General features: G+C 43.9%; 45 protein-coding genes (2 of these 45 running past the window's edge). 33 read left to right on the forward strand and 12 right to left on the reverse strand.

The features are described 5' to 3' along the window. From T487_RS15935 to T487_RS0109050, 4 genes are all read left to right on the forward strand, one after another. A protein-coding gene (locus T487_RS15935) for a flagellin N-terminal helical domain-containing protein (protein WP_051651625.1) crosses the window boundary here: on the forward strand, positions 1 to 3,359 show its 3' portion. The gene continues 580 nt to the left of window position 1, outside the view; only the last 3,359 of its 3,939 coding nucleotides appear in the window; its start codon lies off the left edge, out of view; the stop codon is at positions 3,357 to 3,359. 308 nt (positions 3,360 to 3,667) lie between these two features. After that, positions 3,668 to 3,829, forward strand: coding sequence for a hypothetical protein (locus T487_RS16445; protein ID WP_155953257.1), 162 nt, complete (start codon positions 3,668 to 3,670; stop codon positions 3,827 to 3,829). Between the two features lie 143 nt (positions 3,830 to 3,972). Continuing rightward, positions 3,973 to 4,314 carry a PadR family transcriptional regulator gene (locus T487_RS0109045; protein ID WP_036909344.1) on the forward strand — a complete coding sequence of 114 codons (342 nt, stop codon included), beginning with the start codon at positions 3,973 to 3,975 and terminating at the stop codon, positions 4,312 to 4,314. Position 4,315: 1 nt separating this feature from the next. Continuing rightward, positions 4,316 to 5,332: an HAAS signaling domain-containing protein gene (locus T487_RS0109050; protein WP_031576617.1), complete on the forward strand. Its 1,017-nt coding sequence runs from the start codon at positions 4,316 to 4,318 to the stop codon at positions 5,330 to 5,332. Between the two features lie 72 nt (positions 5,333 to 5,404). Here the strand turns inward: T487_RS0109050 and T487_RS0109055 are convergent, their stop codons facing one another. Continuing rightward, entirely contained in the window at positions 5,405 to 6,319 is a 915-nt protein-coding gene (locus T487_RS0109055; RefSeq protein WP_031576618.1) for a cation diffusion facilitator family transporter, read from the reverse strand. 98 nt (positions 6,320 to 6,417) lie between these two features. Continuing rightward, positions 6,418 to 6,990 (reverse strand): TetR/AcrR family transcriptional regulator, encoded by a 573-nt coding sequence (locus T487_RS0109060; RefSeq protein ID WP_031576620.1) that lies wholly within the window; start codon positions 6,988 to 6,990, stop codon positions 6,418 to 6,420. Between the two features lie 174 nt (positions 6,991 to 7,164). Between T487_RS0109060 and T487_RS0109065 the strand changes: the two genes are divergently transcribed. The 5 genes from T487_RS0109065 (at position 7,165) to T487_RS0109085 (ending at position 13,797) form a co-directional block, all read left to right on the forward strand. Continuing rightward, positions 7,165 to 7,743 (forward strand): DUF937 domain-containing protein, encoded by a 579-nt coding sequence (locus T487_RS0109065; protein WP_031576622.1) that lies wholly within the window; start codon positions 7,165 to 7,167, stop codon positions 7,741 to 7,743. 99 nt (positions 7,744 to 7,842) lie between these two features. Continuing rightward, a complete protein-coding gene (locus T487_RS0109070) occupies positions 7,843 to 8,568 on the forward strand; it encodes a DUF2161 family putative PD-(D/E)XK-type phosphodiesterase (protein WP_051651627.1) in 726 nt (241 codons plus the stop codon). A gap of 578 nt (positions 8,569 to 9,146) precedes the next feature. Then, positions 9,147 to 10,889, forward strand: a complete 1,743-nt coding sequence (locus tag T487_RS0109075; RefSeq protein ID WP_031576626.1) for an ABC transporter ATP-binding protein — start codon at positions 9,147 to 9,149, stop codon at positions 10,887 to 10,889. A 30-nt stretch (positions 10,890 to 10,919) separates the two neighbouring features. Then, positions 10,920 to 12,719 carry an ABC transporter ATP-binding protein gene (locus T487_RS0109080; protein WP_031576629.1) on the forward strand — a complete coding sequence of 600 codons (1,800 nt, stop codon included), beginning with the start codon at positions 10,920 to 10,922 and terminating at the stop codon, positions 12,717 to 12,719. Positions 12,720 to 12,975: 256 nt separating this feature from the next. Continuing rightward, the gene (locus T487_RS0109085) at positions 12,976 to 13,797 is read left to right on the forward strand and encodes an MBL fold metallo-hydrolase (RefSeq protein WP_031576631.1); all 822 of its coding nucleotides are present in this window, start codon (positions 12,976 to 12,978) and stop codon (positions 13,795 to 13,797) included. Positions 13,798 to 13,905: 108 nt separating this feature from the next. Here T487_RS0109085 and T487_RS0109090 read toward each other — a convergent pair whose 3' ends face one another. Beyond that, complete coding sequence (locus tag T487_RS0109090) at positions 13,906 to 14,526, reverse strand: DNA-3-methyladenine glycosylase family protein (RefSeq protein ID WP_031576632.1); 621 nt, start codon at positions 14,524 to 14,526, stop codon at positions 13,906 to 13,908. 298 nt (positions 14,527 to 14,824) lie between these two features. Here T487_RS0109090 and T487_RS0109100 point away from each other — a divergent pair, with 298 nt between their 5' ends. From T487_RS0109100 to T487_RS0109140, 9 genes are all read left to right on the forward strand, one after another. Continuing rightward, entirely contained in the window at positions 14,825 to 15,547 is a 723-nt protein-coding gene (locus tag T487_RS0109100) for a CPBP family intramembrane glutamic endopeptidase (RefSeq protein ID WP_051651628.1), read from the forward strand. A 12-nt stretch (positions 15,548 to 15,559) separates the two neighbouring features. Beyond that, positions 15,560 to 16,225 carry a DNA alkylation repair protein gene (locus T487_RS0109105; RefSeq protein WP_031576635.1) on the forward strand — a complete coding sequence of 222 codons (666 nt, stop codon included), beginning with the start codon at positions 15,560 to 15,562 and terminating at the stop codon, positions 16,223 to 16,225. Positions 16,226 to 16,279: 54 nt separating this feature from the next. After that, positions 16,280 to 16,645 carry a hypothetical protein gene (locus tag T487_RS0109110; protein WP_031576636.1) on the forward strand — a complete coding sequence of 122 codons (366 nt, stop codon included), beginning with the start codon at positions 16,280 to 16,282 and terminating at the stop codon, positions 16,643 to 16,645. Further along, entirely contained in the window at positions 16,608 to 17,072 is a 465-nt protein-coding gene (msrB, locus tag T487_RS0109115) for a peptide-methionine (R)-S-oxide reductase MsrB (RefSeq protein ID WP_051651629.1), read from the forward strand. The genes T487_RS0109110 and msrB overlap by 38 nt, the downstream gene beginning before the upstream one ends. A gap of 49 nt (positions 17,073 to 17,121) precedes the next feature. Then, positions 17,122 to 17,793 carry a response regulator transcription factor gene (locus T487_RS0109120; RefSeq protein ID WP_031576639.1) on the forward strand — a complete coding sequence of 224 codons (672 nt, stop codon included), beginning with the start codon at positions 17,122 to 17,124 and terminating at the stop codon, positions 17,791 to 17,793. An 8-nt stretch (positions 17,794 to 17,801) separates the two neighbouring features. After that, the gene (locus T487_RS0109125; protein ID WP_031576640.1) at positions 17,802 to 19,154 is read left to right on the forward strand and encodes a sensor histidine kinase; all 1,353 of its coding nucleotides are present in this window, start codon (positions 17,802 to 17,804) and stop codon (positions 19,152 to 19,154) included. 158 nt (positions 19,155 to 19,312) lie between these two features. Beyond that, positions 19,313 to 21,262: a sensor histidine kinase gene (locus T487_RS0109130; protein WP_031576641.1), complete on the forward strand. Its 1,950-nt coding sequence runs from the start codon at positions 19,313 to 19,315 to the stop codon at positions 21,260 to 21,262. Then, complete coding sequence (locus T487_RS0109135) at positions 21,243 to 22,370, forward strand: response regulator (protein ID WP_031576642.1); 1,128 nt, start codon at positions 21,243 to 21,245, stop codon at positions 22,368 to 22,370. Before T487_RS0109130 ends, T487_RS0109135 begins: the two co-directional genes overlap by 20 nt. 126 nt (positions 22,371 to 22,496) lie before the next feature. Continuing rightward, positions 22,497 to 27,929 carry an InlB B-repeat-containing protein gene (locus T487_RS0109140; protein WP_031576644.1) on the forward strand — a complete coding sequence of 1,811 codons (5,433 nt, stop codon included), beginning with the start codon at positions 22,497 to 22,499 and terminating at the stop codon, positions 27,927 to 27,929. 76 nt (positions 27,930 to 28,005) lie between these two features. Here T487_RS0109140 and T487_RS0109145 read toward each other — a convergent pair whose 3' ends face one another. Continuing rightward, the gene (locus T487_RS0109145) at positions 28,006 to 28,527 is read right to left on the reverse strand and encodes a hypothetical protein (RefSeq protein WP_031576646.1); all 522 of its coding nucleotides are present in this window, start codon (positions 28,525 to 28,527) and stop codon (positions 28,006 to 28,008) included. A gap of 255 nt (positions 28,528 to 28,782) precedes the next feature. Then, positions 28,783 to 28,980, reverse strand: a complete 198-nt coding sequence (locus tag T487_RS0109150; protein WP_031576647.1) for a DUF6954 family protein — start codon at positions 28,978 to 28,980, stop codon at positions 28,783 to 28,785. A 191-nt stretch (positions 28,981 to 29,171) separates the two neighbouring features. Between T487_RS0109150 and T487_RS0109155 the strand changes: the two genes are divergently transcribed. From T487_RS0109155 to T487_RS0109165, 3 genes are all read left to right on the forward strand, one after another. Next, a complete protein-coding gene (locus tag T487_RS0109155) occupies positions 29,172 to 29,996 on the forward strand; it encodes a rhomboid family intramembrane serine protease (protein ID WP_031576648.1) in 825 nt (274 codons plus the stop codon). 422 nt (positions 29,997 to 30,418) lie between these two features. Further along, positions 30,419 to 32,812: a VIT and vWA domain-containing protein gene (locus T487_RS0109160; RefSeq protein WP_031576649.1), complete on the forward strand. Its 2,394-nt coding sequence runs from the start codon at positions 30,419 to 30,421 to the stop codon at positions 32,810 to 32,812. Positions 32,813 to 33,276: 464 nt separating this feature from the next. Next, on the forward strand, positions 33,277 to 35,730 hold the full coding sequence (locus tag T487_RS0109165) for a Cna B-type domain-containing protein (protein WP_031576650.1): 2,454 nt from the start codon (positions 33,277 to 33,279) through the stop codon (positions 35,728 to 35,730). Between the two features lie 97 nt (positions 35,731 to 35,827). Here T487_RS0109165 and T487_RS0109170 read toward each other — a convergent pair whose 3' ends face one another. From T487_RS0109170 to T487_RS0109185, 4 genes are all read right to left on the reverse strand, one after another. Further along, positions 35,828 to 36,400, reverse strand: coding sequence for a biotin transporter BioY (locus T487_RS0109170; RefSeq protein ID WP_031576651.1), 573 nt, complete (start codon positions 36,398 to 36,400; stop codon positions 35,828 to 35,830). Further along, the gene (locus T487_RS0109175) at positions 36,397 to 37,368 is read right to left on the reverse strand and encodes a biotin--[acetyl-CoA-carboxylase] ligase (protein WP_031576653.1); all 972 of its coding nucleotides are present in this window, start codon (positions 37,366 to 37,368) and stop codon (positions 36,397 to 36,399) included. The genes T487_RS0109170 and T487_RS0109175 overlap by 4 nt, the downstream gene beginning before the upstream one ends. A gap of 540 nt (positions 37,369 to 37,908) precedes the next feature. After that, on the reverse strand, positions 37,909 to 39,177 hold the full coding sequence (locus tag T487_RS0109180; protein ID WP_031576654.1) for a sensor histidine kinase: 1,269 nt from the start codon (positions 39,175 to 39,177) through the stop codon (positions 37,909 to 37,911). Positions 39,178 to 39,194: 17 nt separating this feature from the next. Further along, a complete protein-coding gene (locus T487_RS0109185) occupies positions 39,195 to 39,911 on the reverse strand; it encodes a LytR/AlgR family response regulator transcription factor (protein ID WP_031576655.1) in 717 nt (238 codons plus the stop codon). A 307-nt stretch (positions 39,912 to 40,218) separates the two neighbouring features. Between T487_RS0109185 and T487_RS0109190 the strand changes: the two genes are divergently transcribed. The 5 genes from T487_RS0109190 to T487_RS0109225 all read left to right on the forward strand — a co-directional run bounded on the left by T487_RS0109190 (position 40,219) and on the right by T487_RS0109225 (position 44,430). Continuing rightward, positions 40,219 to 40,605, forward strand: a complete 387-nt coding sequence (locus T487_RS0109190; protein ID WP_031576656.1) for a hypothetical protein — start codon at positions 40,219 to 40,221, stop codon at positions 40,603 to 40,605. 682 nt (positions 40,606 to 41,287) lie between these two features. Further along, on the forward strand, positions 41,288 to 42,100 hold the full coding sequence (locus T487_RS0109210; RefSeq protein WP_031576658.1) for an ABC transporter substrate-binding protein: 813 nt from the start codon (positions 41,288 to 41,290) through the stop codon (positions 42,098 to 42,100). 29 nt (positions 42,101 to 42,129) lie between these two features. Next, positions 42,130 to 42,789, forward strand: coding sequence for an amino acid ABC transporter permease (locus T487_RS0109215; RefSeq protein ID WP_031576659.1), 660 nt, complete (start codon positions 42,130 to 42,132; stop codon positions 42,787 to 42,789). 18 nt (positions 42,790 to 42,807) lie between these two features. Further along, on the forward strand, positions 42,808 to 43,560 hold the full coding sequence (locus T487_RS0109220; protein WP_031576660.1) for an amino acid ABC transporter ATP-binding protein: 753 nt from the start codon (positions 42,808 to 42,810) through the stop codon (positions 43,558 to 43,560). Between the two features lie 141 nt (positions 43,561 to 43,701). Next, on the forward strand, positions 43,702 to 44,430 hold the full coding sequence (locus T487_RS0109225) for an MBL fold metallo-hydrolase (protein WP_031576661.1): 729 nt from the start codon (positions 43,702 to 43,704) through the stop codon (positions 44,428 to 44,430). A gap of 69 nt (positions 44,431 to 44,499) precedes the next feature. Here T487_RS0109225 and T487_RS0109230 read toward each other — a convergent pair whose 3' ends face one another. Further along, positions 44,500 to 45,444: a tetratricopeptide repeat protein gene (locus tag T487_RS0109230; protein ID WP_051651631.1), complete on the reverse strand. Its 945-nt coding sequence runs from the start codon at positions 45,442 to 45,444 to the stop codon at positions 44,500 to 44,502. 206 nt (positions 45,445 to 45,650) lie between these two features. On the opposite strand from T487_RS0109230, the gene T487_RS0109235 reads away from it, so the two are divergent. The 4 genes from T487_RS0109235 to T487_RS0109250 all read left to right on the forward strand — a co-directional run bounded on the left by T487_RS0109235 (position 45,651) and on the right by T487_RS0109250 (position 50,890). Beyond that, positions 45,651 to 46,205 (forward strand): RNA polymerase sigma factor, encoded by a 555-nt coding sequence (locus T487_RS0109235; protein ID WP_031576663.1) that lies wholly within the window; start codon positions 45,651 to 45,653, stop codon positions 46,203 to 46,205. Beyond that, positions 46,202 to 47,422 carry a hypothetical protein gene (locus T487_RS0109240; protein ID WP_031576664.1) on the forward strand — a complete coding sequence of 407 codons (1,221 nt, stop codon included), beginning with the start codon at positions 46,202 to 46,204 and terminating at the stop codon, positions 47,420 to 47,422. The genes T487_RS0109235 and T487_RS0109240 overlap by 4 nt, the downstream gene beginning before the upstream one ends. 226 nt (positions 47,423 to 47,648) lie before the next feature. Beyond that, positions 47,649 to 48,302, forward strand: a complete 654-nt coding sequence (ppaX, locus tag T487_RS0109245; RefSeq protein ID WP_031576665.1) for a pyrophosphatase PpaX — start codon at positions 47,649 to 47,651, stop codon at positions 48,300 to 48,302. A 305-nt stretch (positions 48,303 to 48,607) separates the two neighbouring features. Continuing rightward, the gene (locus tag T487_RS0109250) at positions 48,608 to 50,890 is read left to right on the forward strand and encodes a hypothetical protein (protein WP_031576666.1); all 2,283 of its coding nucleotides are present in this window, start codon (positions 48,608 to 48,610) and stop codon (positions 50,888 to 50,890) included. A gap of 90 nt (positions 50,891 to 50,980) precedes the next feature. Here T487_RS0109250 and T487_RS15940 read toward each other — a convergent pair whose 3' ends face one another. Further along, positions 50,981 to 52,789 carry a glycoside hydrolase family 10-like protein gene (locus T487_RS15940; protein WP_051651632.1) on the reverse strand — a complete coding sequence of 603 codons (1,809 nt, stop codon included), beginning with the start codon at positions 52,787 to 52,789 and terminating at the stop codon, positions 50,981 to 50,983. A 127-nt stretch (positions 52,790 to 52,916) separates the two neighbouring features. After that, entirely contained in the window at positions 52,917 to 54,233 is a 1,317-nt protein-coding gene (locus T487_RS0109260) for a D-alanyl-D-alanine carboxypeptidase family protein (RefSeq protein ID WP_031576668.1), read from the reverse strand. A 377-nt stretch (positions 54,234 to 54,610) separates the two neighbouring features. Between T487_RS0109260 and T487_RS0109265 the strand changes: the two genes are divergently transcribed. From T487_RS0109265 to hpfG, 3 genes are all read left to right on the forward strand, one after another. Further along, positions 54,611 to 55,741, forward strand: a complete 1,131-nt coding sequence (locus T487_RS0109265) for a helix-turn-helix domain-containing protein (RefSeq protein ID WP_031576669.1) — start codon at positions 54,611 to 54,613, stop codon at positions 55,739 to 55,741. A 279-nt stretch (positions 55,742 to 56,020) separates the two neighbouring features. Continuing rightward, positions 56,021 to 56,971, forward strand: coding sequence for a (2S)-3-sulfopropanediol dehydratase activating enzyme (hpfH, locus tag T487_RS0109270; protein WP_031576670.1), 951 nt, complete (start codon positions 56,021 to 56,023; stop codon positions 56,969 to 56,971). Between the two features lie 48 nt (positions 56,972 to 57,019). Further along, positions 57,020 to 57,671, forward strand: the beginning of a protein-coding gene (gene hpfG, locus T487_RS0109275) for a (2S)-3-sulfopropanediol dehydratase (RefSeq protein WP_031576672.1). Its footprint extends 1,868 nt past the window's final position; 652 of the gene's 2,520 nt are visible here — the first part of the coding sequence; its start codon is at positions 57,020 to 57,022; its stop codon lies beyond the right edge, outside the window.

Genomic DNA, 57,671 nt, shown 5'->3' on the forward strand with positions numbered 1-57,671 from the left:
ATGAAGAGATTTCGAGTCGTATAGTAACTGAGTTTCATCCAGAGTTTGATAAAACCTATGATTTTACAATTAAGGCTATAGAAGAAGAGTTTTTAGGGTTTAGTGATGAAGGAAATGTGATACTACAGTCAACGAGGCATCAGGGCCAAAAGTACAGTGTTTCTGATGATGGAAGCCTTTCTGCGACATTTATCCCAGTTGAGGAGATTACGAAGGACGATGATTTCGAAAAATCATGGAGCACTACTTACTCAGTCCAGGGGAAAGCTGAAGTATCGGATCATCGAATTTTCATGCAAGTCAGTTTTGGAGATGTCTACAAGAATTTTGAAGTGATAGAAAATGGAGGAAATATCAGTAATCTGGAGTTTAAGTCCATGGATAATAGCCGGGGGTTTCTGGGAAATTATACTGTGAGTTATGAGAAAGAGCTGCATGATGAGGATGGTAAGCCTGTCCTTGATGAATTTGGAAATACTCAAATAGTTACCATCGAAGAAGTTAAGAAATTCGATGTTCAATGGAGTATGAATAATGCGAAGCTTGATATTATTGGAAACGAAGTGATTGAAAGCGATGAACTAGAGATCTCCTTTTCAGATGAAGCCCAAAGTGCAATAGTTACTGAAGCGGTTACCTATTCTATAGAAGAGAAGTTCAATCTTAGGGTGGACACTGACAGTGGAAATCTGGTGATAGAGAACAGTGATGGTTCTTTAAAATATCTAGAACTAACAGATGTAGATGTGGATAAGCAGGTTTCCTTTTCTAAGGACGGATTGAAGCTGTACTACGTTTCCAAAACCGACGGACGAATACAAGAGATTGATTTAGATTATAGTGCTCATTTTTCCTTGGATTCCACAATGAACTTTCAAGCCTCTTTGAGTATTCAATCAGGAGAAAAAAAGCAGACGGTAACAGGACAGGAGTGGTCCTATTATGGTCCATTACTGCCTATGTATAGAGTGGATTCAGATCGACCGTCCATAGAACTTAGAGACAGTAACAATGAAATAATCAAATATGGGAGTTCAGTTGGATTTACAAGGGATCCTTACCGGATTCAATTACATGGGATGAAATTAGACCAAGACATGAGCATGAACTATGTCAATACTGAAGTAGTTGATATATTGGGAAAATTTGATTTTTATAGAATCAACGGGAAAGATAGTATTGACTTAACCATCAGAAATTTGAACTCTGGCAGTGATGTGGAGAAGATCGCTGATGAAGATGTATATTATCTTACAGGCCCTGATCCGAGCGAGCATAAAACAGATTATGTCTTGTTGGAAGAATCCACATCAGGGTACAAACTGAAACTTTTCGGCAAGTACCGATTAGGGGTCTATGAGAATATTTCGTACTCTTATATCAATCAGGATGCAAATAAAATGATGATTGAACCTCATATCGATCTCTATGAAGATACAAACAGTCCTAATTTGCTTGGCGCAATTCAAGTATTCTTTCGAGAAGAAGAAGTTTCGTTTTTACCAAATGGAGGAGAAGGTGACGGCTATACCTATGATCCTATTTCAGGTGAAATAGAACTGAAAGGAAATGCCAGACTCCTGACAGGGGATGCGACAAAACTTCGGATTGAGTATTATGAAAGTACAGATGAAGATGTGCAAACCTCCAAGATTCCGATTTTTCAAGGTTTTGATTCCAAGGTTCTTAGTGAAATGTACGAGCTGCAGAGCTCTGGAAAAGCTTCATTACTGGTAAGAAGGAATGGTGAACTCATTCCATTCGATGTTGCGGATGGATTTTCCTACACTTCAGATGAGCCTTATCAAATAACCTTGCACGGCAGGTACAGACCTAATGTTCGGGATACCATGGAAAACTATGATTACAGTGTTTCATTTGTTGGTGATATGATTGGAACACAAAATCAGAATGGCCGATATGAAATTGATCTGACGGTGGACTCGAATCAGTACATAGAATATTATTATGATTCTCATGATCTGAGTCATAGCATTCAGTTGACGAAAAGCGATACTGTGATAGATTTCCTGGGGGAGATCAGTGGTGAAGATGATGTAGATGATGGTAAAAATGGTTGGTACTACCACAAAGAGAAGAAGAGAGTAGTTCTGGTAGGGGAGGCAAGACCTTCTGTCTCTGAAGGGGTGAAGGCTGAGTATCTGGTGGGAAATACAGGGGATGATAATAGAACTTTTGATTATAAGCTCAACCAAATCCCCAAATACTATGGATTAGAAGAAGAGGAGGATCCAAATAGTTTACGGGTCTATATCACTGACCCCATTACATCGAAGAAAACTGAAGTGCCGTTTTCAGCTGAAAATGGGTTTTCACTAGATCAACAAACCAATACGATAAGATTACAAGGTGCATACAAGCCTTTAGGTGGAGAAGATCCTCTCATCGAAGTATTCTATGTCAAAGACGACTTTAGTGTGAAAATTCATGAAAAAGAGGAAGAGACTCATGAAATCAATAGGGTTTTTATTGGTGAAGATTATGAAAGTTCTGTAGAAGTGAGTCCTGATAACTACATCTATGAGAATGGAGTCATCACCGTGGTTGGAAGCGCAAGGCCTGATGTGAATGACATAGAGGACCGAAAAATCAATGTCTATGTCAAACACTCGCCACCGAAATATGTGGAGATAGACGACAGCAGTTACCGGTACAATCCTTATGTGGATCAATGGATGAGTACTGAGGAAGTGAAAGCGGATATTCCAAAGGAAAAGATTAAGATCAAAATCAAGAATATTGATGTGACAGATGAGAAGTCTGGTGAAAGTATTCAAACCAAGCCTATAGGGGCGCAGTATTTTGATGAGGAAGGGAATCTGAAGGAAGAATATTTCTACTTGGAAGACGGAAAAATCAGATTCAGCTATGACTTGGAGTTTACGGAGGGAAATCATCAGATCACCATAAGTTATGAAGCGAAGCAGGTCAGATCCTACGAGGACCAGCAGTTCACGTTTCAAGTTGGTGCGGGATCTCGCCAGGGGCTGAATGTGAAGATCAATACCATGGAGAACATGCTCTTCACCACAGATCAGCTCCGGCTGGATACCAGAGAATATGCGGATCACACCATTAATATTGTGGATGGTCTTCTACAGAAAGTGCAATCTGAGATGGGATCTCTGGGGGCGATTCAGAACAGGTTAGATGCCGCATCAAGTAATCTTGCGGTACTGGAAGAGAACACTACTTCAGCGATGGGCAGAATTTTAGACGTGGATTACGCCAAGGAGATGATAATCCAAATAAAAAATTCAATTTTAGAGCAGGCTGTGATGGCTCTTCAGGTACATCAGCTCAGCAACAGTGAAAGTATATTAAAGCTGATTTCTTAATAAGAATTATAAAAAAATAACAAACAAACGAAAAAAGCAATCTTTCCAATTAGAGGGGATTGCTTTTTTGTTTTATATATTAATAACACTAAAATAAAAATATGAATATTTAAAAACAACTTTATTCATATCTGTACAAGCTATGAGGTGAGTCGTATTGAATCTAAATATAATCCGTGATATTATTATAGTAAATTTTTAAGAGTTTATTCGCCATAAAAAATATGATTTAAACTATTTACGGAATGGATGTGTTTATAAGCATAAGTATAAGTATATATAATGAAGTGTTATTAAGGTGAGTGTAAGTGACATCATTAAAAAACGGGGGAGAACGTATGCCGTATTATCATTTTAAAAAAATCTGGACACCGCTGGAGATGTTTGGTCTGAAACTATTCAGAGAAACCGAAAAGAAAGAGTTTTGGTATAGCTTCAGAAGCAACAGAAAGAGACCATTATTCAGATAAATAGATTGTGTGTTAGATCAGCAGGCCGATTATGGGAAACCTATAATCGGCCTGCTGATTTTTTAAGTTTGTGTGAAGTACGATAAAATAATATTGACATTAGTGTATGTCATACACTATAGTATGAGTAAGAGGTGATGAGAATGAATACCATGGATGAACTGCTGAATTCGTTTCTGATTGAGCTGAAGCGTGGAACCCTAGTGCTGTCGGTCCTCAGTCAATTGAGTGAGAAGGAATACGGCTATTCACTTGTACAGAAACTGGAAGAGAGAGGGGTGCCCATTGAGCCTGGAACCTTGTATCCTCTTCTTCGTAGACTGGAGAAGCAGGAGCTTCTTACCAGTGAATGGGATACCACAGAAAGCCGTCCCAGAAAGTTTTATGTGCTCAGTGAAAAAGGAAGCCGGGTTTTTACAGTCTTAAAGAGTGAATGGCTGGGACTCACAGCCACCATGGATGATTTGCTGAAGGAGGGAAAATAAAATGGAAATGATGGAAAGATACATTTATGCCGTAACCAAATATCTGCCAGAAGCCCAAAGAGAAGATGTGGCCATGGAGCTGAGAGGGAATATCCTCGATATGCTGCCGGAAAGCCCATCAGAGGAAGAGGTGCTGAAGGTTCTGAAGTCCTTAGGAAGTCCAAGAAAGCTCTCAGAAGAGTACAATACCAGAAAGAGATACCTGATTGGACCTTCTTATTTTGATAAATATCTGGAGGTGCTGAAGCTTGTGGTCAGCATCGTCATGATTGTCCTTCTTGTGGTGAATCTGGTTTCCTTTGTGGTTGGCACATCTACGGAAACCTTCGGAGTGGGAGAAATTGGACGGCTCATCAGCACAATCATTTCTTCCAGTATTTCAGGAGGACTTCAGGCTGCTTTCTGGGTTACAGTTTCCTTTGTGATCCTGGAAAACACAGCTGCAGAAGAAGGATATCATGAGCTCTTCAAAAAAGAATGGTCCCCTAAAGATTTGGCTCCTGTGCCTTCCAGCACTTCCCTGAAGATCTCCAAGGTGGAGGCTGCCATCTCTTTGATTGTCACCATCATCTTTATGGTTTTCCTCTATATGGGATCCGACAAGTTTGGTATTTTCTGGATGAAAGATGGAGGCACCCTGGAAAATATTCCAGTGTTCAACTTAGAGAGACTGCAGAGCTATCTTCCGCTTTTTTGGATATTTGCAGTAGCCCAGGTGATCTTATTTATCTGGCAGATGGTGAAAGAGTATTGGGACATGCCCATGGCCATCTTTAACCTGGTCTTTGAACTGGGGTTCTGTATCCTTGCCATAGTGATACTTACCGACGGGGCACTTTTCAATCCTGCGCTGTACACGGAGCTTCAGGAAAGTATGGGACTGGCTCCAGAGGTTGCGAGAGAATGGATCACAAGAGGAAAGATCTTTACAGGGGTCCTCATTGTCGTACTGAGCCTCATTGACAGCCTCAGCACACTCTATAAAGTAAGAAAAGGGATGAGAAAGAAAGAAGCATAGAAGAAAGACCGGGAAAGCTTTTAAAGGGAGCTTTTCCGGTCTTTTTCATACAATCTATATCAGTCTATGATGTTATAGCGCATATTTTCTATTTGAGGTGAAGGCCACGGTGATCCACTTGTCTGTCTTGATGGAATGAAGCTTTTTTTCCAGCTCTTCCCGGACAGCATCCTGCTGTTTGATGGTCTGGACCAGGGAGTGTTCATCCACGATGAAGTCAATTTCCACCCGAAGAAGCTTTCTTCTTTTGGTGACTCGGAGAAAGGACTCCTTCATTTTATATTTTCTCTCCATCTCCTTTGTCAGTGCATCCAGATTTCTGGCAAGCTCTCCTTCGGGAGAAACGCCCAGCACTTCTTTCATGGCCATGCGGATGGAGACAAAAGGCACTTTGGCAAAGCTTGCTGCTGTGACCAGTACGATGAGAGGATCGATGTAGTTCAAGTAGGCAGGATACACGTTAAAGTGATCCAGCACATATACCAGGATAAAGGTGACCAGAACACCAAAACTTGCGTAGGTGTCAAAGAGCCACTGGGAGGATTCTGCACTGAGAAGTCCTGAGTTTTGCTTTTTAGATTGCCTTCTTAGATGTAGATACATGATGAGGCAGGCCAGGGAAGAGAAGATGGCATAAAAGAGGGCCATATCTTTATCCACTGGACGGCCGCCAGTTAAGATGGCATAAACAGCTCCGATGACAGAAGCGCCAAGCATGATGAGAATGGCGGAGTATTTCACAATAATCACCAGAGGCTCCACGATGGACTTGCCAAAAGGGAACTTCTTCCAGTCATTTTTGGACATGAACCTGGCAGAAGCCAGAGACAGATAAGAGAGCACCACACTTAATAAAGAATAGAGTCCGTCGAACATGATCATTTGGGAACGGGTATAAAGTCCGGCTCCAACGCCGATGACGGAAAATAAAATGGATAGAATCAGGGAGTGGAATAAGAGCTTTTTTTCTGTTACTTGTGTCTTCATGATACTTTTTGCGGTTTCCAAACTCATTTCTTTTGAGGTCTCGTCACCCCTTGGAAAGCCGCGGTCAGCACCCCTTTCTTGATATATTTTAATGTCTTTTAGGAAGCTTTCAGCGCTTCCAGAATAAATGTGTGCAGTGTGCTTTTAGAAATCTCTTCCGTAAATCCTTTGGCTTCAGTAAGGTGTACCTGCTCCGCTCCGTGTTCCAGAAGCCCCACCAGATAATTGGCCAGATGGTCTGTTTCGTACACGTCCTTTAGAAGATGCTGCTCCTGATAATACCGGAGCTTCCCAGAAAGCCATGCATAATAAGGCTCATAAAGGAGCTCCCATTCTTTAAAAGAAGAGTAGTAGGCTGTGCCAGAATAGACAAACCCGATGAGCTTCTTATGTTTCCTGGTCATGGAGAAAGTCAGGTCCGTAAGACTTCTTAAAAATTCTTCCAGGGATGTTTCCGCTACATCAGGAAACTCCTTTGCTTCAGAGAGAAGATCTTCAATAATGGACTGGGCGATGCTGAGGACCAGGGCGCTTTTTGACTGGAAATAAAGATAAAAGGTGCCTTGGGCAACCCCTGCTTCTTTCACGATCTGGGATACGGATGTTTTCTCGAAACCTTGTTCGCCCATGAGATGAACAGCGGCATGGAGTAAAGCTTCTTTCTTGTTCATGGCAACTCCTCTTGCAGATGATTACTGAATGACTGTCAGTCATTTTCATTTCTATCATACCACAGAGTCGAATTTTGGTCAAAGATACCATAAACTTTGACACTTTGTTCATAGATTCTTTGGGAAAAAGAAAAGGCTCCCGTGCTATACTTTGGCTAAAGGAGATGATGTTTCATGGATTTATCAAACTTACTGGGTTCCCTTCTGTCGGATGGACAAACCATCGATGAGATTGCGAAAAAAGTGGGTGCAAGACCAGAAGAGGTGCAAAAAGCCGCAAAACTCAGCGTTCCGACTCTTGTGGAAGCACTGAATAAGAATGCCAAGGATGAGGAAAAGAGAGCTTCACTCAATAAAGCTCTGGAAGACCACAGTGAGGACAATGTGGAGGATCTTCAAGGCTTTCTTGGCAGTATGGATCTTCAGGACGGTCAGAAGATGCTGGGGCATATTCTGGGAGGAAAGAAAAATCAGGTGGAAAGCAGCATTTCCAAGAGCTCGGGTTTATCCTCCAGTCAGGTCACAGGACTTCTTGCCATGCTGGCTCCGGTTCTCATCGGCATGCTGGGAAAGAAGAAAAAGGAAGAGAATATCAGTAAAGACAGCCTTCCAGATCTCACGGGTTCTCTCGGAAAGATCTTAGGAGGCGGCAGTGGCAACGGCCTCATGGATATGGCAAAGAACATTCTGGATAAGGATCAGGATGGCAGCTTTGTGGATGACCTTATGGGGGGCTTCTTCGGGAAGAAATAAAATAGATCTGCTTTATCGTAAAGAGTTTTGATACGTCAGAGCTCTTTTCTTTTTTTACCCTTCCCTTGTATAATAGGAGTCATAAAGGGGTGGGATTCGTTGAAAGAAACAGACTTGTATATGCCGGTGAAAACCTATTTTGAGGACCGTGGTTTTCTTGTGAGAAGTGAGGTCCGAGACATTGATGTGGTGGCTGTGAAAGAAAATCTTCTGGTGGGCATTGAGCTGAAGAAAGGTCTTACGGTGGAGCTTCTGATCCAAGGAACTCTTCGGCAGAAAACCTGTGATCTGGTGTACCTGGCCGTGCCCAAACCCAAACGCGTGGTAAAAGACAGAACCTTTATGAATCTTCTCTATATGCTGAAACGCCTGGAACTGGGGCTTCTATATGTGGATATGGAGAAGGAGGAAGCGGTGGAAGTGCTGGAACCTTCACTCTATGATCTTCAAAAAGGAAAACGATCCAGCCTGAAAGAGAAGGTCCGGATTCTGAAAGAAACAGAGAAGAGATCGGTGGATGGAAATAAAGGGGGATCCAGAGGAAAAAAACTTTTAACCGCTTACCGGGAAGATGCTTTAAGGGCAGCTGCACTGATCCGGGTGAAAGGACATATTTCTCCCAAGGATCTCAAAGAAAGAGGACTGAAAGGAACGCTCTTATCGAAAAATTATTACCAGTGGTTTGAGAAAGTCGGACATGGAAAATACACCTTAAAAAGTACAGATGCCGTGGAGAAATCCTATGAATCACTTCTTCTGGGGTTTATTGCCGAGTATGAGAAAGAGAGTTCACTTCAGAAAGAACCGGTGGAGATGGACAATTGACCGGCTTGTCAAGGATTTTCACTTTAGATTCTGAAGAAGTCCTGGGAAAATCGTGGAAAAAGTTAGAAAATTCATTTTTGGGGGTTGTCAAGTCCTAAATGATGAATTATGATGAAAGAGGTCACAGAACATATGACAAACTGTGATACGACGAAAAGAGGAGGTTACGAACGTGATGATGAACAATACAGTTTTGAGAAATGCAAGTGTAGTATTTGGTCTTGACGCTATTGTTGCGCCTGTTTTTAGTTATACAATGAATTATACGGTATGTAACCTGAAGAGCACCTCTTTCGGAAGTCTTTGCTGAGGCAAAGGAATTTTGTAGATAGATGGAAGCCACAGGCTGCATAGCCTGTGGTTTTGTTTTTGTCCGGAATGAAGTATATTTTGTTTCTGGCATCATAAAGGAGCGGAGAAGCGATCGGTCTCCCTCATTTTACGCAAAACACGCAGGCAGTCTGCGTGTATTTTTTTACAAAATAAAGGGGGGCTGATGTTTTGAGAGCCCATGAATTTATTCATAGAAGTATTTATCACAGGAAAAGAACCGACAGAAGGAAAGGACGTGAAACCACATGAAAAAATTAACGAAATACCTGAAAGGATATGGACTGGTCTTTACCTTGGCCATTCTATCCATTGTGCTGGCCACAGTCATGCAGCTGGCAGTACCGATCCTTATCAAGTACGCCATTGACTCCATCGTAGGCGATGTGCCTGCAGGGAACCTGCAGTTCCTCATGGACGCTTTTGGCAAGAGTCTTTGGGGCGTGGTATGGATCATTGTCATCATGAGCTTATTCCGGGGAATCTTTATGTTCCTCAAGGGATATCTCTCCAGCTATGCTGCTGAGAATATTGCAAAAGAAATCAGAGAAAAGCTCTACCGTCAGATTCAGTATATGACCTTTGAACGTCATACCAGGAAAGAGACAGGGGATATGATTCAAAGATGCACCTCTGACGTGGAAATGGTGCGCCGGTTCATCGGTGTCCAAGTGGTGGACCTGGGAAGAATCATCTTCATGCTGGTCTTCACTTTGATCATCATGGGCACCATGAATGTGGAGCTGACGCTCTACTCCATGATCATGATTCCGATACTCTTTTTCTTCAGCTACATCTTCTTCACGAAGATTCAGAAGACCTTCAAAAAGTCTGATGAAGCAGAAGGCAGCCTCACCACGGTGCTCCAGGAGAATCTCTCCGGTGTGAGAGTGGTGAGAGCCTTCGGAAGAGAAGACTTTGAAATCGAGCGCTTCGATGAAGTGAACAAGAATCATAAGACTGTCACCTATAAACTCATTGAAACTTTAGCGGTGTTCTGGGCATCCTCAGACCTTCTGACCCTCATGCAGAACGGGATTGTTCTCGTCGTGGGCGCAGGTATGGTCATCCGGGGAGAGCTCACCATTGGAACACTTACGGCTTTCATCACCTATGTATCCATGCTTTTATGGCCGGTGAAGCAGCTGGGCAGACTTCTCAGCGAGTTTGGTAAGACCACCGTGGCCCTGGACCGTATCGAGGAGATTCTCTCTGAAGAGGTGGAAGAGGACAAGGAGTTTGAAAGAACACCGGAGATTGAAGGGAATATTTCCTTCAGCCATGTGAGTTTTGCTTATGACGCCCATCAGAAAGTCTTAAATGACATCTCCTTTGAGGTGAGAAAAGGACAGACCCTTGGCATCTTAGGATCCACAGGATCCGGAAAGTCCACCCTCGTGCATCTTCTTCAGAGGCTCTATGACTATGAGGGAAGCATCAAAGTGGATGGACATGAACTGAAGACTATAAAGAGAGGCCACATCCGAAAGAACATCGGTCTTGTGCTTCAGGAGCCGCACCTTTACGCGAAAACCGTCAAGGAGAACATCGGCATCACCAAGAGAACCTACAAGGAAAATGACATCTTCGATGCAGCCAAGGCCGCATCCATCCATAACAATATCCTGACCTTCAAGGACGGATATGACACCATCATCGGAGAAAAGGGCGTTTCCCTTTCCGGTGGACAGAAGCAGCGTATCGCCATTGCGAGAACCATCATCGATGAGGACAAAAGAATTCTTGTTTTTGATGATTCCTTGAGTGCAGTGGACACTGAAACGGATCTTCGTATCCGTCAGGCGCTGAAAGAAAGAAGTAAAGACATCACAACGCTCATCATCAGCCACAGAATACAGACCTTGGCAGAAGCGGACCAGATCATCGTTCTCGATGAAGGCCGTGTGGTTCAGCAGGGTACCCATGAATCCCTCATCCATGAGGAAGGACTCTACAAGAGAATCTGGGATCTACAGCAGATGGCGATCTAAGAGCGTCACAAAAGGGGTGAACAAAACATAATGGAAGAACAAAAAGAAATGAAACTGAAGGTGGATAAGACCATCTGGAAAGAGATGTTCCGGTATCTCTCCATCTTCAAGAAAGACTTTCTCATTCTCTGCGGCTTTATGGTAGGGCTTGCGGGTATGGACATCGTCTTTCCACTTTTAACCAGATATGCCATCGATACTTTCGTGGCCAATGGAGACTACAAGGGACTCACCATGGTGGGCGTCCTCTACGGGATCCTTGCCCTGGGGCTTGGAATCATCGTCTTTCTCTTCATCCGCCATGCGGGAAAGATTGAGATGGGTATTGTCTACAAACTGAGAAAGGATGCCTTTGAGAAGCTTCAGAGACTGTCTTTCAGCTACTATGACAAGAATGCCGTGGGCTGGATGATTGCAAGAACCACCTCCGATGCCACAAAGATTTCAGAAACCGTGGCCTGGGGCGTGGTGGACCTGGTCTGGGGCGCCACCATGATGCTTGGTGTGTCTGTGGTGATGCTCCTCATCAACTGGAAGCTCGCTCTGGTGACCCTCATCACGGTGCCTGTCCTTGCGCTGGTCAGTGTCTTCTTTGAAAAAAAGATGCTGGTTTCCTACAGAAATGTAAGAAAGATCAACTCCAAGATCACGGGACTGTTTAACGATGGCATCGTGGGTGCAAAAACCACAAAGACGCTGGTCCGTGAGGAGCTTAATATTGAAGAGTTCCAGGACGTGACAAAGGATATGAAAAAGACGTCCATAAGGGCCGCCACGCTTTCAGCTGGGTATCTGCCCATGACGCTCTTCATCTCCGCAGTAGGGACGGTGCTGACGCTTCTTCTAGGAAGCAACTTCCTCATAGAGGGAACACTGACCTACGGTACGTTGGTTCTTTTTATCACCTATGCCCGTCAGTTCTTTGATCCGATTCTTGAAATTGCGAGAATCTACACGGAAATGATCGGTGCCCAGGCTGCTGCTGAACGTGTCATGGGTCTTCTCCATGAAAAAGAGGAGATTGTGGACACGGAAGCAGAAGACAAAGAGGACTATGGCAAGATCCATGGAGATGTGACCTTTGAGAATGTGAGCTTCTTCTATAAGGAAGGGGAATACATTCTTAAGAACTTCAACCTTCAGGTAAAATCCGGGGAAACCATTGCTCTTGTGGGCGAAACAGGATCCGGAAAAAGCACCATTGTGAATCTTGCTTGCCGCTTCTATGAGCCTTCCGAGGGGAAGATCCTCATCGACGGCGAAGACTATAAAAAGAGACCTCAGAGCTGGCTTCACCAGAACATCGGATATGTGCTTCAGGCACCGCACCTGTTCAGTGGAACCATCAAAGAGAACATCCGTTATGGTAAGCTTACTGCTACCGATGAGGACATCATCGAAGCGGCGAAAGTAGTTCATGCCCATGAATTCATCATGAAGCTGGAAAAGGGCTATGACACGGAAGTGGGTGAAGGCGGAGGCATGCTCTCCACAGGAGAGAAGCAGCTGATCTCTTTTGCTCGAGCCATCATCGGAAAGCCAAGACTCTTCTTCCTGGATGAGGCCACCTCTTCCATTGACACAGAGTCCGAGGCAAAGATCCAGAAAGCCATTGAAGAAGTGCTGGAGAACAGAACCAGCTTCATCGTGGCCCACAGACTGTCCACCATCAAAAATGCGGACAGAATCCTGGTCATCGACCAGGGAGAAATCCTTGAGGAAGGAAACCATGAGGAACTTCTCAAAAAGAGAGGACACTACTATGAGCTCTACACCAATCAGTTTGTGGAAGAAGCCGGTAGAGAAGTCTTGAAAGGGAAAGTTGTCTAGAAGAATCATTTGAACCCAGAATTATATGTTCATGGCAGTAGAAGTTCAGGCAGAAGACCCTAGAGTAAGAGAAGAAGCGAAGCGTTTTCGAATCTTTAGGTCAAAATAAAATAGAAGGAAGGATGGAGCCTCATGAACTTCATCTGTATCTTTCACTACATAAAGAATGAGTGCCCCAAATCTTTTGCGAAGAGCAGAAGGTTTGGGGTACAATAATTTTATGGAAGAGTAGAAGCGGAGACAGGGGGAGTATAGGATGAAAGTAACAGTGCTTCTGGAGAATGATCTGGAGAGGCAGGACCTGAAAAATGCCCATGGCCTCTCTTTCTATATAGAGACAGAGGAGAAAAAAGTTCTTTTTGATTTTGGACCTGATGATTCTTTTATGAGGAATGCAGAAAAGCTCGGTATAGATCTGAAAGAAGTGGATCTTGCAGTTCTGTCCCACGGACATCAGGATCATGGAGGAGGCCTTTCTGAGTTTCTGCATTATAATAAGAAAGCTAAGGTTTATATACAGGAAGAGGCCTTTCTTCCCCACTACTCCAAACGTGAAAACGGAGAGATGAATCCTCTTGGGATTGAAGAGACTTTGAAACATCATCCTCAGGTGGTTCTTTTGCAAGGAGACCATGTAATTTCTGAGAAGCTTCAGCTCCTATCGGTGGTAGATAGAAAGGATATGCTCCCGCCAGGAAATGAGACCCTTTATATGGAAAAAGGAGGAAAAATCCTTCCCGATGATTTTCAGCATGAACAGCATCTGGTGGTGAGGGAAGGAGAGAAGACCTACCTTTTCTTTGGCTGCGGCCATCAGGGAATTCTCAATATTCTCAGCACCATGGAAGACAAAGTAAACTGCAAAACAGATGCGGTCTTTGGCGGATTCCATATCAAGAAACCCTCCAAAGTGCATCCAGATCCTTTATATGTGGAGCATCTGGCGAGAAGACTTTCTGAAAAAGAAGTGAAGTATTATACCTGTCACTGCACCGGAAGAAAAATGTATGCAAAGCTCCAGGAGACGCTGAAAAAAGACATCGATTATGTGAGAACAGGACGGGTGGTGGAGATTTAGCTGGTGCATAGAATCAGATAAAGCAGCTCTTTTGTCCGGAACCATACCAGTAAATGATCATGATGAAAGGGAGAGAAGCCTGGGCTTGTCTCCCTTTCATGTTCATTCTTATTCTGGCAGTGCATAGTTCCCAGAAGAGATTTCCCAAAGATAGAGGGAAGCCAGGGTGCCATAGGGGGAGAACTTTTGCCGGTAGGTTTCAAAGATTTCCTTGGTGATGGTTTCATGGCCATAAAGCATCATGAGTCCTTTTCTGATGGCAAGATCTCCGTAGCTTAGGACATCTTTTCTCCCCATGGTGAAGATGAGAAGCATTTCTGCGGTCCAGGGACCAATGCCTGGAAACTTCACAAGCTCCTTTATGACCTCCTCATCTGAGAGGCCGTAAAGGTCCTCTAGAGAAATCTCTCTTTTTAGGACCATTTCTGCGGTGCCTTTCAGATAGCCCGCTTTCCGAAAACTGATGCCAAGACTTTGGATTTCTTCCAAAGTGGCCTCTGCGATGTGTTCAGGCGTGATGGCAGGAAAATAGTCAAGAAACCTTTTCCAGACGGTTTCCTGAGCTTTCATGGAAATCTGCTGGCCCACAATGTTATTGATGAGGCTCCGGAAAAGATCCTCATCGGTTTCTCTGGTGTAGAAGGGGAGAATCTCCATGGCTTTTGCCAGTTTCTCATCTCTCTTCTTTAAGTTTTCGAACTCATTTTTGCTGAAGGTTAACTTTCCCAAAACTGTTGTCTCCTTTTTCCATTGATTCCATTGTGGCAGCAAGATCCTTTGATCTCATTATATAGGTGTGGAGGTTCTAATAAAAGAGAAAGCAGTGGCTAACACCATAGAAAATCATGGGTTCTCACTTCTTAACCTGAATTTTGGAGAAAAAGAAGCGATTTCTATGAAATATAGCACTTCGGATGAAGGAGATAGCAAGAAAATAGAAATATATAGTGAAAAATAAAGGGTTTTTCTAGTTTGCAGGGAATAAAGAATAAAGAGAAGTCTGATTATTTTTGTGTGTGGAGGCGTCATGGGAGAAATATTTGGTAGAGAACGGAGACTGACAGAGGGAAGATGGATTGTAGCAATTCTTCTTCTAGGCAGTCTTCTGACATTTTTTGTGGATGCAATGTTTGATGTGGGGTATTGGGGGCGGTCGTTTTTCAAGGTGATTCTATTTTTAGGCATGCCTCTTGTGCTGCACTTTTCCTTTCATGAAGTGAATGTGTTCACGGTGCTGGAAACAAAGCGTGAAAAGGGCAGTTTCAGAAAATCGCTGCTTCTGGGGGCCCTTGTGTATGTGCTGCTTATGGGACTCTATCTCGTGGTGCAGCAGTTCATCTCTTTAGAAACCATCGAAGGCGCTATTTCGGAGAATTTCATGGTGGACCGGAATAATTTTGTGCTGGTGGCCCTATATATCTCCTTTGTGAATTCCTTTCTGGAAGAGTTTTTCTTCCGGGGCTTTGGGTATCTCAAGCTGAGAAGATCCTTTGGAAAAGGCAGTGCCTATGTGTTCTCCAGTCTCCTTTTTGCCCTGTATCACATCGGTATGGTGGATGGCTGGGCGAATCCTCTTATTACAGGACTGGCGATTCTTGGTCTGTTCTTGTCCGGCATCTTCTTCAATCTTCTGAATGATAAGAATGGCAACATCTATAACAGCTATATGGTGCACATGTTTGCAAATTTTGCCATCAACACCATAGGTCTTCATATGTTCGGCATCATTCATCTGCCCTTCCTAGGGTAAAGGAGAGATCTAATGGACGTGAAAAAACTGGAAATAATGCTGAGAGAGCGGAGAAATCCTGAAAATCAGCTGCCTATGGAGAAGTATATGAGAAACCAGTTTCCGTTTCTTGGCATCAAGACACCAGAAAGAAGAGCGATTCTGAAAGAGTTCCTGAAAGAGGAGCGGGATGCTTTTTTCCTGGAGGATGCAGAGTATCTCTACAGTCTTCCGGAACGGGAATTTAAGTATGCGGCCATTCATCTGCTGCAGAAGTTTCAGAAAGAGTGGACCTCTAAGGAACTTCCAAGGCTTCTCACCATGGCACTGACGGAGCCCTGGTGGGACACCATTGACAGTTTTGCTCCCAATATCTTTGGTCCCATGGCTCTTCGGGAAGAAGCGGTGAAAGAATCCATGCGAGCACTCATCTACAAAGAGAACCTCTGGAAAAAGAGAATTTCCATTCTCTTTCAGCTGAAGTACAAGGGCAAAATGGACGAAGATCTTCTCAAGGAAGCCATTTTGAGGAATCTTACCACAAAAGAGTTTTTCGTGGACAAGGCCATTGGATGGGTCCTTCGGGAGTATGCCAAGACCCATGAGGAGTTTGTCTTAGCGTTTCTGAAAACAGAAGGGCTTTCTTCTCTTTCCAGAAGAGAAGGAGGAAAGCATCTTTCAGATAAAATACTATGGTAAAATGGAAGTAAGAAAAAGATACATGTTGTCAGTTGGTGTTTAGGAGGGGTTATTGTGGCAGTGAGAAAAGAAAAAGAGCTTGAGGTGAATGTGCCTTTAGAGAAAGCTTTTCAGATGATAGAAGCGGAGTTCCGTAAAAAACAGGAGACGGTAATGGAGGAAAGAGAGCTGACGGAGACGGCAGGTTTTTTCAAAATTTTCTTCAAGAAATCCATGGTATCCAATGGAGAGTACCTCACGGTGAACCTGGAGAAACTGGACGAGGAGAAGCTGAAGCTTTCCATGGTATCCGAATCCAAGGTGGAAAAGACCGTTCATGACTGGGGTAAAAACGAAAAGAACATGAGACTGATTTTAGAAATTTTAGGAGTGGTGAAAAAGGATGAAAAGAAGGGAGTATATTACCCGGGACGAAGATGAAGTAAGAAAAGAGCTCACAGAGCTTCAGATCCATGTGACACGAGAAAAGGGCACAGAGATGCCTCACAGAAATGAATATGACCAGAACTTTGAGGATGGCATCTATGTGGACCTTTATACAGGGGAGCCTCTATTCTCAAGTCTTGACAAGTATGATGCAGGCTGCGGATGGCCAAGCTTCACAAAACCCATTGAAAAGCGGGTGGTGAAGGAGAAGGCGGATTTCACCTATGGCATGCACCGTATTGAAGTGAGATCTAAAGGTTCGGATGCCCATCTGGGTCATGTGTTCACAGATGGCCCTAAAGAAAAGGGAGGGCTCAGATATTGCATCAACTCTGCCGCCATGCACTTCATTCCCAAGGAGAAGCTGGTGGAGGAAGGATATGAGGAGTATCTGGATCTTTTTGAGGAAAGTGATAAATAGACGGCACAGGTTGTGATAGAAGAATCACATAAGTACTGGAGGTGCAGGTGTGAAAAACATACTGATTGTGGAAGATGAAAGAAGACTGGCAAGATTCATGGAGCTTGAGCTGACCCACGAAGGCTATAATGTGGAAATTGTGGCAGATGGGCAGAGTGCTTTGATGAATCTCATGAACAAGGAATACGATGTGATGCTTCTGGATCTCATGATTCCCATTGTGGATGGCATTGAGGTGACCAAACGGGCCAGAACCTTTACCGATATTCCCATCATCATGATTACAGCAAGGGATGGGCTGGAAGATAAGGTCAAGGGATTTGACATCGGGGCAGATGAATATATGACAAAGCCCTTTGAGATGGAAGAGCTTCTTGCAAGGCTCCGGGCACTGTTCCGCAAAAATGAGCCCAAGGAGAAAGAGACCAAAATCTTAAGCTTCAGGGGCCTTACGGTGAACCGGGAGAACTATGAAGTGCTCCGGGATGGGGAGAGAAAAGAGCTCACAAAGAAAGAGTTTGATCTTCTTAGTTACCTTCTGGAGAACCAGGGCATCGTCCTGACCCGGGAGAAAATACTGAACAATGTCTGGGGATTTGATTTTGAGGGAGAAACCAACGTGGTGGATGTGTACATCCGTTTTCTCAGAAGCAAACTGGATGACGGCTATGAGGACAAGCTGATTCACACCGTCCGAGGAGCCGGATACATCATCCGCTAGGTGACGTGATGAGACGATTGAAACTGTCCACAAAAATCACTTGGAACTATGCACTGATCTTTACGAGTATTCTTCTGATCATCAACCTGGCTGTTTTTTTCAGCACTCAGCTCTACAACAGGCTCAGTGCGAACAATGAGGTGGAGCAGCTGGCAGAATCTCTCGAAGAGAGGCTTCTTAGTGGAGAAGCGCTTTCCCGAGCGATGTTCCTGGAAGAAGGAATCCTTTATCCTCTCTATGCGGAGGCGGAGTCCGGAGGCGTTCTTTTAAAATCAGAAGATCTTCTGACCCTCACCAATCGAGAAGAATGGTTTATTGAAAGAACACTAGGAGAGGAGCTGAAAAGCTCGGATGATCTTGTCATTGAGGAGCTTCGTGTGGCTGCTCCTTTGGGCATTGTCACTTTAAGGGTGGTGAAGGATCTTTCGGTCTATCATTTTATGAATTCTGTGACTTTGGTGACCCTCATCATCGCTTCTCTTTTGGGGATTCTGGTGAGCTATGTGGTGGGATACTTCATGTCCAGACAGAGTTTTCAGCCCATCCTTGCCATGACCAAATCTGCTGCAGCCATCGGACCCTCAAATCTACATGACCGCATTGAGGTGCCTGAGGTGAAGGATGAGCTGAAAGAGCTTTCTGAAACCTTCAATGGTCTTTTGGACAGAATTGATGATGCGTATTCAAAGCAGGCTCAGTTTGTATCGGATGCGTCCCATGAGCTGAGAACTCCTCTTACGGTGATCAAAGGCTATAACGATCTTTTGAACCGCTGGGGAAAGGACGATCCAGAAATCCTGTCGGAAGCCATCGAGGCCATTCGGCTGGAAACAGACAATATGAGCATGCTGGTGGAGAATCTGCTGTTCATTGCAAAAGGTGAAAACAGGAAGATGAAACTGTCTCCTGGGGCTTTTTCTGTGAAGGAGCTTCTTACAGAAACGGCCAAGGACTTTTCTCTCAGTGTGCCTAGCAGAGTGTTTCAGGTGGAGGCCGAGGAATTTGTGGTGACGCAGGACCGTAGAATGATCAAGCAGCTTTTGAGAATCTTTCTTGAAAACAGCGTGAAATTCACCAAAGAAGGCAGCACCATTACACTGCGTACCAAGGAGATGGGAGACAGGTATTGTCTCCAGGTGGAGGATCAGGGAGAAGGCATTGCCAAGGAAGATCTTAAGAATGTGTTCGAACGTTTTTATGTGGGAGAAAAAGCAAGGACCAAGGACAAGGCTGGTTCGGGCTTAGGTCTTTCCATCGCAAAATGGATTGTGGATACCCATGGGGGAACGGTACAAGCAAAGAGCACCCTTGGGAAAGGTACCACCATGGAAGTGGAGCTTCCAAAAATCATGCAGATCTAAGCAGCAAAATTTGCTGCTTTTTTTTGTTTTCAATTTGAAAAAACAATTATATAATAAGTAGTACTACATACATTTCTTCATTCGACATAAAAATATGATTTTCATACCCAGTAAGTGTGAGAATAATGTTGGAGATAGGAATAAAATAGGAGTTGAAAATGAAAAATATCCGGTGGACTTTTCTATTGGTTTCAGTTCTGATTGTGATCGGAATTGGGTTTTACTATATATTCATGAATCATATGCCTCAATATGCAGAGAAGGGCGTTTTGGACTTTCATAAAGTTCAGTGGCCAGAAAATGGATACATAGAACTCAACGGAGAGTGGGAATTTTATTATGGTGAGTTCATTGAACCTGGGCAGTTCAATGAGAAGAGTGCCAGGTATATCAAGGTGCCAGGAATCTGGAGCCGGGATGTGGAAGGGGAGACCTATCCTGTGAAAGGATTTGGGACCTACCGTCTCCGCCTAGTGAATATTCCAAAGGACAGTGATGTTGCACTGAAAAAAACCAGCATCCGCAATGCCAGCAGACTCTATGTCAATGGAGAGCTCTTGGCAGAGGATGGCAAGGCTTCAGAAAGTCTGAAAGGTAGCATCCCTGGCAATCAGCCTCAGCTTGTTTTTTTCGAGGTATCAGAAGGGGAGACAGAAATCATCATTCACGCAGCGAACCACGAGTATGTGCAAGGGGGCATCGCAAGGCCATTGCAGTTTGGAGATCCGACTGCTCTTCGGAACCGCCATGACCGGAATCTTCTGTTTGAGTTCTCCATGACTACGGTAAGTGTTCTGGTGGGGCTTCTGTATCTTATACTGTATCTTTCCAGCAGTTATTACCGGAAGGAAGAACCTGCTGTGCTGTCTCTTTCTCTCAGCACCATTTTTCTGGGGCTCATGGGCACCATGTACGGGGAAAGAATTCTTGGCATTATATTCCCGTCTCTGAGCATGGATGGGATTTTCCGTGTGGGTCATGCCCTTGCAACCAGTGCGATGCTCTGGATGCTGTCTCTTTTTAACAAGCTGTATCCGGATTTTCTCCCCAGACGTTATAAGAATGTGCTCAGTGTCATCTTTGGGATGATGTTTGTCTTCCTCTTGTTTCTCCCCCTTCATATCTACATGTATGCACTGCAGTTTTATTTTTATTTTGCCACCATGGTATTTTTTGTTTTGTGGGTCCGGGTACTTCTGTGGATTCTAAGAAAGAAGAACATAGAGAATAATGTCACAGAGAATATACTCTATGCCACTGCAATTTTTTCTGCTTTTCTTTTCTATTTTGACGAGATGCTCTATAGTGTCGGCAATACGAACACCATGCATCTTTCGTTTCTGGCCATTGGTATGTACAGTGTGGCCATGGCATCTCTTCTTTTATACCGGTACACGATTCATTACCGGAAAAGCAGAGAGCTTTCCATGGAGCTTTTGCAGACCTTGGACGAACTTGGAAGGCAGCACAACATGGTGGAGGAAAAAGAGATGTCCTTTCTGCAAGCTCAGATCAAGCCTCATTTTCTCTTCAACACCTTGAATGTCATTTCTTCTCAGATCCTGGTGGATCCGGAAAAAGCCCATGATCTGGTGTCTTCTTTAGGAGAGTATCTCCATGCGAAGTTTGACTTTGAAAACACCCACAAGTGGATCCATTTGGAGGAAGAGCTTTCTATGGTGGGGTCTTATCTGGAGCTGGAGCAGTCCAGGTTTGAGGAACGTCTGAAAGTTATTTGGGATGTGGAGGATAATCTTCATTTTCTCCTCCCTCCTTTTACGCTCCAGCCACTGGTGGAGAATGCCATACGTCATGGCCTCATGGAGACCATGGAAGGGGGTACGGTGAAGATTTCTGTTTACCAGAAAGAGGAGCATTACATCATCTCCATAGCCGATGATGGCATAGGGATGCCCGACGAGATCATCCGCTCTATTCTGAAAAAGAACGGATTAAGCCGAGGGGTTGGCCTCCTCAATGTGCACAGACGACTGAAGCTTCTTTATAACGAAGGACTTTTTATCGAAAGCGGTCTGGATGAGGGTACTCTTGTTTATTATAAAATACCCGTAGAGGATGTGAGATCAAATGAAATACGTACTGATTGACGATGAAAGATTGGCTGTGGAGCACCTGAAAGTGCTGCTTCTTAAGACTGGAAAAATCAAAGAAGAACATTTGGTGACGTTCACCAATCCCATGGATGCCATCCATTATATTGAAAAAGAAAAGCCTCAGGTGGTCTTTGCAGATATTGAAATGCCCATGGTATCTGGAATTACCCTGGCCTCCAGGGTGAGAAGCTCCTGTCCGGGGATTGAAGTGATTTTTGTCACCGCCCATAAGCAGTATGCGGTGGAAGCCTTTGAGCAGTATGCGCTGGACTACCTCTTAAAGCCTCTGATGCTGGAGCGGGTAAAAAAGACGGTGGAACGGATTGAAGAGCGGCTGAAGGAGAAATCAGTGGTTTCCCCCTTAGATTCTCCTAAAATCCTCATAAAGCTCATGGGAGATGCAGGCACCTTCAAAGAAGGTATGATGCTGGATTATAAATGGCGTTCTGGGAAGATTCGGGAACTTTTCGTGTTCCTCCTTCATAACAGGCATAGATTTGTGTCCAAGTATGAAATCTTTGAAACACTGATTCCGGAAGAGGATCCGGATAAAAGTGCAGCTACACTCAATATGATTCTCTACAGGCTGCGCAATAAGCTGCAGCAGCATGATCTTCCCATTGTCATCAAGTTTCAGGATGATGCCTATAAACTGGTATATCCGGATGAAGTGCAGGTGGACGTGGATCTTTGGGAGCAGCATCTGAAGACTACCCCCATTATTACAGAAAAGAATCTCAGCACATGTCTGAACTACATCGCTTTAGCAGAAGGACCTTATCTGAAGAATCTGGATTACCCATGGCTTGCAGATCAGCATGAGATTTATCAGGAGAAATTTCTGGAAAGACTGAGAAAAATCGGAGATTTTTATTTTAATCATCGTTATTATGAGGATGCCCTCGAAATTTATCGAAAGATATACCATGTTGAACCGCTGAACGAATGGCTCAATGTGAGGCTTCTGGAACTTTTACGTCTCCTACGGAATAATCGGGCGAAAAATAAACTTTATGAGGATATTCAAAAAAAATATTTGGAGTATGATGTACCGCTGCCAACGGCCATTATCAGTGCTTTCAACGAAGAGTCCCGGACATGATGTCCGGGGCTTTTCCTTTTAACTACTGATGATGAAGTATTTGTACAGTTGAGTATAGTGTCTGTAGAGTGATCATGGGTATCATAATAATAAGAGTTACTATATTTATATAAAAGGAGTGAAAGTATGAAGTTTTTATCAGATTATATGAAACGAAAATATGCATTTATTCTTTTGGTACTGTTTCTCGTTGGCCTTTATCCGGGAGCCTTAGCCAATGCGTTCCCTTCAGGTGTACCAATTACCATTGCACAGGGGACCAGTGCGCTGAATATCAGGGATTCATTTGTTGCAGAGGACTGGAATATTGGTGGGAATGCCACAATTAGGGACTCTATTGTGAGACTAACGGATAATATAGCCAGTCAGGTAGGATATCTGTTTTTTCGAGACAGCATCCATCTTAATGAAAATTTGGCATTCAATGCAAAGTTCTCATTTAAAATTCATGATAATTATTCTTTAGGAGCAGATGGTATGGCTTTTGTCATTCAGTCTGAAACTAACAGTTCGGGCAGTGCAGGTGGCGGATTAGGGTACAGCGGCATATCGCCAAGTATCGCGGTTGAAATCGACACGTGGCAGAATAATGGCGACCCGTCTGAGAGTCATCTTGGTGTGATGGTAAATGGGAACACAACGGATCATCGTGAATTCTATAGCACCGTACCAGATATCGATGTCAGCAATGCCATCCATACCATTTGGATTGATTATGATGGGACTGATTTAAAAGTTTTTATGGCTCAGGAAACAGATGGAAATGCGCCAAAGCCTGATGCTCCTGTCATGAGCTATGGTATTGTTCTTACAGATATCTTTACGAACACAACGGATCTTTTTGTCGGTTTTACAGCAGCTACAGGTGGCGCAGCGTCTATCCATGAGCTTCATAGTGTGTTCTTTCAGAGCCGGTACACAGAAAAAGGGATTCAGGAGCCGGACAATTATGTGCAAGCAGGAGCGCCTTCCAAACCCATCGATCTATCGGTGACGAAGTACGTAGGAGAAGAACTTGTTGTAAATCCTTCTGAAGAAGGCATCTATACTTTTTATGGTGCCTTGGACGCTGTGAAGCCTCTGGCTTCAGGAACTTCTTTCACCATCCCTTCAGAGATGAACACAGATGGCAAAGTCTATTACTACAGTCAGACTGTGGAGGGCAGACAAAGCGAACGAGGGGCCATCACAGTTAAAGTAACGGATCGTGATGGGATATTTACATCTCCTCTTCCAAAGCCCTATGTTTCAGAGATGTTTGTTGATGAGCATCTTAGACTTAAACTGGATGGACAGGAGAATATGGATGGTGCGACAGTCACCATTACAGATATGATGTCAGGAGACCTATTAGAATTTGAACCAATTCATGGCATCAATGGATTTTATAATCCAAACAGCGGTGTGCTTACTTTAAGTGGTAATGCCACCGTAGCACAGTATGAGGAAGCTTTAAAGAGCGTAAAGATTCGTGCTGAACAGCTTGGAATAAGCAGACAGATTGCTTTTACCATCGGAAGCTCCGTTTATTTTGATCCAACACAGCATTATTATGAGTATGTTACAACGGATAGTAATCAATCTATTTCCTGGCTTGAGGCTAAAGAAGCTGCAGAAAAGAGATCTTATTATGGCAGGCAAGGATATCTTGCCACCATCACAAGCGCCAGGGAAAATGCATTCATCTTAGAGAAGACGCTCGGACTTGGATGGATTGGCGGTAGAGACATTGAACGAGATTTATTGACGGGTGAATGGCTGGATGAAAATACAAAGGGAGACTGGAGATGGGTTACGGGTCCGGAAGGATTTGCGGATCGTGGAAAGGGCCTCTCCTTTACAACAGGATATGCTCCACACATACCATGGACATTTGGACCAATTACTCCCGAGAAGGTTTCCTTTGATCCGGAAATGGATTGGTATTATAGAGTCGATGATGTTGATGGCAAAAGATATACAAACTGGGACAACCGTGAACCCAATAACTATAATTTGTCTGAATATGTTCTTCATATTTATAATGGCACAGGAAAATGGAATGATTTCCCGTTGAATAGCGAGGTGCGAGGATATGTAGTTGAATACGGCGGTCTACCAACAGACCGTGCGGAAGATCTTTCTGTCACGGATTTCAAACTGATCCAGATGTCATCCTTAGGGTATGCTGTGACGGTGGAAGATGGAACAGGGGCAGGCATTTATCTTCCTGGAGATTCTGTAACACTGGAAGCGTACACAAAATCCATTGGAGATGAATTTAAAGAATGGGAAGTCGTGGAAGGGGATATCACACTGCCAAATCCTACCAGCCATCGGACAACATTTACTATGCCTACGATGCCTGTAAAAATCAGGGCAACTTACACCTATGCGCCAGAGCATAAGCTTACAGTACAGGGAGGTACGGGCAGTGGGGATTTCACTCAGCATACCGTTGTAGAAATTTCTGCACAAGAAGATGTGGAAGCCGGAAAGCTGTTTAAAGAGTGGAAAGTTGTTTCAGGCTCCGTGGAGATTGACACGAAACTAAAAACCCAGAGGTTCACCATGCCTGGTAATGATCTTGTATTAAAAGCCATTTATACCTATGGTGTAGATGTTTCAGGTGGATCAGGTAGCGGTAGATATACCCCTGGTGATACAGTAACGGTAACCGCGTATGAGGTAACGGATGCTGGAAAGGAATTTGATGGTTTTACACTGACGCCTTCTAGCATTGAAGTTGAGGATTTTACACAAAAAACCATTACCTTTACGATGCCGGAAGAGAGCGTTACTGTCACCAGAAATACAAGGAGCATTCCGTACAATGTTATGTTTGACAGCCAAGGTGGCACTCCTTTGGCAGAAATGAAAGTTCTCTTTGATGCCCTGATTGTAGCGCCATCAGCACCTACGAAGGCTGGATATGATTTTTCTGGATGGTATCGTGATGCAGGATTTGAAACTGCATGGAACTTTGCCTATGACAAAATGCCTGCTGCAGATGTGATCTTGTACGCGAAATGGACACCGAATGCAGATACAGATTATGCTGTTCTTCACTATCAGGAAAAAGTGGATGGAACTGGGTATGATCTTTTTGAAACAGAAGATTTGGAAGGAACAACAGGTGGTTCAGTTCATGCTGGTGCAAAGACCTACACAGGATTTGTCTTCGATGAAGAAAACCCGGAGTCAGTTCTCACTGGAACCATTGAAGGGGATGGCTCACTAGTACTGAAACTTTATTATGACAGAGTGCACTACGATTACGTGTTCAAAAACTGGAATGATGAAGTCATTGCAGAAGGAAATATTCCTTATGGCGCTGATGTACCAGTGCCAGGGAACCCCTTAAGATCTGGACATACATTTACTGGCTGGTCTCAGGAAATCCCAGAGGTTATGCCAGCAGAACCGCTTACTTTTAAAGCGGTGTTCTCGATCAACAGCTATACTCTAACTTTCAATAGTAATGGTGGAAGCTCAGTCAACTCCATCACTAAAAACTACGGAGAATCAGTGGGCACTGTTGAAGAGACAACAAAAGAAGGCTATACCTTCAAAGGCTGGAGTCCGACAATACCGCAGTATGTTCCAGCTTCAAACAGCACCTATGAAGCACAGTGGGAAATCAATCGGTATCGTGTTTCTTTCGAAGAAAATGGTGGCACAGCAGTTACGGATCTTCTTCTGGACTACAATACCTTTATTGAGATCGTACCAGTGACAACAAAAGCTGGGTACACCTTTGAAGGCTGGTACACAGAAGCGGCTCTCGAGAATAAGTGGGATTTTGAAAAAGATACGATTCCTGCGGAGCATATTACTTTGCATGCCAAGTGGAGTGCAAACACAAATACAAAGTATGTCGTAAACCATTATAAAGAAAAACTGGACGGGACATATGAGCTAGAAGATCAAGAAGAGTTTACTGGCATCACAGATACTGAAATAACTGCACCAGTGAAAATCTACATTGGATTCAGTGTGGATAGAACCCATGAAGATGAATTTGCCACTGGAATCATCGATGGTTCTGGAACTCTAGAATTGAGTCTATACTATCAGAGAGATTCTTTTGAAGTGGTCTTTAAAGACTGGGACGGAACTGTTCTAAAAGAAGTAACACTGAAATATGAGTCAGGTGCAAAGGCGCCTACAGGAATGACCCGGGAAGGTTATACCTTCACTCATTGGGATGAGGATTTCACGAAAATCACAGAAGACCTTGAAGTGAAAGCAATCTATACGATAAATCAGTATGATGTTTCCTTTGAAGAGAATGGAGGAAGCGAGGTGCTCAATCTTCGTCAGGACTTCAATACACTCATCGAGAGTAACACAGCTACTTCAAGGATAGGATATACCTTTGAGGGATGGTTTACGGATGCAGCACTGGAAACTGAATGGGATTTTGCGGTAGATAAAGTACCGGCTCAAAACATCACTTTGTATGCCAAATGGTCTGCGAAAACAGATACAGTGTATAAAGTGAAGCATTATAGAGAAGCGCTGGATGGCACCTATGTGGAGTTTGAGAAAGAAATCAAGATTGGAACCACAGATACCACGGGAACTGCAGCGGCGAATACCTATGAAGGATTCACCTATCTTAAAGATCATGAAGATGAGATATCGTCCGGAAACATCAGAGGAGATGGAAGCCTAGTACTTGAGCTGTACTATGACAGAAACGAGTATAGAATAATCTTTAGAGGATTTGACGGTGGAGTGCTTGTGGATGATATGATGAAGTATGGCGAATCGATAGAGCTTCCAGAAGATCCGGAAAAAGCGGGGTACATCTTTAAGGGCTGGATGAAAGAAGTTCCTGAGACTGTACCTGCGAAGGATGAAAGCTTCGAATCCCTATGGGAAATCACAGCGGCAGAAGAAGTGAGACAGAAAATAGAAGCCTTGCCATCACTGGATGAGGTAGGCAAAGAAGATGGCGCACTTCTCATGGAAATCAAGAAGCTCATGGATCAGCTTACGGAAGAAGAACTGAAGTATCTGAAACCTGAAGATATCGAAAAGTTCCAAAAATCTTCCACCGTGTACGTGGAAATGAGCTTTACGGATGAAAAGACAAAGGTTCGAGTGAATGCGGCAGAGAATACTTACTTCGATCCGAATCTTAAGCTTGTCGTAGAAGAAGTGAAACTGGGCGCCTTGAAAGATACAGCAGATAAAAATCTTCTCACAATCAGAAAGAATAAGGAGATTCTCCAGGTCTTTGACATCTCTCTTCTTCTCAATAATGTTGAAGTTCAGCCTGACGGAATCATCAGAATCTATTTGCCTCTTTCCACGGAGCTGAAAAACAGCTATAAGGATCTGGAAGTGATTTACGTGGCAGAGGATGGAAAAATCACTGTGATGCCAAGCAAGGTGGAAGGGGATTACCTTGTCTTTGAGACAGATCATCTCAGCTACTACAGCATCATTGGAACAAAAATCAATGCTTTGCCTTCTCTAGGGGAGGAGACCTCATCAGCAGCACTAGGATTCCTGCTGCTTGCTGTGGGCCTTTGTCTCTATGTATCATGGAGAAAAAGAAAGACTGCATAAGGAAAAAAGATCATATAAAAGGACCAGCTGCTTTTTAAAGCAACTGGTCCACTTTTTTTGAGTTCTTATGGAGCCCTTAGGCCTTCTTCTTTTCAAGGAGTTTTTTTACTGGGATCTTCTTGAAGTTTGCCTTCTTTTCTTTTCCAAAGCTCTTCAGCGTGAACCAGTAGTAGGCTTGGGTAAAGCCGTTTCGGATCAGTCTCCAGGTGACCTGAAGCACAAAACCAACGATGATGGAGATCAGAATGCCCATGTAGAAATTATAGTAGGGATCCACATCTTTGAGGTCGTAAATATAGATTTCCCACCTTTTCAGGAAGAATACTGCCTGTGAGGCCAGGATACCCACAGTCATGACTCTCGCGATGATCGGGAGCTTCATGAAAAAGAGGATCAGTATAATGAGTCCTAAAGCTCCATAGAGGAACAAGTAGGAGTCAAAAAGCTGAGGAAGTGGTTTGATTTCTAGAACAGTCAGCGGATCCCAGTTATAGATGTACACTTCACCGATGGTGTGTACCACAAAGAATAAAAGCATAGGGATCAGCCGTACTATAAAGGCCTGGATGAACCAGATTATTTTCCAAAGGTATTTCATAAACTTGCCTCCAATATAATAGCACTACATATCATTATACCATGAATGAAGGGCTTCAGCTGAATTTTCTTAGGAAGCCTTCTCCATTTCATTCTTTTCAAGTATACCTCAGGCTGCTTTCTTTTTCCAAGAGAAATCCTGAAAATCTTCTTAAAGATGGATGGTGCAGGCGTTATTTTGATTTTTTACTTCGCGGTGCAAGACACAGCCAAGAAAAGAGGATCTTGATCTGGCTGTGTCTTTATCGTCAGCAGTCTATGGCATTTTGCTTTTGACATAGCGAAGTAGCAGGAGAAGACCCGTAAGGATCAAGAGCACAACAAGGAGGATAAAAAGCCTTTCTTGCATGGAGCCATCTGCCAGAAGCACAGGACCGATACCGAAAAATGTCACCAAAAGAAACGCTGTGAGAAAAAGAATATTCACCAGAAGATGAAGTGGTTTTTTGGTCACAAGAATGCACCTCCCGTCTAACTTTTCTTCTATTGTACTGAATCTGCAAGAGAAAATAAAGGTGGGGTGGGTATCACCCGGGGAAAAATGTATGATAAAATAAAAAAGTAGGCATTAAGCCGATTTTAAAGTGCAGAAGGTATACTGTGTGAAACAGTATGGAATTATAAGAAAGTTAGGTGTTAAGAGCAATGAAATTAATTGATAAGCTGGACAGGCTGGTTTCAAAATTCGCCGTCCGGGATTTAATGAAATATGTGATGCTGGGATCTTTCCTGGTGTTCCTGGTGGATATGACGTCCAATGGACTATTCAGTACGTTTCTTTATTTCAACAGAAACCTCATTTTAGAAGGACAGGTTTGGAGAGTACTGACCTTCATCTTTGTGCCAGGATCCTCCAGTTTCTTTGTCATCATCAGTTTCCTCTTCTATTTCTACATTGGCAGGGTGCTGGAGATGGCCTGGGGAACCACCAGGTTTAATACCTACTATTTCCTTGGTGTCCTTATGTCTGTCATTGCAGGGTTCTTCATCGGTGTCACCACAACCTATTATCTCAATATGACCCTGTTTTTGGCCTATGCGGCCACTTTCCCGGACAGTCAGGTGAACCTTTATTTTGTACTGCCCATCAAAGTGAAGTTCCTAGGACTTCTCTATGGAGCCTTCATCCTTGTGGAGTTCGTCAGCGCTTCTCTTGCAGGCAGAATCGCCATCGGGGTGTCTCTTCTGAACTTCCTGCTGTTCTTCGGTCCTGGCTTTATGAAGGTGCAAAGTAGAAAGAGCAAAACCCAGAAGATCCGAAGGAATATAGAAGCGGCAAAGTACACCACAAGAGTGCAGTCCATCCATAAGTGCACCTCCTGCGGCATCACGGAGAAGGATGACCCCAATATGGAGTTCAGATACTGCAGCAAATGTGAAGGCAACTATGAATACTGTGAGAAACATATCAGAAATCATGAGCATAAATCTAAAGTCATCAACATGGAAGACCGCAGAAGAGAGTCGTAATACTCGTCTAAAACCTTTCTAGTAGAGTGATTTCACCTTACACTGAATTTTGTGAATTTCAGTTAAGTTCACGTTTTTTTCCGTTAAAGTCATTGATTTTGGAAAAAGAACTGATTATACTAAATTCGTGGTGCATGGATTGCACTGGGGAGATGAAGCGGGGCATCCGGATCTTATGGAAGATTGGTGCTGCCAAAGTAGTCTCAACATTCTATGTGCCTAGCGAAAAGGAGTACCTTCAGCTAGGCTCATAACATCCATTGACATAGATTCAAGAAAAAGTGAGACCTTTCGGGACAAACACCCGGAGGGTTTCTTTTTTTGTGAAGAATCGAAAAGAAACTCAACATTTTGCTTTAAAGGTTGGTCCTTCTTCGCGTATAATAGTACTAACAGATTGCCTTTTTAAGGAGGTTCTTTAGATGATGAAAAAATATGGTCTTTCCACAAAAGACAACAGGAAGGTTAAACTCAACCATCTGGAAGTCACGGGAAATATTTGTGGAGAGTACATTGAATACACCATTTCCCAGGATTATAAAAACATTTCCGGAGAGAATATGGAGGGAGTCTACAGCTTCCCAGTGCCATCCACATCCCTCATCACAGGGATTGAAGTGAATCTGGGGGGGCGTAACCTGAAAGCCATGGTGGAAGAACGGGACGCGGTGTTGGAGACGCTCAAGGAGAGCCAGGAACAAGGCATCAACACGCTGGCCCTGGAACAGAAGGATGATGAGTACTTCACCATCACCATTGGAAACATTCTGCCCAATGAGAAGGTCAATGTGAGAATCAGCTATATGGATCAGCTGACCTATGAGGATGATACCCTTTCTCTTTATATCCCATCGGTGATGGATCCTGTGTACTACAGGGAAGAGGATGAGGAAGAAGAAGAGCTCGAAGAGGAGCTTGATTTTTATCTGTCACTTCTTGTGGAGTCCTATTCCAAAATGGACTTCAAGTCCCCAAGCCATAAAATCAAGGTGGAAAGAGAAGATGACACCTTGTCCAAGGTCACCGTGGTAAAAGGGCAGACCCTGGATCACGACTTCATTCTGACCCTACGGGAAGAGCATCCCCAGACCGCTGCAGGTATGGGATACAGCTACTATGAAGACGAAACAGAAAAGTCCATCCTTATGCTGAAACTGGTGCCAACTCTGCCGGATATCCCTGTGGAATATACCACGAACTATTCCTTCATTCTGGATACTTCCGTATCCATGGAAGGTTTTAAGCTGGAAGAAGCAAAAAATGCCATGCTCATCGCTCTGCGGAGCTTGGAAGAGGGAGACAAGTTCAATCTCATCGCCTACAATGAAGAAATCTATAAATTCTCGCCTTCAGGAAAGGTGAAGTTCACCAAGGAAAACCTGGAAGCTGCTACGGAGTGGATTGAATCCCTTACCACAAGAGAAGGGGAATGCACCTTTGAAGCACTGAAAGATGCCATCCGGGAAGGAGAACTGGAAGAAGAGGAAAGCACTATTTTCCTGTTCACAGATGATTCTGTGGCGGAAGAAGATGAGATCCTGGAATATGTGCGTACCAACGTCGGGCAGCACAGAATCTTCCCCATCGGCATGGACACTGAAGTGAACAGCTACTTCATTAACCGTCTGGCGGAAGTGGGCAACGGACGTCCCGAGTTCATTGAAGAGGGAGAAAGAATCGATGATATCATTCTCCGTCAGTTCAACAGAATCCATAATCCTCAGCTGGATGTGACAGAAATTGATTTTGGCGATATGGTGGTGGAGAAGACCTATCCTGGCACCATAACCTATCTGTATGACAGAGAACCCTTCACCATCTTTGCCCTTGTGGATGGGGTCATTAGTGGCAGTATCGACATCCGGGGTGTGGTGGATGAAACAGACTACATCATGCACATCGACCTGGACAAACTGGAGATCGAAGAGAATTCTCAGCTCATCCGCAAAGTATGGGCTAGAAAGAGAATTGAGTCTCTGGTGGAGAAAGAGCGCTTTGTGAGAGGCGTAGAAGAAGAGCAGATCAAAGAAGAGATTCTGGCTCTCTCCAAGGAGTACTCCATATTATCCAAGGAAACCAGCTTCATCATGATGGAAACCATAGAAGATCCGGTCATGGGCATGGGCCTCAATAAGATTGTGCCCATGGAGATGACTGAATCCACCATGAAGAATCTGGCCAGTGGCTACTTCCTGGATGAGGCAGCCTATAGCTTTGATGTGAACATCAGAGAAAAGATGGCAGTGACGGGTCTGACCCATAAAGAAGCAAAAATGGCCATCAAGTATGATAGGGATAATCTCTTAAGAATACTTGCTAAGAATCAGCAGGCAGACGGATCCTTCCTGGAAATTGGAGAAGAGTCTGAGGGTGAAATTCTGGAAACCACCTTAAGAAGTCTATTGGCTTTCCTGGTGGGTACAGAAACCACCACCTTCTATTTAAACAATGTGTCCAAGGCTTTGAGGTATGTCATCAACACCATGAAGACGGATGAAAGCCTCATCACTGAAAGAAACTATATGCTTCTTCGTATTGCCTACGACCTGGCAGAAAAGAAGAATCTTCTGAAGGGCAAGGTCCGGGATGTGAACAAAGAGCTGGTGGATTACATTTCAGACATGAAGTACAGAGAATCTCTGGAGGAAGTATCAGATCTTGTGTATAGAGCATCTCCGAACCAGAAGAAATTCATTATGGCTGGCACCCTGAACATCACGAAATCCTATGTGGAGAATGCCCATGAGATTTTTGAGATGGACATCAGAAAGAACATCAAGAACATCGCCAATCTAGCCATGGCAAAAGCGCTGTAAAATAAAGAATACTTGGAGCCTTGAAGGAAGAAGAGAACGTCTTCTCCACTACAAGGCTCTTTTTCACGATAAAAAACGCAGTGGGAAAATTCATAGAGAATTTACCACTTGAATTGGGAGGATAGAATGATCCAAACTTTTGGGGGTGCTGAAGATGTATTGTGCATTATCATCACAGGTGTATAAAAACTGAAGAATAAATAAACATGACGAGTTAAATTTTTATCAGGAATTTCTGAATTTGTTCACGGATCATTCATTTTATAAGGATGAAACTGTCAACCATCCACAGGGCACTCTTTTTCAGAGAGGGGTAGCAGGGGGCCTGTATTGAACTCCTATGGTGTGTGACATAGAATGAGGATATAGAAGCAGAAGGGTTGTGGTTGTTGCTCTCTGGCGAGATAGGGTGTTGCTACATATCCATAATGTTATTTCTTTAACGATTACGGAGGATGAGATAGATGAAAAGAAACAAGAGCATCAGAGTCTTTCTGGGGATTCTTCTGACAGCCTTTCTGCTGATTCCGAGCGGACTGTCCATTAAAGCGGAAGACCTTTCAGAGCCTTCCACGGAAGAGGCGCTGCAGGCAGCTGTGCTGGAAGAAGCAGCTCTAGAAGAAATGCCAGCGGTGGAAGCAGAGAAGGAAGTACTCCCTTTGGAGGAAATTGAGCCTGCAGCAGAACCACCAAAAGAAGAAGCAGTAGAACAGCTGCCGGAGGAAGCAGTGAAGGAAGAGGAAGCGTTGCCCCTTGAAGAAGTGCAAGGAACACCGCCTTCAGAAGAGGTAGAGGAGCCGGTGGATCTTCCACCTGAAGAGATTCCTGTAGACCAGACAAAAGAGGATCTTCCTCTAGAGATGACACCTGAACCTCAGGTGGAAGCCATGGCTGCGCCATTGGAAGAGAAGGCCTTGGACATCGCAGCCTATGATGGAGATCTGGACAAACTGAATTTCATGCAGTATATGGAGTGGTTGAAGCACTTTCTTTTGAAGCAGGACTGTGACTGGGAAGGTGCCACGGAGCATCCGCTGGGATTTCTTGCTGGTATTGGAGAACTTCTGAACATCGATCCCGCTGAACTTCTGGAAGAGAACCTGAAAGTTCTGACCATCAAGAAGCACTGGTATGATGGGGACGATCCACTAAGGCCACATATGGTCGTGGCAAAACTTATGGCCAATGGGGAGACTGCAGCCTATCTGCCGATTCTGAAAGGGACTGGGTATGCACTTCAGCTGTATCTGCCCAGTAAAGATCAGGATGGAAACAGCATCATCTATACAGTGGAGGAAGAAGTACCCCACGGATATATCGGTATGGTGGAAAAGGATGGAAACACTTTCCATCTCTATAACCACAAAGCCATGATGCTTTCTGTGGAGAAGATCTGGACAGAAGATGTGGAGGACATCAGGCCTCATCATATCACCTATGAAGTACTGGCTAATGGTGCTGTTTATGGCGAAGAAAGGATGCTTTCGGCGGAAGAGAACTGGAAGGATGAATTTCTTGTTCCCCAATATGATGAAGAGGGAGAAGTAAGTTATACACTGAAAGAAGAACCCTTGGAAGGCTATGTGACCACCTATGAGGAAGCAATGCCTGTGGAGACTGCAAGGACTATGGAAGGAGAAGAAAACTGCGAACACTACAAGACTCTTTCCATGCGCATCATAAATACCTTCACCAATGAAAAAGAGATCACCATAAAGAAGGTTTGGATGGATGAGACAGAAGACATGAGGCCAGAGACCTTGAAGATCATGCTTCATCAGGATGGAATGCTTTATGAGACACTGACCATGGAAGGACCAGAGTGGGAAGAAAAGAAAACAGTTCCTGTGTACGACATGGAGACCTTTGAAAAGTATCTTTATGAGGTCATGGAAGAGGAAGTGCCTGAAGGATATGAGTCTTCTGTGGAAGGCATGACCATCACCAACAAATGGATCGGCATCATCGAGTATGTGACACTCGCCGGTGAGAAAACCTGGATGGATGATGGAGAAGACAGACCAGAATCCATTACGGTGTATCTCATGAACGGGGAGACTGTGGTAGAGAGTAAAACTGTGAAAGAAGTGGAAGGCACCTGGACCTACAGCTTCAAAGCACCAAAGTATGACAGCGAGGAGAATCCCATCAGCTACACGGTGAAAGAAGAACCTGTACCTGGTTATGAGACCCTTCAGGGCGAAGGGTATGATCTTATGAACAGAAGATCGGAACTCATAGACATCTCTGGGGAAAAGACCTGGGATGACTTAAGAGGAAGACCGGCTTCCATCACTGTAGCGCTCTACCGTGGTGAGGAGAAGATGAAGGAGACTACTGTCACGAAGAACGAAGAAGGCAGATGGCTCTATACCTTTGAAGATGTGCCTGGGTTTGATGACATGGGCATGCCATACAGCTACAGCGTGAAAGAGAATTATGTCATGGGTTATGATGCAGAGTACAGCGGTTATAACATCAAGAACATCCAGCAGAGAGCAACCCTTAGGATTCTGAAGGTCAATGACATCAATCAGCCGCTCTCCGGCGCAGTTTTTGAAGTGCGTACTTCACAAGGAGAGGTCCTGGGCACTCTGACTACTGGGGAAGATGGCACAGCCATCATGATGCTGCCACTTGGCATTTACAGGGTTGTGGAGACCAAAGCCCCTGCAGGCTATGAACTGGGCGACATCAACCGTATGGTGATTCTCTTTAACAAGAACCAGATTGTCACCACGGAAATTGTCAATGAGTTTGGTGAGATTGAGGATGTTGATCCTCTGCCACTGCCTGAGGAAGAAGACACCAACAGTCTGCCACAGACAGGAGAAGCCTCCAGCAGTGTGTTCTATGTACTGGGACTGTTCAGCCTTATGGTGGGCAGCCAGTCCTTCAGACGCAAAAAGGAAAGATAAGGAAAATCATAGGAGAGAATTGTTCTCTCTTTTGTAAATATCATGAGCTGCAAAAGTGAAAGAGCCCCCAGTGATGGAGGCTCTTTCCATTATAGAATCAGGAAAGCCGAAGCTCAGGATTTTTCAGAAGTCTTGCGGCAAGACTGGCGCCGAAGAAGGACCAGAGAAGGTCCATGGGAAGAAACACCAGTGCGCCAAACTTTATGGCTGCCGAAAGGGGAAGTCTGCTGCCTCCAGCAAGGAGATGGAACAGTAGATAAAGGTGGGTGACACCAATGATGTAGATCACCATAACCCCGAGGACCGAGAAGAGAAAAAGATGGAAAAGATCTTTCTTTCTCGTCAAATCCCGGAGGCTGCCCACCAGAAAGGCTGCAGCGATGAAGCCCATGAGGTAGCCGAAGGTTGGCGTAAGAACGTATCCGATGCCCCCACCACCGGTGAAGATGGGCAGGCCCAGAAGCCCCAGAAGCACATAGAGTCCCTGGGATATGGCTGCTTTTTTACCTAATAGAAGGGCAGACAGCAGCACAAACACCGTCTGAAGAGATACTGGTACTGCACCCAAAGGGATTTTGATGAATGCCCCCACGGCGGTAAGCACCGTGAAGAGGGGGAGAAGGGTCAGTTCTCTCGTGGTAAGAAATGGTTGTCTGGTCTTTGTGATCATTTTTGTTCTCCTTTTCTGATGCTGATTTCTCCAGAGTGGAGGGTGAGGAGGCTACCTTCTGATTCCACCAGAAGATGGCCTTCCGGGGTCAGGTCAGTAAGGATTCCCGTCCTTGGCTGCGTATTGTACAGGAAGGTGATTTCTTCCCCCAGGTACAGCAGATGCTTTTTATAGGCAGAAAGAAGCCCAGCTGGATTTTCTTTGGTCAGAAGAAGGTTCTTCTCCAAATGGGACAGGACATTTTTAGCCACATCCTGCCTCACATAGGTGCGGCCGGTCTCTATGAAAAGAGAGGTGGCGATGTCTACCAGTTCCTGTGGGAAACCCTTGGTGTTGACGTTGATGCCGATCCCAAGGATGAGGCTGGAGAGGGTACCCGTCTCCATTTCCAGAGTACCTTCAGTCAAGATGCCAGCAAGTTTTTTTCCTTCATAATAAATATCGTTGACCCATTTGATGGAGAGAGGAAGCCCTGAAATTTCTGAAAGGGCATCCCGTACAGAAAGCGCGCAAGCGATGGTGGCGTAGGAAGGATTGTAATGGGTCAGATCCTCTTTTTTCAGCAGAGAGAAGTATAGCCCTCCAAGATCTTCTGAAAAAAAGCTTCTTCCCAGACGTCCACGGCCTTTGGTCTGCTTTTTTGCAAAAACCAGGGAATTATTTTTTTTGCTGTCACTTTCTTTCAGATAAGTGTTGGTGGATGGAACTTCTTCCAAGACTTCCACGTGGTAAGAGGACTGTGCGCCCAAAGTCTGCATCAGTCCGCCCACGGATAAGACATCACTCTCCTTTAAGAGGGTGTAGCCTTTGTTCTTTACTGAATCAATGTGGTGTCCTTCTTCTTTTAAAAGCTGAATGGCTTTCCACACAGCATTTCGGGATACACCCAACGTATCTTTCAGATCGTTTCCTGACAGAATCTCTCCGCGGCTCTCTTCCAGCAGCTTCAGCAGTTCTTCTTTTACCATTGTCTTCACTTCCTGTATTTTTTTCTGTTCTCAGTATAGTGAAAAGTGAGTATCGTGTCAACCAATATTGGAGGGGTGGTTGACTCAAATGCAGTAAAAGTACAGAGGTGTTTTTATAAGAATGGATGGTGGCCGTGGAGATGATTGAGAGAACAATCTAAATTCGGGTTCCGGAGATATTTTTTTCTCTCGTCTATATTCATTGGAAACGAATGAAAATGGAATAGTTCAGATGAAATCAACGAGTAAGATGCTTGACAGCGGTATGTTTTCTGTAGTATTCTATCTTTGGTAATTTTTTAACAAATCCAGGTGAACCCTGCGCTGAACTCTGTAATCTACTGGACAGTTTTCCACTGTAAAGAAGAGACGTCGAAGTGGCTTCAGAACAGCTGCGAGTCAGTAGCAAATGGATTTTGTTGAAGGTTCCATTGAAATAAGGCTTCCTTGCTGGGATCAGAGGATCCGCAGTGAGGAAGCCTTATTTTGGCTGGTGCATTCCGTTTTTTTTAGTGGCAAGAGCTGCAGTGAAGAGGGAAGCTACAGGACCACTCTTAAAACAAACTCCCCATCTTTTGCGAGAAACTGGCAGTTGCCACGTAACTTTTCTGTCACATAACGGATGCTTCTCGTCCCAAGACCATGCCCTTCTTCCATGGCTTTGGGCATTCCATTAGTAAGTTCCACGGGTCTTCCATAAGGGTTTTTGATCGAGAGCAGAAGTTTCTCCTCTTTCATTTTAAGGCTTAAGGAAATCTGCCGCTCTTTCTGAGGAAGAGCGGATACTGCGTGGATGGCGTTTTCCAGACCGTTGGAGAGAATGGAGGTGAAGTCCACATCAGAAAAGGGCAGCTTTTCCGGAAGCTCTATGATGTGCTTGAACTGGATGCCCTCCTCCCTGATTTTTGATTCATAGGAGGAAAGGATCAGATTGACAATCTCATTTTCGCAGAACTTCTTGCGGGCGGTTTTATCCGATAAAGCCATGACTTCTTTTATATACTCCTTGGCTTTTCCAGGCTCCTCTTGATCAATGAAGGAAGAGATGCTTGTGAGAAAATGTCTCATGTCGTGGCGCAGAAGAGCCACCGCATACTCTGAGCGTTTTATAGATTCAAGCTCCTTCTCAAACTGGTCCCTTTTCATGTTCATCAGACGAGTATGGTGCTCTGCCTCCATTTTTTCTTCATATTCTCTGAAGTAGACCAGACTGAAGATGAGGTAGGCTACACAAAGCACAAAGGGCATGAACTCCAGGATCACCACAGATCCGCTGTAGAGAAGATCTGTGTAGACTGTGGCTGTATAGTCGAAGAGATAATAGGACACAGGAAGAATATTGAAGATGAGGATGGTCTTTCTGGACTTCGTCAAGATAACACCCAAAGTTTCTGCGAAATAGCGGATGAGGACAATGCCAAGAAGTAGGGTAGCAATGGTTCTAAATCCGTACTCCATATAAATTTTTCCTGTGACGGCATAAATAAGGACACCGATCCATTTGCTGAGCTGACAGCAAAGATAGGCTGAAGTGATTGCATAGACACTGTGCAGGACTTGCTTCTTATAGTAAAACACCGTGAGAAGCAGCACTGGAAGATGGGTGATGAAAGGATAGACCCTTTGCGCACTTCTCAAGCCACCCTCAAAATAGAATGCCAGCTGCACGATATTGATGCCAAGGCAGAGAAGAAAAAAGATCAGGATGTTCTTTCGGGTAAAAGGAATACTGAGGATGGCTGCAGTGATGAATACACCAAAGACAAGAAGAGTGCTGGAGTTCAGCATCCCTAAAATAAATTCTAACAATTCACATACACCTTCCTTTAATGGTCCTGAAACATCAGGGCAAAATACCGATCCTGAAAGGGTTTCCCATAACCTCTTGCGATGGGGATCTGACGTCCTGATTTTGTGCTGAGCTCCACACTGCTGAAATGCTGCACGTTTTTGAGATTGACCAGATAGCTCCGGTGACATTTAAAGAAGCCTTTGGTGTCAGGTAGCTCCGTTTCAAAGGTATGAAGAGGCTGAAGAACCTCCAGACACTCAGAGTTAGAGAGATAGAAAAGGACCTTTTTATTCTGGGCTTCCAGGTATTCGATGTCATGGAGATAGATCCTACGGTATCCCCCTGGGGTTTTCAAGGTCAGGCTGTCGGGCTCTTTAAATAGAAGAGCCACACATTCTTCAAGGACCTGCTGCATCTTATCGTAGGACAGGGGTTTTATGAGGTAATCCAGTGCCCGAACGGAATAAGAACTGAGAGCGAACTCTGGAGAAGAGGTGAGAAAAATGATCTTCGTAGATTTATCCAGAAGTCTCAGCTCTTTGGCAGTGTCCATACCGCTGAAAAGAGGCATGACAATATCCAGGAAAATGATATCGTAGCGAGAAATTCGATGTTTTGCCAGCAGAGCATCTCCGTGGTCAAAACAGTCCAGTTCAATGGGTGTGCTGGTAGTACGGGACCAGTCTCGCAGGAGTTTCTCTGTGGATTCCAGATAGACTGTTTCATCATCACATAGGGCGATTTTAATCATCGGTGCGCTCCTTTTTTTAGAATTGATGAAATCTTAACACATGTAGGGGTGATTTTCAATTACGCCTTTAGAGGGGAAGGTGCTTTGGGAGAGGAAAACAGAGAAGTATTATTTATGAGGCCTGTTCAATAGGGCGTGAACACTGAAGTTTTGGGGCCAGATGCATTTCACGCCGTTTTTGATGCATTTCGCGAAGTGGTGATCTATTGAGGAAGTTTTTATTTTAAAATACTACTAGAGAGATGTATAGCAGTCTCAGCAAGTATATCATCTGAAAAAGAGGCTGTGGCAAGGAGAGTAGCATTTGATGGGGAGACAGATTGAGAATAAAGTACTTTTTGTGGCAGGTCTGGCGATGGTTTTTTGTCTGATTCTTCTTCTGGTAAGTATCCAAAAAGGAGAGGTCCTTACGGAGCATTTAGCTTCTGATGCTGAAGTGTCAGAAATGCAAAAGAAGGAAAAGGAAGATTCTCCAGTTCAAAGTGCCGAGGTGAATGTCTTCTCTCTGGAGAACTCCACCATGGCTTACAATATATTGCCTTGGACGGCTGGAAACAGCAACATAAGATCCTGGGCCTTGCTGGTTCTTTTGGTTTTTGTGAATCTGACCCTTCTTTATCGGGATGATAAGAGGCAGAGAATTTACGAAAAAAAGGAAAAAGCAGCAGAGCAGTACATACGAGTGGACAGATGAAACCTCGTCCCTTTGTCCTAACGGTCTGGCTGATATTTTGGACACCCTTTGGTGCTCCTCTTTCAGTACTGCTGCAGAAGTTCATTTTTAAAAGTAAACGCCTCCAGCTGGACAGTTTGGGCATTCGTGAAATTGCAAAAACTGTCTTAAAAGAAGCTTGAACATGAGGGAAACCTTGTTTCAAGGCTTTGGTCAGGCGTCAGTGATGTGCTGCAATGGAACTTGAAATCAGCCTGAGTATGACAGATGGATACAATATAGTGCACAGGAGTTCTTACCTGTGCACAGGAAGCTGGAAACCCTTCTGAGGAATCGGAAGGGTTTTCTTTTTTTATGGAAAGGCATCTCCCTTGTCTTTCAAAGGGGTCAGAGGACCAGGTGGTCAGATCACGAAAGCTGCTGCGGTTTGGTGGACAGTTATGCACAAAAGATGCATATAAATTTGCATATGCACTTTTTAAAGCAACAGAAAATAGAAAATAATCCTCCATATTTTCAGATAATTTCCTGGTCTCTATGAGGTTTGCTTATGAAAACGCTTAAAGATTTAGACATTCCTAATAAATTGCTGTTATTGTTTGTAATGGATGAAAATTCACGCAAATGTATATTTATGAAATTTACTGTGCTATAATCAAAACTGTTCAATAAAACATGATGGAAATGAAAGGAAGTATGAAATATGAAAAAAGCAAAATATGCAGCACTGGCACTTTCTCTTTTACTGGTCACAGGCGTTCTGGCTGGGTGCGGGGAAAAAAGCACAGGAGAAGGCGGACAGACTGTTCTTAAAATCGGTACGGATCCGACCTATCCTCCTTTTGAGTACACCAATGACAAAAATGAGCTCATCGGATTTGACATTGATCTGGCCAACGCCATTGGAGAAAAGCTGGGGATGGAAGTGGAATTTGTGCCTACTGCCTTTGATGGTATTTTCACCGGTATGAACTCAGGCGCTTATGATGTGATCATGGCCGCTGTGAGCATGACCCCTAAGAGACTGGAGACCATGCTGTTCAGTAAGCCTTATCTTGCCAATGGACAGGTCATCTTAAACAGAAAAGATGATGCGGCTCTTTCGTCTTTAGAAGAGCTGAAGGGCATTAATGTTGGTGTTCAGCTGGGTACTACTGCTGATACTGCTACTGCCAAGTATGCAGAGGAAGTAGGCTTTGAAGTGACCAAGTATGACGAAATCATTCAGACCTTCTCTGCCATGAAAGCAGGACATGTGGATGCCATTGCGGTAGACTATGCGGTAGCCATCGAGTATGTAGCCAGCGAGCCTGAAAGCTACCAGATTTCTCCAGTGATGCTGACCAATGAGCCCATCGCGGTTGCCATCAAGAAAGACAAGGCTGAACTTCAGGAGAAGATCAACGGCGCACTTCTGGAGCTGAAGGAAGAAGGAAAACTGAAAGAGCTTTCTGAGAAGTGGATGGGTGGAGACTATACCTCCAACATCGACGAAGAGCTCAACGTTGTAGAATAAGTTTATAAAGTGGAAGGAGACTTAGTACATTGCTTACACAAGAACAGGTCCTTGGTATATTGGAAGGGACACAGAGAACCATCCTCATTGCAGGAGTTTCGGTCCTCTTTGGGATTCTTCTGGGCATTGTCATCGCGCTTTTCAAAATTTCCAGGAGCAAGGCTTTAAACGGCCTTGCCTGGTTTTATGTCTGGATCTTTAGAGGAACGCCGATGCTCATGCAGCTTTTTGTTTTTTACTATGCACTGCCGCTGTTCACCTATGATGTCTTTGGCGTCAGTTTGAGAATCCCTGCGCTTTTAGCAGCCTTCATCGCTTTCTCTCTAAACTCTGCGGCGTATCTTTCTGAGATTTTCAGAGGAGCCATTCAGAGCATTGACAAAGGTCAGATGGAAGCGGCAAAGGCTCTTGGCATGTCCTATTATCAGGCCATGTTCAAGATCATCATTCCCCAGAGCTACAGAAGACTCATTCCGCCTCTTGGCAATGAGCTGATCACCTTGGTGAAGGATACCTCTCTTGTGGCGTCCATCTCTTTGTTTGATCTTCTTCGGACCGTACAGGTCATGAACAACTCCTCAGGAGAATGGGTCTACTTCATCTATGCCGGTGTCATCTATCTTTTCGTGACCTCTATCATCCAGCTGGTCTTTGACAGACTGGAGAAGAAGTACTCGGTCTATGAATAGGGGAGGAAAGGAAGCATTATGATTAAACTAAAAAATGTACATAAGTCTTTTGGAGACCTGGAGGTTTTAAAGGGCATCAACCTGGTGGTGGAAGAAGGAGAAGTGGTCTGCATCATCGGTCCTTCCGGATCCGGCAAAAGCACCATGCTCCGATGCATGAATCAGCTGGAGACCATTACTTCTGGGAAGGTATTCATTGGCTTTAATCTCATCAGCCATATGGAAGAAGGGGAGGATCTTCTGAAGCTTTCTGAAAAGGAAGCGTCGAAGCTCCGTACAAACCTTGGTATGGTATTTCAGAGGTTCAATCTTTTCCCGCACCTCACAGTACTTCAGAACCTCACCATCGCTCCATCGCTGGTAAAAGGAATTTCAGAGAAGGATCTGGTGGGGAAGGCGGAAGATCTTCTTAGAAGTGTCGGTCTCTATGAGAAAAAAGATGAGTATCCAAACAAGCTCTCAGGCGGTCAGCAGCAGAGAGTGGCCATCGCCAGAGCTCTGGCCATGGATCCTGCCATTATGCTCTTTGATGAGCCCACTTCCGCTTTAGACCCTGAACTTGTGGGAGAAGTGCTGGAAGTTATGAAGAAGCTTGCCGAAGGGGGCATGACCATGGTGGTGGTCACCCACGAAATGGGATTTGCCCGAGAAGTGGCGTCCAGAGTCATCTTCATGGATGAAGGACAGATTGTGGAAGAAGGGACACCAGAGGAGATTTTTGACCATCCGAAGATGGATCGAACCAAGGCGTTCCTTAATAAGATTCTATAGAACATTACAATGAAAGAAGCGGATTTCTCCATAGATTTTTGGGAGAATTCCGCTTCTTTCTTCTTTCAGGCAGGTCTGTATCTGGTATAGTAAAGAAAAAGGGTGCTTATATTTTGCAGGAAGTACCGAAGGAGAAAATCTATGAAAGTCACCGTCCTTGGAAACAGTTCCACCACCGTTACAGCAGGAGGCGCCTGCTCTTCGTATCTTCTGGAATCCGATGGAAAGAAAATACTTCTTGATGCAGGTAATGGAAGTATCTTCAACTTGAAGAAGATCCTTTCCTTAGATCAGATTGATGCCATCGTTCTCACTCACCACCATTTTGACCACATATCTGATCTTTTTCTCTTCCGGTATGAAAGAGAAGGACTGAAATATATGGGGTGTGAGGTGAAGCCTATCCCGCTTTACACACCAAAGATGGAGCCTTGGCTTTTGGAGAAGCTGGATAAAAATCATATTTTTGAGTTCTGTTTTGTGGAGAGAGAAAAGATGTTGGAGATTTTTGGGATGAAGGTTTCTTTCATTCCCGTGGAACATCTTGTGGAAACCTATGCCCTACGGTTTGAGAAAGACGGAAAAGTCTTCACTTACTCTGCGGACACGGGCATGTGTGAGGGGATCCTGAAAGCTTCAGAGGATGCGGATCTATTTCTATGTGAAGCCACTTATGTAAGCAAGGAGCCTTACCGGATGAAACATCATCTCCATGGAAAAGAAGCGGGAGAGATTGCAGCGACGTCTCGTGTGAAGAAGCTTCTTCTTACGCATTTGCCGGAGAAGGAGGTGGATCTTCTTCTTTCGGAAGCGAAGGAGATCCATAAGGAGACGGATATTTCAGAGATTCTTCGGAGCTATGGGATCTGATGGGAGTATTTTATAAAAGGGCATAAGAAGACCCTGGCGAAGAAAGCTATTTCTTTGCCAGGGTATTTTCTAATCCACTTTATATTCTGAGGTTTCCTTTTCTTCTTCTTCCTCGGTCGCTTCTTCTTCAAGAAGCTTGGATTCCTCTTCCTGTCTCTTTTTTTCTTCTTCCAGAGATTCTACCGTGAGGTTCTTTTCTTCCATTTCTTGTTGCAAAGCAAGGAGCTTCTCTTCAATGTCTTCCCTGGTGATGATGGACAGGAAGGACATTTTCAGCCTCAGTGCGCGTTTTAAAGCATCATGAGCGCCCAGATAATCTCCTTTTTTCTGGAGAATCTGCCCATAGTAATAATGGGCTTCTGGAAACTTGATGTAGTCTATGGATTTTTCATAGAGGGCTTCCGCCTTCTCCAGGTCTCCCAGGAAGAAGTAGGACTGGGCGAGATTGTCTGTGATGACATAGTCGTCCTTATTGTATTCATAGGCTTCTTTATTGAAGGACAGGGCTTTTTCATAGTCCCCGGCTGCAATGTAGAGGTAGCCCAGGATCTCATACATGATGGAGTTTTTGTACTCTTCTTTGATCCCTTCTACAATGTCAATGGCCTTAGGAAGATTCCCTTTTTTCCACTCGAGAATGGCCATATTGAGAATGTTGTTGTAACGGAACCTGGGGTCTCTCATTTTGGAGTTCTCCGCTTCTACCAGGTACTTTTCTGCTTCTGTAAGGTTTCCTTCCCGAAGAAGGATATAGCCGAAGCTGGACTTGATATAGGGCTTGGCAAAGGGATGCTTCACAGCCTTCTTAAAATAAGTCATGGCCATGTCTGTATTTCCGGCGTTGTAGGCTCTGCTTCCTTTGGTGGCCTGAAGCGTAGGGAAGTTTCTGTACACCGTAAAGAGTAGATACGCGCCTATGAGCAGGTTTGCCTGGGTGGAGTATCCGTTGTAGATCAGGATAAAAATACCTGCAATGGCCAGGAGATCTAAAATGGGGAGATTTCTTGTTTTCATCGTCATTTCCTCAACTTCAATTTACTTTCTTTTCTATAAAATCATAACATGAATCGGGCTATATTTGAACAGGGAAGCTTTATAGAAGATTATGACACATTAGGATTATAAGAAGCTTAATTTCTTTTCGAATACCTGTGCTATAGTGAAAAGAAGAACGTCTATAGAAGTGAACAGACAAAATATAGAGAATAGGGGGGGAGAGTTTGGAAGATAAAAGGATTATGGATCTATTTTTCAGAAGATCAGAAAAAGCAATTGAAGAGCTGGCCGCTAAATACGCTGTGCATCTTCGGTGGATTGGAATGAACATTCTAAAAGATCCAAGAGAGACGGAAGAATGTGAAAACGACACCTATTTTAAAACCTGGAACAGTATTCCGCCGGAAAGACCGGAGTTTCTAAAGGCCTATGTGAGTAAGATCATGAGAAATCTGGCCCTCGACCGGTACCGGAAAAGCAGGACACTAAAAAGAAATGTGGAGATGGATGCGCTTCATCGTGAGCTTCTGGAGACTATTCCAGACAGTAAAGGGGATTTTAAAGCCGAAGACCAGGAGATCCTACAAGCGATCCATACGTTTCTTAGTAGTCTTGATGAAAATCTGCGAACGCTCTTTGTAAGGCGGTACTTCTATGGGGAAAGCGTTAAAAGTCTTTCAGTAAAAATGGGGATTAAAGAAAGCGCTGCGGCTACGAAGCTCTGGCGATTAAGATCTCAGCTGAAAGAAACGCTTGAGAGGGAGGAGGTTTTCTTATGAGAAAAGAAGAAAGACTGATGGATCTTCTGGGACAATTGGATGATTCGTTTCTGGTAGATCTTGATGATGAAGTTTCTACTGTATTGAAAGAAAAGAGGAAAAAAACTGTGGGAGAGGCGATTTGGTTTCAAGGAGCTTCTCTTGCAGCGGCGGCTGTGCTGACGCTAATCATAGCAAGGACTTCCCTTTTGCCTGAAGTGAACGTACCACCCTTTGATTCCACCCTTCCGATCCTCCATATGGACTATGAGCGTTTATTTGCTGGAGGCTGGGGCTATGAAGGACTCATGGGAAAGAACATTGAGGAAATCCACTATGATGCGCCTTGGGAAAGTGGAGACTTTGATACCCTACCAGTGTTTCAAAATGCCATGGGCAGTAAGAGTGAAACCTATACCATGGAGGAGAAGCTGTTGAGGATGAAAAAGGCGCTGCTCTCCGCAGGGGAGAGAGTGGGGGTAGTAATACAAGAAGAGGAGATTCTTGTGGAATGGATCCAAGAGGATTATCCCATAGTGTCTTATGAATCAGAAGAACATACCATTAGTGTGAATCCGGATCTTAGTGCTCGAGTAGGATTTAAAACACCGTATATTGTTCCCGAGGAGCTGAGAAGCAAGGAAGAGCCTTTTATAGAGCAAGACTCCAGCATGGTTTATCCAACGCTCAAAGAGAATCTTAGACTTTCGGAGTACTTCGCTGAAACCTATGGTGATTTAGTAATGATGAATGATCCCGAAATGGCCGTAGAGGGAGGAGACAGGAATATTTACGGCAAGAGGTATTACCATGTATTTTTCTATGAGGGTTCTGTGGATCCGAAAGAGAAATTTCTGAACTATTTTTTCAGAAGAATCTATTTCAATGCAATGGACATGGAGGAACTGAGTTCCATCGCAGTTTTTCAAACAGATTTATCTCAAAAAGTAGGAGAATATCCCATCATATCTGAAAGAGAAGCCAGAGACCTCCTAGTAAAGGGTAATTATGTGACTTCTGTTCCAGAAACTTTTCCCGGCAGAAAGTATATCAGGCGGGTGGAGCTTGTCTACCGCACGGGGTATGATGAGGAATTCTTCATGCCATATTACAGAATCCTGGTGGAAGTGCCTGCACTGAAATATGAAGGCATGAATACCTTTGGAGCTTACTATGTTCCTGCTGTCAGGGCGGAGTATCTTTCCGGACTTCCTACTTATGATGGTTCTTTTAACTGAGTGGAAAGATGCTTTAGATTCAATAATTTGACATATATATCGTTAAGAGCGGAGTAAGGTCTATGACCAAGCTCCGCTTTTAACGAGCTTTCGTGGACAAATCTTTTTTCACTGGGTACAATGAAAGAGTCCAGTTTCTTCTTTTACAACGCAGTATGAGTGCCAAGGTTTGGCAATGAGAGATAGAAAGAGAAGAATAGTATGAGATGGGAAAGGTGGAAAATAGATGATAGAAGCAGTGTTTTTTGATCTGGATGGCACAGTGGCCAATACCAATGAACTCATTTACCAGTCCTTCAAAAGGATGTTTACCGATAAGATGCAGATGGAAGTGGAGGATGCGGAGATTTATAGCCTCTTTGGAGAGCCTCTCACCACAAGTCTTCTGAAATACCAGGAGGACATCACAGACATCATGGACTACTACAGAGCCTATAATGCAGAGCATCACGATGCCATGATCACTTCTTTTGAAGGGGTGGAGGAAGCACTGAAGGCACTGAAAGATAATGGACTGAAGCTTGGCATTGTCACCTCCAAAAGAGAGCGTATGGCAAGAAGAAGCCTCAGCTGCCTGGGACTTTTAGAGTATTTTGATGTCATTGTCACACCGGAATATACGGAAAAGCATAAACCTGAGCCGGATCCTTTATGGAAAGCCTGCGAGCTTGCCGGGGGCATCGATCCGAAAAATACCATCATGGTGGGAGATGCCACCTATGACATTCTTTGTGGAAACGCAGCAGGTGCCACCACCGTTGCAGTATCTTACAGTGTCATCGCACCCGAAGTGCTGAAAGGGGCATATCCTCATTATACCGTGGATGATCTGCGGGAACTTTTGAAAATAATTGAAGAGAAGAACCAGAAAGCCATTTAGTGCAAAGTAATAAGAGAATAAAACCCCCTCCAGTTCTTTTTAAGAACAGAGGGGGTTTTTGCGCAAATGAATGAAAAGATAGATACTATCGAAGAAAAAGAAAAACTAGTAAAGTAAATCAAATACGATGAAGAGGAATATCAACTGTTTATGAAAAAAGCCAGATAATCCATAAGTATAATTAAATATTGGAATAAATTCATGAATATGTTTAGGTTGTATTAGGTCAGAATAACTCAGATAAATTATTTGATTATCCAATCTATTCATTGGATAATATATGTATAAACGGAGGAGGATCTAGTATGTGGTGGATTATTGGAATTATTTTTTTTGTAGGTGTCATCTGGCTGATCGTGCAAGGTATTCGGAATGGGGTGAAAAAGTTCAATACCTCATCATCAGCAAGAGTGAAGTACTTTCTATTCATGCTGATTTTGTTCTATGCCCATGGAATGAACTTTGGATTTAGCTGGATTGTAGCTTTATTTTTATTTTCTCCATTTCTATTGAGATTTTATAAGAATTTGAAAAACAATCTTGGCAATGGGCTGATTAAAAATCAGATTAAGGAATGGGAGAGTCAGCATGCACCAAGATTTTCCTACTCAGAAATCTATAAAATGTTTGATGGGGTACCTGAGTCCATTGCTAAAACAGATGCCAATACGCAGATATATTTTGGAGAAACGATACCTTACGGTAGGGCGAATAATTTTCTGAATTATTTTGAGAAGAGCATAGAGTTGGAAGAGGTGCTCTATTATTCACCAAAAAGAAGCTTGGAGGATGAGGAGCTACGCGAATATGGCATGATTGTAACCCTTGGAGGGATTTATCTGTCCAATCAGTACTTATTGGACAGTAAGAAAAGAGAATATGGTGTGGATCTTTTTGATATCCGATTCAAAGGTCTGTTCGTGACGAATCTCCATGAGGACATACTTACACTCATTTACAATGATTTATCAGGAGTCCGTTTGAGGCGGGGAGAATGTTCAATTCCACTGGAAGTTATAGACGAACTTTGCAAATTTTTGATCAATAATAGGTTCACGCTGTCTCTTTTAAAAGAGAACATTTCTGATGATACCATTTCAGATGGTATCAACTATAAAAATGCATTGAAAGAGGTAGAAGAGACTTTTTCGAAAAATCAGAACGAGAGTTACAGTAATGATATACTGACAAACGCGGGTACTGTTGGAGCGATGCATAGTATGGCCGGACAGTATGGAGAGCTAAAAAATCTGATGAATGGTCGTCAGGGACATGGATATGGGGCGGAGTATGGAAATAACACCATGGATAAGCTAAGAGGAAAATCTGTTCAGAATGCTGGCCAAAAACTTGTAGATGGACGTCAGGTGAAAAATGGTGCAGACCGTATAGTCAACGGGGTCGAGATCCAAACAAAATACTGCAGGTCTGCATCCAGTACTCTTGGAGAAATTATTGATCATGATCGTTTGAGGTATTGGAACTCAGAGGGAAAACCCATGCGTATTGAAGTGCCTAGAGAGCAGTACAAAAAAGTGGTCAATGATCTTCAGAGAAAAATCGATAATGGTGAAATCAAAGATCTCCCCAAGGGAACAAAAGCAACAAAGATCATTGCGAAAGGATTGCTGACCTATCTGGAATCTCAAAGAGTAGCAAAAGGCGGTACGATTGAAGGGCTTGTAGTTGATACAGCCAATGGTGTGATTACCTGTGCCTATGCTGGTGGAATCAGCGCACTCATGAACTTTGCAACGAATATATGGGCTGGAGCAAGTCTTGAAGATTCCATTGCTTCCAGTGTGAAGGTATCAGCCAAGGTGATGGGAAGAGGAACCGCAATCTATGTGCTTTCTATGCAGCTCTCCAGGAAAGAGTTTGTTAATTATTTCAAGGGTCATACCCTGGACGGTATTTTGAATGGAACGGGATACAGCACCATCCTGAATCCTGCCTATATCGCATCAGAGAAGCTGGCACGGGATATAAAAGGATCTACACTGGCAAGATCTACCTTGGGAAACAAACTTCAACTCCAGAAAATTGATGGGAAGATGGTTATATCCTCAGGAGTTATGTTCGCGTTTACCTTTGGTCCAGACATCGCTCGTACGATGGTGGGCAGAATTTCAACAAAGCAGTTATTTAAAAATGCCACAACCAGCTCAGCGGCGATTGCCGGAGCAGCCATCGGTAATACGTTCATGCCCGTTGTAGGTGCGGTGGTTGGAGGTGCTGTTGGTGGATTCATCGCAAAAAGTGTTCTGGATGAATTTATTGAGGATGATGCAAAAGAAATGTTTCAGGTTCTGAAAGAAGAGTTCATCGACTGTGTGATGCTCATGAACCTAAAGAAAGAGGAGTTTGCTGAGATGCTTTCTATGACTATGGGTAATCCTGAACTTCCTCATGTGCTTCGAGATATGTATGCAAGCCAGAATGTAAGGAACTATGCCCGGGAGAACCTGGTGGAAGAAGCAGCAGTGATTATTCTTGGGAAGAGAAAGAGAATCACAGCGGATATGATGGATGAAGCGATGAATAAGTACATAGAAGCAGAGTATACTCTTACAAAAGAATTAGCCTGATCTTCTATCTAAACAGAAGAAATCAAAATAAAGAAGTCCACCACAATCGAAATGATTGGGTGGACTTCTTTGTGAGCGATATTCTGTTTGTCAATCATTGAGGGGTAACACCACGCTGCTCTCTTCATGAAGCCTGGTGAAAGCGGATACGCCATAGGTGTAGTTTTCTGTGTCCAGATGATTGAGGCTGTAGGTTTTTGTCCCTGACACCACAGGAATCTTCTTGAAAAGGTAAGCAGGGTTTTCTGTGTTCAGGTCTCCTTTAGAAAACTGGTAGACCATGAAGTACCGGGTCTTGTCTTTTTCTTCAAAGCCCTCGTAGCCGTCCTGAAATGTAAGGATATTGTTTTTCAGTGTGACCTTTTTGGGCTCTTCCGGCATGGTTTCCGGGAGATTCCGGTTTACTGGCACCACGGCCATTGAACTGAAGTAGCTTTTGATGTTCTCATTGTTTTTTCTGAGGTTTTCGAGCCCAGCGCCTGAGAACTCTCCACTGTTTTCTGCGAGATATCCCAGCCTGAAGAAGACGCTTCCTCTTATATTATTCAGAGTGTTTGTGTAAGCCATCTGATCTGTGAGTACGCTCTCCTGGGACCAGTTTGGATCTTTGATGTTCTCATAGAGCTTGTAGTTTGCATGGCCGATATAAAGATCCACCTTGGTTCCCTCTGCCACATCATTCCACCACCTGGCTAAGGTTCCAAAGGGAGCGGCAGTTTCTTCAAAGGTCCAGTAGATTTGTGGCACAATATAGTCCACAATATTTTCTTGGACGAGTTTTCTGGAGTCTAGAAAGATGCTGTGATGATAGGTTTCCGAACTGTCTGTTGGGGTATCTGAGCCGAGGCCATCAGTTTCCTCACTGTGCCCCCAAATGCCAAAGGGACTGAGTCCTACTTTTACATAGGGTTTCTGGTCATGGACTCTGTGGCTGAGCTCTTTCATAAACTCGTAGGTGTTGTTTCGTCTCCACTCGTTGATGTCTATGAAATCACCTTTATGGGTTTCAAAGGTTTTTAAGTCCTCTCCATCCTCTCCGAAGTAGTAGGGAACCGTCTCCCCATCTTCATTCACCCTGGAGCTTCTGTAGGGATAGAAGTAGTCATCCAGATGCACTGCATCAATATCATACTTCCTCACCACTTCCATGATGCTTTCTATGACGAAGGTTCTTACTTCGGGGTCTCCGGGGTCAAGAAACAGCCTGTCATCAAAGCGAAGCACCTTCTCAGGGTGAAGCCTTGCGTAGCTTTTCTCGGACAATGTGTTGAGGATCTCTTCCGTGGTCAGGTCCGGCATTTTATCCACGGTGACCCGGAAGGGGTTAAACCAGGCATGAAACTCCATGCCTCTTTCATGGGCAGCATCCACGGCGTAGGCCAAAATGTCTGTGGGGAGGCCTTTTGTGACATCTCCTGTGACGTAGATGGAAGGAGGATTCAGTTCGGAAGTGTATAAAGCGTCACCGGAAGGACGCACCTGAAGGATTACGGCATTCATTCTGTAGAGCTCATAGAGATCCAGATTTCTTTCAAAGGAGCGCTTCAGCGCATCCAGGGTCATGCCCTGGGATTTTGGGAAGTCCAGGTTCCTCACAGAGGCCATCCACGCGGAGCGGAAAGCGTATTTCCCGCTGTCCTCGTCTTTCTCTACGGGCAGAAGGGTGTAGGGATTCTCTTCCGCGTCAGGTTCAGAGGGGGTTTCCACTTCCGTTTCTGGTGGTGGCAAGGGTATGGGATCCGGATCGCTTTGAAAGAGCTCGCCGCAGGCTAGAAGGAGTGCAGAGACCAGAAGGAAGCTCAGAAACGTCAGAAATGCTGTATTCTTTCTTTTCTTTTTTGGGATGGACAGCTCTTCAGGGTACTGAAGAATCTTATCCTTGTCTTCTGTAGGAGTCATATAGTTTCACCTCGCAGGGTCGTGTTTCATCTTGTTTCCATACGCATACAGTATTGCACAAAATGTCTGGGAAAGAGTGACATTTTTGTGAAAAGAAAGGGACCGATTCTTTCGGTCCCGGTATTTTCTATTCTAGAAAGCTTTTCTTGCTTCTCTCATCCACATAGCGCTTGTTCTTTCTGGCTGCTTCAATCCTTCGTCTTCTGGCAAGCTTTCTTCTTCGCCTCTTGATGGTGACGACAAGAATGGTCACGGTGAGAGTGATGCTTACAAGGACAATGAGGATATAGCTGAGCAGATGGGTTTTGAGGATCCTTTTATTCACATCCACCGTGGAGAGAAGGTTCACTTTCTTTTCCACAAGGCGTTCTTTGATGGAAGCTTCCCCTACGATAGAGTCCACTTTTACCTCTTTGGCTGTGACATCCTTGTAGGTGAGGACCAGTTCGGACTCACTGATGTTGACGCCGTTTCCGTAGTAGGAGATGGTGTCTTCTGCTTTCACAGGGACTTCCATTTCCTTGGTGGGACCCAGGATGAAATATGGCTTGTAGGATACGGTGATGACACCGACTTCTTCGGCTTTGGAGAGTTTGATGACCTTATCTTCTTCAAAAGCGCTGTCCACAACTTTCAGGATGTCATCAAAGACGAGAATGTTCACGCCATCATTTTGAGAGTTGAGGATGATGCTTCCTAGGGTTCTGCCGTCTCTTTGGTAGATCCCGGCAAAGCATCTGCCTGCCTGCTCGGTGTATCCTGTTTTACCCATGATGTTCCCATGGAGTCCAATGTGCTTGTTGGTGCTTTCAATGAGGCCCAAGGTCTGATCTTTGGTTTTCAGGTCATAGGACTGCTTGCTGGAAACCTCCCGGATCCAAGGATCATTGTAGGCAGCCTCCAGAAGAAACATCAGGTCATAAGCGGTGGTGTAGTGATTGTCATCATGAAGACCGGAGGCGTTGACGAAGTTTGAGTTCATCATGCCGATTTCTTTTGCTTTCTCATTCATGAGCTCTGCAAAAGCCGCTTCTGATTCTGCCACATTAAGGGCCACCACAACAGAAGCATCATTAAAGGACGAAAGAAGCAGTGCATGCATCATATCATCTGCGGAAAATTCTGTCCCCACTGGGATGTTTTTCAGGTTCCAGTAGATGGCGTTCGGCACCACCAGTTTCCCTTCCTGGGGATAGGTGAGATACTCTGTTTTCTTCGCTGAGTACTCATCTGAAAAGACCAGGGCTGTTAAAAGCTTGGTGATAGACGCCGGATAGACCTTGCGGTCAATGTCTTTAGTATAGATGAGTTCTTTGGTGTCCAGATCAAAGGTGATGGATGAGGAACCATTGATCTCCGGCATTTCTGCACGAGCTGTCATAGCGGGGAACAGAAGAAGTAGCATGAGGATCAATGCTGGGATTTTAAAGTGCGTCTTTTTCATATAATCTCCTCCAGAACGTAGTACCATTTCTATGTGTTAACAAGTTATATCATTCATATGATTTCACAAGGCGTATCAAAGCCTGTAAACATTATAACGTAAAACAGATGAACTTATCATCCTTTTCTATGGAATTAATCCTATGAATTTCTTAAGATAATCTTATCATTTGGAAGAAAAGGGGAAACATTCTGAAATGCATCAAAAACAGGAGAAGGGTATTCAAAAACAATGCTGTTAGACAAAAGAGGGAGAGTTTGATAAAATTAAGATAAAAAAGGGAACTTTGTGTTGAGAGTCGAGATTGTCCTATCGATTAAAATTTGGATCGACTGAGGAAAACGTGGAATAGCAGAGTTTTAGAGAGGGTTTCATCAATGAACTACAGCAAGACTTCGGAAAACACAGGAAGCGATGTTAATTTTTTTACGGAAATATCAGAGCATCAGATTTCAGCGCGGGAATTCTTCAGTTGTGTTCTGCTGGACGCTTTGGATCGGAATTTTCATCTTCAGAATGCACTGATCTCCTATTATGATACAAAAGGGGATTTTCTTTCTTGGACCAGCAAGAATGGTGTGATGATGGATTCGAATACCCATCCGTACAGAGCGTATATAGATAAAGATCTGATTCGCCATATCATATTCCAAGAAGCCGTGAAAGACAGATTAACATATTTCAATATTGAACCAAGACTGTATGTGGCTACAGATATCTTAGGTAAAGACCAATATGATGATTCTCCCCATGCTCAGTTTTTACAGTCTCACTTTAACATGAAGTATTCTCTAAGCATGGCCTTTGGCATCAATGCGTACATACAGGTTACGTTTTTTAAGACAGCAGAACAAGGAGATTTCAGTGAAGAGGAAGTCCAATCATTAAGGAAGATCTATGTATATGTTGCAAACTCCTATAAGAACTTTAAGAAACATGAGCAAACGAAAATTGTATCCAATATTCAAAGTGAAATCATAGCTTCTGGTGAAAAAGCATATTTGGTTACGGATGACTTCATGCATATTCTCAGCAGCAATGAGCTTGCTAAGGTCTACCTGAAAGATATTTTAGGGACAAGCATAGAAGAAGATCTCTCCAGAGAAAGCCCTTGTACGTGGCTGCCTTTTTTGTTGGGAGGCCAAGGTCAGGAGCAGATGGAAGACAGTGTCCAAACAAGGGTCATCAGAAACTACGTTTTTAAAATTTATACGTACGATCAATGTTACTCTAATGGAATCATCGACCGCTATCATTGGATTACCATATCAAAGATAGAAGAAAAAGAAAAGCAGGACCATGGCCGAAGAGAGCTGCCTCTTACGGTTACAGAACATAAGGTGGCGGAGCTTCTTTATGAGGGGATGACCTATAAAGCCATTGCAGACAGTCTTGTGGTCAGTTATCATACCGTCAAAAAGCACGTACAGAACATCTACCTTAAGTGCGAGATTCAGAATAGATATCAGCTGTTTAAGCTAATGGATGAAGAAAACTTTGACAAATAGAATACAGAATCACTGATGAAGTTTGATAAAACCCAAACTAAAACAGTTCATACCTACTGAACCTGGAGAAATCCAGGTTTTATTTATTTTCCGGAATGATCTCGGTTTTCAAAGGTTTCATGGGAATTCTCCCATCTGTCCCTCATCAGCAGGCGAAGTGGATTTCAGTGGTCAAAAAACGAAATAGGGAGGATTCCCTATAACAAATACGCCGAATGGCTTATATTGTTAAAATATTAACTTTGGTACACTGAATTCTGTAAGGGAGGTGATACGAAATTGTCAAACAAAGGAGTCATTTTCAACATCCAACGTTTTACAATTCACGATGGACCGGGTGTGAGGACAGAATTATTTTTAAAAGGGTGTCCTTTGAGATGTAAGTGGTGCGGTAATCCCGAAAGCTTCTCGCCAAAGATCCAGCTGGGTGTTTATTCCAGCAAATGTATCGGTGAGGATAAGTGCGGATTATGCAAATCCGTTTGCAGTAGCCATGATGCACTGAAGTTTAATGAGGGTCAGCTGGTGCAGATCAAAGAAGAAAACTGTGCCGAGTGCTTAAAATGTGCAGATCTATGCCCTTCAGAAGCTATAAAAGCATGGGGGTATGAACTGTCTGTGGAAGAATGTATGACCATCATCAGGAAAGATAGAGGTTACTATGACCGTTCCGGCGGTGGGATCACAGTATCTGGAGGGGAGCCCCTTCTTCAAAGCGATTTTGTAGCGGATCTTTTTAAAGCCTGCAAGGCCGAAGGAATCCATACCTGTTTGGAATCGACGTTCTACGGAGAGTGGAGCAAAATAGAGAAGATTCTACCCTATACAGACCTCCTCATTTCGGACATCAAGCACATGGATTCACGGATTCATAAGCAGTACACAAGAGTATCAAACGATAAAATACTTCGGAATCTGAAAAAGCTGTCGGAGAATCATCTTGAGCTGATTTTAAGAGTTCCTGTGATTCCAGAGGTCAATGATGACATGGTGAATATGGAAGCTACAGCGGATTTTATTTTAAACGAGTTAGGAAATCGAGTTCGAACGCTTCAGCTTCTGAGTTATATGCGCTTAGGACAGGAGAAATACACATCTTTAGGAATACCCTACCCCATGGAGGGGATTGAGTTTGACCGGGATGTGTTTCAGAAAAAGATCGCTGATATTTCAGCATATATGAACCAAAGAGGCATTCACTGTCAGGTTGGTACAAAAGAAAAGAATTAAATGATTACAATGCACATATATAAGAACAGAATCTAAGGAGGATTATTGATGCAGATGGAAAGAATAAAGGCCAGTGGTACAGAACCTTTTGATCAGACCTACAGCTTAGGGTATGAGGTCAATCATAAGGAGTGGTCTCCCTTTGAAAGAGTAAACCGATTGAGAAAGGTCTTTTTGGACAGACCTTACGAAATTGATGTGGAACGCTTACGGCTTGTAACAGAGTCCTACAGGAAGAATGAAACACTACCACAAAAACTACAATGTGCTTATGCTTTTGAAAATGTTTTGCTTCATTCTACATTACATATTTATGAGGATGATCTGATTTTGGGAGAGATTGCTGCACCTGCAAAGGCTTCCCCTATTTATCCGGAGTTCTCTGTGAACTGGATCATCGATGAAATTCTCAATTCTCCTTTTGAGGAAAGAGCACATGATCAGTTTTATATCAGAAATGACGAAGAAAGAAAAGAAATCGTGGAACTTTGTAAGTACTGGCAGGGTAGAACCATTGAAGATAAGGTCAACAAGAGACTGGAAGAAGAGCAGACGAAGGGTTCGCAGCTGGGGAAGAAAATATTCCAGACAAATTTATACCATTATGCGGGTGCGGGACATCTTGCCATAGATTATGCAAAGCTTATGGCGGTAGGATATGACGGTCTCATTGACATTGCAGCGAAAAAATATGAAAACC

Source organism: Proteiniclasticum ruminis DSM 24773 (assembly GCF_000701905.1).
Taxonomy (GTDB): Bacteria; Bacillota; Clostridia; order Clostridiales; family Clostridiaceae; genus Proteiniclasticum; species Proteiniclasticum ruminis.

Coding starts and splice junctions, on each gene's coding strand:
- T487_RS0109045 (WP_036909344.1), top strand. CDS start 3,973: ATGAATACCATGGATGAACTGCTGAATTCGTTTCTGATTGAGCTGAAG.
- T487_RS0109050 (WP_031576617.1), top strand. CDS start 4,316: ATGGAAATGATGGAAAGATACATTTATGCCGTAACCAAATATCTGCCA.
- T487_RS0109055 (WP_031576618.1), bottom strand. CDS start 6,319: ATGAAGACACAAGTAACAGAAAAAAAGCTCTTATTCCACTCCCTGATT.
- T487_RS0109060 (WP_031576620.1), bottom strand. CDS start 6,990: ATGAACAAGAAAGAAGCTTTACTCCATGCCGCTGTTCATCTCATGGGC.
- T487_RS0109065 (WP_031576622.1), top strand. CDS start 7,165: ATGGATTTATCAAACTTACTGGGTTCCCTTCTGTCGGATGGACAAACC.
- T487_RS0109075 (WP_031576626.1), top strand. CDS start 9,147: ATGAAAAAATTAACGAAATACCTGAAAGGATATGGACTGGTCTTTACC.
- T487_RS0109080 (WP_031576629.1), top strand. CDS start 10,920: ATGGAAGAACAAAAAGAAATGAAACTGAAGGTGGATAAGACCATCTGG.
- T487_RS0109085 (WP_031576631.1), top strand. CDS start 12,976: ATGAAAGTAACAGTGCTTCTGGAGAATGATCTGGAGAGGCAGGACCTG.
- T487_RS0109100 (WP_051651628.1), top strand. CDS start 14,825: ATGGGAGAAATATTTGGTAGAGAACGGAGACTGACAGAGGGAAGATGG.
- T487_RS0109105 (WP_031576635.1), top strand. CDS start 15,560: ATGGACGTGAAAAAACTGGAAATAATGCTGAGAGAGCGGAGAAATCCT.
- msrB (WP_051651629.1), top strand. CDS start 16,608: ATGAAAAGAAGGGAGTATATTACCCGGGACGAAGATGAAGTAAGAAAA.
- T487_RS0109125 (WP_031576640.1), top strand. CDS start 17,802: ATGAGACGATTGAAACTGTCCACAAAAATCACTTGGAACTATGCACTG.
- T487_RS0109130 (WP_031576641.1), top strand. CDS start 19,313: ATGAAAAATATCCGGTGGACTTTTCTATTGGTTTCAGTTCTGATTGTG.
- T487_RS0109135 (WP_031576642.1), top strand. CDS start 21,243: ATGAAATACGTACTGATTGACGATGAAAGATTGGCTGTGGAGCACCTG.
- T487_RS0109140 (WP_031576644.1), top strand. CDS start 22,497: ATGAAGTTTTTATCAGATTATATGAAACGAAAATATGCATTTATTCTT.
- T487_RS0109145 (WP_031576646.1), bottom strand. CDS start 28,527: ATGAAATACCTTTGGAAAATAATCTGGTTCATCCAGGCCTTTATAGTA.
- T487_RS0109155 (WP_031576648.1), top strand. CDS start 29,172: ATGAAATTAATTGATAAGCTGGACAGGCTGGTTTCAAAATTCGCCGTC.
- T487_RS0109160 (WP_031576649.1), top strand. CDS start 30,419: ATGATGAAAAAATATGGTCTTTCCACAAAAGACAACAGGAAGGTTAAA.
- T487_RS0109165 (WP_031576650.1), top strand. CDS start 33,277: ATGAAAAGAAACAAGAGCATCAGAGTCTTTCTGGGGATTCTTCTGACA.
- T487_RS0109170 (WP_031576651.1), bottom strand. CDS start 36,400: ATGATCACAAAGACCAGACAACCATTTCTTACCACGAGAGAACTGACC.
- T487_RS0109175 (WP_031576653.1), bottom strand. CDS start 37,368: ATGGTAAAAGAAGAACTGCTGAAGCTGCTGGAAGAGAGCCGCGGAGAG.
- T487_RS0109185 (WP_031576655.1), bottom strand. CDS start 39,911: ATGATTAAAATCGCCCTATGTGATGATGAAACAGTCTATCTGGAATCC.
- T487_RS0109190 (WP_031576656.1), top strand. CDS start 40,219: ATGGGGAGACAGATTGAGAATAAAGTACTTTTTGTGGCAGGTCTGGCG.
- T487_RS0109210 (WP_031576658.1), top strand. CDS start 41,288: ATGAAAAAAGCAAAATATGCAGCACTGGCACTTTCTCTTTTACTGGTC.
- T487_RS0109220 (WP_031576660.1), top strand. CDS start 42,808: ATGATTAAACTAAAAAATGTACATAAGTCTTTTGGAGACCTGGAGGTT.
- T487_RS0109225 (WP_031576661.1), top strand. CDS start 43,702: ATGAAAGTCACCGTCCTTGGAAACAGTTCCACCACCGTTACAGCAGGA.
- T487_RS0109230 (WP_051651631.1), bottom strand. CDS start 45,444: ATGAAAACAAGAAATCTCCCCATTTTAGATCTCCTGGCCATTGCAGGT.
- T487_RS0109240 (WP_031576664.1), top strand. CDS start 46,202: ATGAGAAAAGAAGAAAGACTGATGGATCTTCTGGGACAATTGGATGAT.
- ppaX (WP_031576665.1), top strand. CDS start 47,649: ATGATAGAAGCAGTGTTTTTTGATCTGGATGGCACAGTGGCCAATACC.
- T487_RS0109250 (WP_031576666.1), top strand. CDS start 48,608: ATGTGGTGGATTATTGGAATTATTTTTTTTGTAGGTGTCATCTGGCTG.
- T487_RS15940 (WP_051651632.1), bottom strand. CDS start 52,789: ATGACTCCTACAGAAGACAAGGATAAGATTCTTCAGTACCCTGAAGAG.
- T487_RS0109260 (WP_031576668.1), bottom strand. CDS start 54,233: ATGAAAAAGACGCACTTTAAAATCCCAGCATTGATCCTCATGCTACTT.
- T487_RS0109265 (WP_031576669.1), top strand. CDS start 54,611: ATGAACTACAGCAAGACTTCGGAAAACACAGGAAGCGATGTTAATTTT.